Annotated in this window: 59 protein-coding genes (2 of these 59 cut by a window edge); 44 read left to right on the top strand and 15 right to left on the bottom strand. The window is 60.3% G+C overall.

Translation table 11 applies throughout. From position 1 onward, the window contains the following. The 5 genes from dpaL to hydA all read left to right on the top strand — a co-directional run. Positions 1 to 119, top strand: partial view of a diaminopropionate ammonia-lyase gene (dpaL, locus tag DWX63_RS05885; protein WP_055252227.1) — the final stretch only. 1,096 nt of this gene lie to the left of the window's left edge; only the last 119 of its 1,215 coding nucleotides appear in the window; its start codon lies beyond the left edge, outside the window; its stop codon occupies positions 117 to 119. Between the two features lie 72 nt (positions 120 to 191). Next, positions 192 to 1,577, top strand: a complete 1,386-nt coding sequence (locus tag DWX63_RS05880) for a YgeY family selenium metabolism-linked hydrolase (RefSeq protein WP_099432046.1) — start codon at positions 192 to 194, stop codon at positions 1,575 to 1,577. 201 nt (positions 1,578 to 1,778) lie between these two features. Next, the gene (gene ygeW, locus DWX63_RS05875; RefSeq protein WP_117843102.1) at positions 1,779 to 2,981 is read left to right on the top strand and encodes a knotted carbamoyltransferase YgeW; all 1,203 of its coding nucleotides are present in this window, start codon (positions 1,779 to 1,781) and stop codon (positions 2,979 to 2,981) included. 150 nt (positions 2,982 to 3,131) lie between these two features. Next, complete coding sequence (locus DWX63_RS05870) at positions 3,132 to 3,743, top strand: nucleotidyltransferase family protein (protein ID WP_118266256.1); 612 nt, start codon at positions 3,132 to 3,134, stop codon at positions 3,741 to 3,743. A gap of 12 nt (positions 3,744 to 3,755) precedes the next feature. Beyond that, positions 3,756 to 5,123 (top strand): dihydropyrimidinase, encoded by a 1,368-nt coding sequence (gene hydA / locus DWX63_RS05865; RefSeq protein WP_117843100.1) that lies wholly within the window; start codon positions 3,756 to 3,758, stop codon positions 5,121 to 5,123. 79 nt (positions 5,124 to 5,202) lie between these two features. Here the strand turns inward: hydA and yqeC are convergent, their stop codons facing one another. Continuing rightward, positions 5,203 to 5,940: a selenium cofactor biosynthesis protein YqeC gene (yqeC, locus tag DWX63_RS05860; protein ID WP_117843099.1), complete on the bottom strand. Its 738-nt coding sequence runs from the start codon at positions 5,938 to 5,940 to the stop codon at positions 5,203 to 5,205. A gap of 102 nt (positions 5,941 to 6,042) precedes the next feature. On the opposite strand from yqeC, the gene yqeB reads away from it, so the two are divergent. The 23 genes from yqeB to DWX63_RS05745 all read left to right on the top strand — a co-directional run bounded on the left by yqeB (position 6,043) and on the right by DWX63_RS05745 (position 20,670). Next, positions 6,043 to 6,837, top strand: a complete 795-nt coding sequence (gene yqeB / locus DWX63_RS05855) for a selenium-dependent molybdenum cofactor biosynthesis protein YqeB (protein ID WP_117843098.1) — start codon at positions 6,043 to 6,045, stop codon at positions 6,835 to 6,837. Positions 6,838 to 6,846: 9 nt separating this feature from the next. Beyond that, the gene (locus DWX63_RS05850) at positions 6,847 to 7,890 is read left to right on the top strand and encodes an XdhC family protein (RefSeq protein WP_117778528.1); all 1,044 of its coding nucleotides are present in this window, start codon (positions 6,847 to 6,849) and stop codon (positions 7,888 to 7,890) included. Between the two features lie 325 nt (positions 7,891 to 8,215). Continuing rightward, a complete protein-coding gene (gene rplE / locus DWX63_RS05845) occupies positions 8,216 to 8,773 on the top strand; it encodes a 50S ribosomal protein L5 (protein ID WP_006235260.1) in 558 nt (185 codons plus the stop codon). 79 nt (positions 8,774 to 8,852) lie between these two features. Further along, positions 8,853 to 9,038: a type Z 30S ribosomal protein S14 gene (locus tag DWX63_RS05840; protein ID WP_022094280.1), complete on the top strand. Its 186-nt coding sequence runs from the start codon at positions 8,853 to 8,855 to the stop codon at positions 9,036 to 9,038. Positions 9,039 to 9,157: 119 nt separating this feature from the next. Next, on the top strand, positions 9,158 to 9,556 hold the full coding sequence (gene rpsH / locus DWX63_RS05835; RefSeq protein ID WP_006235262.1) for a 30S ribosomal protein S8: 399 nt from the start codon (positions 9,158 to 9,160) through the stop codon (positions 9,554 to 9,556). Between the two features lie 33 nt (positions 9,557 to 9,589). Next, positions 9,590 to 10,126: a 50S ribosomal protein L6 gene (gene rplF, locus DWX63_RS05830; RefSeq protein WP_006235263.1), complete on the top strand. Its 537-nt coding sequence runs from the start codon at positions 9,590 to 9,592 to the stop codon at positions 10,124 to 10,126. 75 nt (positions 10,127 to 10,201) lie between these two features. Beyond that, on the top strand, positions 10,202 to 10,570 hold the full coding sequence (gene rplR, locus DWX63_RS05825; RefSeq protein ID WP_006235264.1) for a 50S ribosomal protein L18: 369 nt from the start codon (positions 10,202 to 10,204) through the stop codon (positions 10,568 to 10,570). A 14-nt stretch (positions 10,571 to 10,584) separates the two neighbouring features. Next, positions 10,585 to 11,109, top strand: coding sequence for a 30S ribosomal protein S5 (gene rpsE / locus DWX63_RS05820; protein ID WP_055252236.1), 525 nt, complete (start codon positions 10,585 to 10,587; stop codon positions 11,107 to 11,109). Between the two features lie 2 nt (positions 11,110 to 11,111). Further along, the gene (rpmD, locus tag DWX63_RS05815; protein WP_006235266.1) at positions 11,112 to 11,294 is read left to right on the top strand and encodes a 50S ribosomal protein L30; all 183 of its coding nucleotides are present in this window, start codon (positions 11,112 to 11,114) and stop codon (positions 11,292 to 11,294) included. Between the two features lie 3 nt (positions 11,295 to 11,297). Continuing rightward, a complete protein-coding gene (gene rplO / locus DWX63_RS05810; RefSeq protein ID WP_006235267.1) occupies positions 11,298 to 11,747 on the top strand; it encodes a 50S ribosomal protein L15 in 450 nt (149 codons plus the stop codon). Further along, the gene (gene secY, locus DWX63_RS05805) at positions 11,741 to 13,027 is read left to right on the top strand and encodes a preprotein translocase subunit SecY (RefSeq protein WP_089573561.1); all 1,287 of its coding nucleotides are present in this window, start codon (positions 11,741 to 11,743) and stop codon (positions 13,025 to 13,027) included. The genes rplO and secY overlap by 7 nt, the downstream gene beginning before the upstream one ends. Before the next feature lie 18 nt (positions 13,028 to 13,045). Further along, complete coding sequence (locus DWX63_RS05800; RefSeq protein WP_055252238.1) at positions 13,046 to 13,672, top strand: adenylate kinase; 627 nt, start codon at positions 13,046 to 13,048, stop codon at positions 13,670 to 13,672. Further along, entirely contained in the window at positions 13,669 to 14,457 is a 789-nt protein-coding gene (gene map / locus DWX63_RS05795; RefSeq protein ID WP_117843097.1) for a type I methionyl aminopeptidase, read from the top strand. The genes DWX63_RS05800 and map overlap by 4 nt, the downstream gene beginning before the upstream one ends. A 145-nt stretch (positions 14,458 to 14,602) precedes the next feature. Further along, positions 14,603 to 14,821, top strand: coding sequence for a translation initiation factor IF-1 (gene infA / locus DWX63_RS05790; RefSeq protein ID WP_035137443.1), 219 nt, complete (start codon positions 14,603 to 14,605; stop codon positions 14,819 to 14,821). Positions 14,822 to 14,971: 150 nt separating this feature from the next. Further along, the gene (rpmJ, locus tag DWX63_RS05785) at positions 14,972 to 15,085 is read left to right on the top strand and encodes a 50S ribosomal protein L36 (protein ID WP_006363204.1); all 114 of its coding nucleotides are present in this window, start codon (positions 14,972 to 14,974) and stop codon (positions 15,083 to 15,085) included. Positions 15,086 to 15,099: 14 nt separating this feature from the next. Next, positions 15,100 to 15,474 carry a 30S ribosomal protein S13 gene (rpsM, locus tag DWX63_RS05780; RefSeq protein ID WP_022094275.1) on the top strand — a complete coding sequence of 125 codons (375 nt, stop codon included), beginning with the start codon at positions 15,100 to 15,102 and terminating at the stop codon, positions 15,472 to 15,474. Between the two features lie 14 nt (positions 15,475 to 15,488). Beyond that, positions 15,489 to 15,893, top strand: a complete 405-nt coding sequence (gene rpsK / locus DWX63_RS05775; protein ID WP_006235274.1) for a 30S ribosomal protein S11 — start codon at positions 15,489 to 15,491, stop codon at positions 15,891 to 15,893. Positions 15,894 to 15,912: 19 nt separating this feature from the next. Continuing rightward, entirely contained in the window at positions 15,913 to 16,509 is a 597-nt protein-coding gene (gene rpsD / locus DWX63_RS05770) for a 30S ribosomal protein S4 (RefSeq protein ID WP_006235275.1), read from the top strand. Positions 16,510 to 16,541: 32 nt separating this feature from the next. Continuing rightward, positions 16,542 to 17,483, top strand: a complete 942-nt coding sequence (locus DWX63_RS05765; RefSeq protein ID WP_006235276.1) for a DNA-directed RNA polymerase subunit alpha — start codon at positions 16,542 to 16,544, stop codon at positions 17,481 to 17,483. 30 nt (positions 17,484 to 17,513) lie between these two features. Next, positions 17,514 to 17,981, top strand: a complete 468-nt coding sequence (gene rplQ, locus DWX63_RS05760) for a 50S ribosomal protein L17 (RefSeq protein ID WP_006235277.1) — start codon at positions 17,514 to 17,516, stop codon at positions 17,979 to 17,981. Positions 17,982 to 18,073: 92 nt separating this feature from the next. Beyond that, positions 18,074 to 18,898, top strand: a complete 825-nt coding sequence (gene truA / locus DWX63_RS05755) for a tRNA pseudouridine(38-40) synthase TruA (RefSeq protein WP_117843096.1) — start codon at positions 18,074 to 18,076, stop codon at positions 18,896 to 18,898. A gap of 203 nt (positions 18,899 to 19,101) precedes the next feature. Further along, positions 19,102 to 20,100 carry a glycosyltransferase gene (locus DWX63_RS05750; RefSeq protein WP_147336062.1) on the top strand — a complete coding sequence of 333 codons (999 nt, stop codon included), beginning with the start codon at positions 19,102 to 19,104 and terminating at the stop codon, positions 20,098 to 20,100. 132 nt (positions 20,101 to 20,232) lie between these two features. Next, positions 20,233 to 20,670, top strand: coding sequence for an arginine repressor (locus DWX63_RS05745; RefSeq protein ID WP_006235280.1), 438 nt, complete (start codon positions 20,233 to 20,235; stop codon positions 20,668 to 20,670). A gap of 184 nt (positions 20,671 to 20,854) precedes the next feature. Here the strand turns inward: DWX63_RS05745 and DWX63_RS05740 are convergent, their stop codons facing one another. Beyond that, the gene (locus tag DWX63_RS05740) at positions 20,855 to 23,053 is read right to left on the bottom strand and encodes a transglycosylase domain-containing protein (RefSeq protein WP_117843094.1); all 2,199 of its coding nucleotides are present in this window, start codon (positions 23,051 to 23,053) and stop codon (positions 20,855 to 20,857) included. A 161-nt stretch (positions 23,054 to 23,214) separates the two neighbouring features. On the opposite strand from DWX63_RS05740, the gene DWX63_RS05735 reads away from it, so the two are divergent. The 3 genes from DWX63_RS05735 (at position 23,215) to DWX63_RS05725 (ending at position 28,700) form a co-directional block, all read left to right on the top strand. Next, positions 23,215 to 25,176: a U32 family peptidase gene (locus DWX63_RS05735; RefSeq protein WP_117843093.1), complete on the top strand. Its 1,962-nt coding sequence runs from the start codon at positions 23,215 to 23,217 to the stop codon at positions 25,174 to 25,176. A 97-nt stretch (positions 25,177 to 25,273) separates the two neighbouring features. Beyond that, on the top strand, positions 25,274 to 26,485 hold the full coding sequence (gene tyrS / locus DWX63_RS05730; RefSeq protein WP_117843092.1) for a tyrosine--tRNA ligase: 1,212 nt from the start codon (positions 25,274 to 25,276) through the stop codon (positions 26,483 to 26,485). 394 nt (positions 26,486 to 26,879) lie between these two features. Then, positions 26,880 to 28,700, top strand: coding sequence for an adenine deaminase (locus DWX63_RS05725; RefSeq protein WP_117843091.1), 1,821 nt, complete (start codon positions 26,880 to 26,882; stop codon positions 28,698 to 28,700). 295 nt (positions 28,701 to 28,995) lie between these two features. Here DWX63_RS05725 and mcrC read toward each other — a convergent pair whose 3' ends face one another. Genes mcrC through DWX63_RS05690 form a run of 7 tightly spaced genes read right to left on the bottom strand, consistent with a single transcriptional unit; the run spans position 28,996 to position 36,163 of the window. After that, positions 28,996 to 30,045 carry a 5-methylcytosine-specific restriction endonuclease system specificity protein McrC gene (gene mcrC, locus DWX63_RS05720; RefSeq protein WP_117843090.1) on the bottom strand — a complete coding sequence of 350 codons (1,050 nt, stop codon included), beginning with the start codon at positions 30,043 to 30,045 and terminating at the stop codon, positions 28,996 to 28,998. After that, the gene (locus tag DWX63_RS05715; protein WP_199411112.1) at positions 30,042 to 32,225 is read right to left on the bottom strand and encodes an AAA family ATPase; all 2,184 of its coding nucleotides are present in this window, start codon (positions 32,223 to 32,225) and stop codon (positions 30,042 to 30,044) included. Before DWX63_RS05715 ends, mcrC begins: the two co-directional genes overlap by 4 nt. Before the next feature lie 31 nt (positions 32,226 to 32,256). After that, positions 32,257 to 32,664, bottom strand: coding sequence for a hypothetical protein (locus tag DWX63_RS05710; RefSeq protein ID WP_117843089.1), 408 nt, complete (start codon positions 32,662 to 32,664; stop codon positions 32,257 to 32,259). Further along, a complete protein-coding gene (locus DWX63_RS05705; protein WP_117843088.1) occupies positions 32,664 to 32,891 on the bottom strand; it encodes a helix-turn-helix transcriptional regulator in 228 nt (75 codons plus the stop codon). Before DWX63_RS05705 ends, DWX63_RS05710 begins: the two co-directional genes overlap by 1 nt. Then, the gene (locus DWX63_RS05700; protein ID WP_117843087.1) at positions 32,891 to 34,750 is read right to left on the bottom strand and encodes an ATP-binding protein; all 1,860 of its coding nucleotides are present in this window, start codon (positions 34,748 to 34,750) and stop codon (positions 32,891 to 32,893) included. Before DWX63_RS05700 ends, DWX63_RS05705 begins: the two co-directional genes overlap by 1 nt. Next, a complete protein-coding gene (locus DWX63_RS05695) occupies positions 34,747 to 35,199 on the bottom strand; it encodes an ABC-three component system middle component 2 (RefSeq protein ID WP_117843086.1) in 453 nt (150 codons plus the stop codon). The genes DWX63_RS05700 and DWX63_RS05695 overlap by 4 nt, the downstream gene beginning before the upstream one ends. Continuing rightward, on the bottom strand, positions 35,192 to 36,163 hold the full coding sequence (locus DWX63_RS05690) for an ABC-three component system protein (protein WP_117843085.1): 972 nt from the start codon (positions 36,161 to 36,163) through the stop codon (positions 35,192 to 35,194). The genes DWX63_RS05695 and DWX63_RS05690 overlap by 8 nt, the downstream gene beginning before the upstream one ends. A gap of 454 nt (positions 36,164 to 36,617) precedes the next feature. On the opposite strand from DWX63_RS05690, the gene DWX63_RS05685 reads away from it, so the two are divergent. The 6 genes from DWX63_RS05685 to DWX63_RS05660 all read left to right on the top strand — a co-directional run bounded on the left by DWX63_RS05685 (position 36,618) and on the right by DWX63_RS05660 (position 40,281). Continuing rightward, a complete protein-coding gene (locus DWX63_RS05685) occupies positions 36,618 to 37,133 on the top strand; it encodes a bacterio-opsin activator (RefSeq protein WP_117843084.1) in 516 nt (171 codons plus the stop codon). A gap of 262 nt (positions 37,134 to 37,395) precedes the next feature. Further along, the gene (locus DWX63_RS05680) at positions 37,396 to 37,713 is read left to right on the top strand and encodes a DUF2800 domain-containing protein (protein ID WP_117843083.1); all 318 of its coding nucleotides are present in this window, start codon (positions 37,396 to 37,398) and stop codon (positions 37,711 to 37,713) included. Continuing rightward, positions 37,706 to 38,275, top strand: coding sequence for a DUF2815 family protein (locus tag DWX63_RS05675; RefSeq protein ID WP_117843082.1), 570 nt, complete (start codon positions 37,706 to 37,708; stop codon positions 38,273 to 38,275). The genes DWX63_RS05680 and DWX63_RS05675 overlap by 8 nt, the downstream gene beginning before the upstream one ends. 16 nt (positions 38,276 to 38,291) lie before the next feature. Next, positions 38,292 to 38,477 carry a hypothetical protein gene (locus tag DWX63_RS05670; RefSeq protein WP_117843081.1) on the top strand — a complete coding sequence of 62 codons (186 nt, stop codon included), beginning with the start codon at positions 38,292 to 38,294 and terminating at the stop codon, positions 38,475 to 38,477. A gap of 451 nt (positions 38,478 to 38,928) precedes the next feature. Next, complete coding sequence (locus tag DWX63_RS05665) at positions 38,929 to 39,183, top strand: hypothetical protein (RefSeq protein WP_117843080.1); 255 nt, start codon at positions 38,929 to 38,931, stop codon at positions 39,181 to 39,183. A gap of 303 nt (positions 39,184 to 39,486) precedes the next feature. After that, positions 39,487 to 40,281 carry a Cof-type HAD-IIB family hydrolase gene (locus DWX63_RS05660; RefSeq protein ID WP_117843079.1) on the top strand — a complete coding sequence of 265 codons (795 nt, stop codon included), beginning with the start codon at positions 39,487 to 39,489 and terminating at the stop codon, positions 40,279 to 40,281. Positions 40,282 to 40,424: 143 nt separating this feature from the next. Here the strand turns inward: DWX63_RS05660 and DWX63_RS05655 are convergent, their stop codons facing one another. The 6 genes from DWX63_RS05655 to DWX63_RS11115 form a co-directional block, all read right to left on the bottom strand. Further along, a complete protein-coding gene (locus DWX63_RS05655; RefSeq protein ID WP_117843078.1) occupies positions 40,425 to 41,267 on the bottom strand; it encodes a Cof-type HAD-IIB family hydrolase in 843 nt (280 codons plus the stop codon). Positions 41,268 to 41,354: 87 nt separating this feature from the next. Further along, the gene (locus DWX63_RS05650) at positions 41,355 to 42,773 is read right to left on the bottom strand and encodes a citrate synthase (RefSeq protein ID WP_117843077.1); all 1,419 of its coding nucleotides are present in this window, start codon (positions 42,771 to 42,773) and stop codon (positions 41,355 to 41,357) included. Between the two features lie 77 nt (positions 42,774 to 42,850). Then, positions 42,851 to 43,138, bottom strand: coding sequence for an ACT domain-containing protein (locus DWX63_RS05645; protein WP_006235289.1), 288 nt, complete (start codon positions 43,136 to 43,138; stop codon positions 42,851 to 42,853). Positions 43,139 to 43,534: 396 nt separating this feature from the next. Further along, a complete protein-coding gene (locus tag DWX63_RS05640; RefSeq protein ID WP_255413238.1) occupies positions 43,535 to 44,242 on the bottom strand; it encodes a site-specific integrase in 708 nt (235 codons plus the stop codon). 18 nt (positions 44,243 to 44,260) lie between these two features. Further along, complete coding sequence (locus DWX63_RS05635) at positions 44,261 to 44,512, bottom strand: helix-turn-helix transcriptional regulator (protein ID WP_006235292.1); 252 nt, start codon at positions 44,510 to 44,512, stop codon at positions 44,261 to 44,263. Between the two features lie 9 nt (positions 44,513 to 44,521). Then, positions 44,522 to 45,034 (bottom strand): hypothetical protein, encoded by a 513-nt coding sequence (locus tag DWX63_RS11115; protein WP_147336061.1) that lies wholly within the window; start codon positions 45,032 to 45,034, stop codon positions 44,522 to 44,524. Between the two features lie 140 nt (positions 45,035 to 45,174). Here DWX63_RS11115 and DWX63_RS05620 point away from each other — a divergent pair, with 140 nt between their 5' ends. The 7 genes from DWX63_RS05620 to DWX63_RS05590 form a co-directional block, all read left to right on the top strand. Further along, positions 45,175 to 47,391 (top strand): hypothetical protein, encoded by a 2,217-nt coding sequence (locus tag DWX63_RS05620; protein ID WP_158559623.1) that lies wholly within the window; start codon positions 45,175 to 45,177, stop codon positions 47,389 to 47,391. A 5-nt stretch (positions 47,392 to 47,396) separates the two neighbouring features. After that, positions 47,397 to 48,137: an ATP-binding cassette domain-containing protein gene (locus DWX63_RS05615; RefSeq protein ID WP_117769450.1), complete on the top strand. Its 741-nt coding sequence runs from the start codon at positions 47,397 to 47,399 to the stop codon at positions 48,135 to 48,137. Between the two features lie 279 nt (positions 48,138 to 48,416). After that, positions 48,417 to 50,099, top strand: a complete 1,683-nt coding sequence (locus DWX63_RS05610; RefSeq protein ID WP_158559622.1) for an ABC transporter ATP-binding protein — start codon at positions 48,417 to 48,419, stop codon at positions 50,097 to 50,099. Positions 50,100 to 50,285: 186 nt separating this feature from the next. Next, complete coding sequence (gene rpmE, locus DWX63_RS05605) at positions 50,286 to 50,711, top strand: 50S ribosomal protein L31 (RefSeq protein WP_006235303.1); 426 nt, start codon at positions 50,286 to 50,288, stop codon at positions 50,709 to 50,711. Between the two features lie 307 nt (positions 50,712 to 51,018). Then, positions 51,019 to 53,826 (top strand): preprotein translocase subunit SecA, encoded by a 2,808-nt coding sequence (gene secA / locus DWX63_RS05600; protein WP_117797449.1) that lies wholly within the window; start codon positions 51,019 to 51,021, stop codon positions 53,824 to 53,826. Continuing rightward, positions 53,826 to 54,974, top strand: a complete 1,149-nt coding sequence (gene prfB / locus DWX63_RS05595) for a peptide chain release factor 2 (protein ID WP_117843073.1) — start codon at positions 53,826 to 53,828, stop codon at positions 54,972 to 54,974. Before secA ends, prfB begins: the two co-directional genes overlap by 1 nt. Positions 54,975 to 55,114: 140 nt before the next feature. After that, positions 55,115 to 55,583: the 5' portion of a YitT family protein gene (locus tag DWX63_RS05590; RefSeq protein WP_117843072.1), read on the top strand. It continues 422 nt past the right edge of the window; 469 of the gene's 891 nt are visible here — the first part of the coding sequence; the start codon lies at positions 55,115 to 55,117; its stop codon lies off the right edge, out of view.

Below are 55,583 nucleotides of genomic sequence, written 5' to 3'. Positions count from 1 at the left end.
TCAAGGAGCTCATCGGCCTGGACAAGACGAGCTCCGTGCTCTGCTTCTCCACGGAAGGTGACACGGACCCCGACCAGTATCGCCGCATTGTTTGGGAAGGCGAATATCCGACTTGCTAATACTGGGCGGAGTAAATAGGTATCGCTCTGCCACCTCACAGGTAGATTCCTTCGTTTGAAAGGTTATGAACAATGACTAAAGAACTCGATTTCGACGCTATCAAGGCTGCTGCTGAGTCCCACCGTGCTGATATGACGCGTTTTCTTCGCGCAATGATTAGCCATCCCTCTGAGTCCTGCGAGGAGGGTGAGGTTGTTGCCTGCATCAAGGCCGAGATGGAGAGCCTTGGCTATGACGAGGTCAAGGTCGACGGCCTGGGCAACGTTATGGGCTTTATGGGCGAGGGCGACAAGATCATCGCCATCGACTCCCACATCGACACCGTCGGCATCGGCAACATCGAGAACTGGGATGCCGATCCCTATGAGGGCTACGAAACCGACGAGATCATCTACGGCCGCGGCGGCTCCGACCAGGAGGGCGGCATGGCTTCTGCTACCTATGCTGCCAAGATGATGAAGGACATGGGCCTCATCCCCGAGGGCTACAAGATCATGGTCGTCGGCACCGTCCAGGAAGAGGACTGCGACGGCATGTGCTGGCAGTACATCTACAACAAGGACGGCATTAAGCCCGAGTTCGTCATTTCCACCGAGCCCACCGACGGCGGCATCTATCGCGGTCACCGCGGCCGCATGGAGATCCGCGTCGACGTTCACGGCACCTCCTGCCACGGCTCCGCTCCCGACCGCGGCGACAACGCCATCTACAAGATGGCCGACATCATCGCCGACGTCCGCGCCCTCAACAACAACGGCTGCGACGAGTCGACCGACATCAAGGGCCTCGTCAAGATGCTCGACCCCAAGTACAACCCCGAGCACTTCGAGGACGCCCGCTTCCTGGGCCGCGGCACCTGCACCGTCAGCCAGATCTTCTACACCAGCCCCAGCCGCTGCGCTGTCGCTGACTCCTGCGCCATCTCCATCGACCGTCGCATGACCGCCGGCGAGACCTGGGAGTCCTGCCTGGACGAGATCCGCAACCTGCCGGCAGCCAAGAAGTACGGCGACGACGTGAAGGTCTCCATGTACATGTACGACCGTCCGTCCTGGACCGGCGAGGTCTACGAGACCGAGGCTTACTTCCCCACGTGGATCAACAAGGAGACCGCTCCGCACGTCAAGGCCCTCGTCGACGCCCACAAGGCCATGTTTGGTGACGAGCGCATCGGCTGCGAGCCCAGCATGGACAAGCGCACCGGTCGCCCGCTGTGCGACAAGTGGACCTTCTCCACGAACTGCGTCTCCATCCAGGGCCGCTACGGCATCCCCTGCGTGGGCTTTGGCCCGGGTGCCGAGTCTCAGGCTCACGCTCCCAACGAGGTCACCTACAAGGACGACCTGGTCACCGCTGCCGCCATGTACGTGGCTGCCCTGAACCTCTACGATCCGAGCCAGGCCGATGGCGACGCCACCGTGTTCCGTGCCGGTCTGACCAACAACAAGATCGATTAGTCCCATTCCTCGATCTTGTTGAGCCGGGGGCCGCTCGTGTCCCCGGCACCCCCTGTTGACTCGGGACCCGCGGTCGTTATCTCCCATGCTTCCTCAACGGTGGCGGGTCCTTGTCATAGTGCTCTGCATGTTCTAGCCACACGCGCATGCCGGAGCACGTCTACTCATTGCGATCGTTTCATCTATGGAAAGGATATTTACATGGACGCTAAGTTTACCGAGCTCGTCGAGCAGCTGAACGGCCTCGATTTTAAGGGTATGTACGGCAGCGACTTCCTGCACACCTGGGACAAGACCACCGATGAGCTCAAGGCTCTCTACATCGTCGCCGACGCCCTGCGCGAGCTGCGCGAGAACAACGTCTCGTCCAAGATCTTCGATTCGGGCCTGGCCGTCTCGCTGTTCCGCGACAACTCCACCCGTACGCGCTTCTCCTTCTCTAAGGCCGCCAACCTGCTCGGCCTTGAGCTGCAGGACCTGGACGAGAAGAAGTCCCAGATCGCCCACGGCGAGACTGTCCGCGAGACCGCTACCATGATCTCCTTCATGGCCGACGTCATCGGCATCCGTGACGACATGTACATCGGCAAGGGCGACGCCTACATGGCCGAGGTCTCCGAGTCTGTCCAGCAGGCCTACGAGGACGGCGTTCTGGATCACCGTCCCACGCTCATCTCCCTGCAGTCCGACTCCGATCACCCCACGCAGTCCTCTGCCGACATGCTCTACCTCATCAACGAGTTTGGCGGTCTTGAGAACCTCAAGGGCAAGAAGGTTGCCGTCACCTGGGCCTATTCGCCCTCTTACGGCAAGCCGCTGTCCTGCCCGCAGTCGCTGATCAGCCTGCTGCCCCGCTTTGGCATGGACGTCACCCTGGCCCACCCCGAGGGCTACGACCTCATGCCCGAGGTCGTCGAGCGTGCCAAGGGCTATGCCGCCGAGTCCGGCACCACCTTTAAGCAGGTCAACACCATGGCTGAGGCCTTCGAGGGCGCCGACATCGTGATCCCCAAGAGCTGGGCTCCGTTTGCCGCCATGGAGAAGCGTACCAACCTGTACGCCGAGGGCGACGACGCCGGCATCGCTGCGCTCGAGAAGGAGCTGCTCGCTCAGAACGCTACGCATCAGGATTGGTGCTCCACGACCGAGCTCATGGAGAAGACCGCCAACGGCCAGGACACCATCTTTATGCATCCGCTGCCCGCCGACATCTCCGGTGTCTCCTGCGAGCACGGCGAGGTCAACGCCGACGTCTTTGACATGCATCGTGTGGGCATGTACAAGGAGGCCAGCTACAAGCCGTACGCCATCGCAGCCATGATGTTCCTGCAGAAGGTTGCCGATCCCGCCGCTACCCTTAAGGCCCTCGACGAGCGCAACACCGACCGTTGGTTCCAGGCCTAAAGCTGGGCTGAGGTAAGCCATGTAAAGGGGGCGCTCTGCCAACCGGCGGGGTGCCCCTTTTTGCATCGTGGGCGTGCGGGATAAGCGCTTTCGATGTAGATGCCCCGCGACGCGAGTTATGGGTACGATGGTTTCAGGGGAGGTATCGCCATGAAACTTGGTTGCGTCATTATGGCTTCGGGCGAGGGCAAGCGGTTTGGCTCTAACAAGATGCTCGCCGATATCTATGGCAAGCCGCTGATTGCCCGGACCATCGATTCGGTTCCCCGGGGCTTTGACGTCGTGGTTTCGACGCGTTGGCCCGAGGTCGCCCAGATTTGCGAGGACAAGCATTGCCCGTGTGTGCTGCACGATGGCAAGCTCAGAAGCGAAAGCGTCCGTGCGGGCCTTTCGTGGGGGGCGAGCCGCGGCTGGAAGGGTTGCCTCTTTTTGCCGGGCGACCAGCCGCTCGTGAGTTCGGATTCTTTTGAGGCCATGGTTCGCGCGTTTGATGAGCGTGGCCGCAAGTATCCGGTGCGTCTTGCGTGCAACGGTGAGCCTTCGAGCCCGGTGCTCTTTCCGGCGGAACTGTTCGATGCACTTATGTGTCTTGAGGGTAAGGACGGCGGCGGTTCGATCCTCAAGGACCGTACCGACGTGGTGCTGGTCGAGGCGCGTGCCTACGAGCTGTGGGACGTCGATACCGTCAAGGGACAGCGACGCATAACGGAGCATATCGCCGCCTGCTCGTATTTTGATCGCGTGGCCAACTGCATCAATTAATAAGGAGCAATTATGATCATCATCAAAAACGGCGCGCTCGTGACGCCCCAGGGGCTTCGCCGCGCCGATCTTGCCATGGATGGCGATAAGATCGTGCGGATTGCCGCGGCGATTGAGCCGGCCGAGGGCGATACCGTCGAGGATGCCGCGGGCTGCTGGGTGTTCCCGGGCTTTATCGACGGCCACACGCACATGCAGTGCTGGACCGGCATGGATTGGACGGCCGATAGCTTTGAGACCGGTACGCGTGCGGCTGCCTGCGGCGGTACGACGACCATCGTGGACTACGCGACGGCCGATCGCGGCGTGACCATGCCCGATGCCTTGGCCGAGTGGCATCGCCGCGCCGACGGAACCTGCACGGCCAACTACGCCTTTCATATGGCACTCGCCGAGTGGAACGAGCGCAACCGCGCCGACCTCTCGGCCATGCGCGAGGCGGGCGTATCGTCGTTCAAGACCTACTTTGCCTACGATCATCTGCGCCTGGACGATGCCGAGACGCTCGAGGTGCTGGAGGAACTCAAGCGTATTGGCGGCATACTGTGCGTGCATTGCGAGAACGGTACGCTGGTGAATGAGCTGCAGAAGCGCGTGTTTGAGCAGGGTATCCACGGGCCCGAGGGCCATGCGCTCAGCCGTCCGGATGTGTGCGAGGCCGAGGCCGTGAGCCGTCTGCTGTATCTGGCACACCTGGCCGGCGACGCACCGGTCAACGTGGTACACCTTTCGACCAAGTTGGGGCTCGAGGCCATTCGCGCTGCCAAAGCGCGCGGGCAGAAGAACATCTATGTCGAGACCTGTCCTCAATATCTGATGCTCGACGATACGCGCTACTTGGAGCAGGGCGAGGACGGCTTTGCGGGCGCCAAGTATGTGATGAGCCCGCCGCTGCGCCATGCCGGCGACCATGCGGCACTGCGCGAGGCGCTTGTGGCCGGCGAGATCGATACGATTGCGACCGACCACTGCAGCTTTAACCTGCACGGGCAAAAGGACCGCGGGCGCGATGACTTCCGCGCGATTCCCAACGGCGGGCCCGGTGTGGAGCATCGCCCCGTCGCGATCGCTACGAGTTTTGAGGGACAGCTGGGCCCCGAGGATCTGTGCCGCTTGATGAGCGAGAACCCGGCGCGCGTCTTTGGCATGTATCCGCGCAAGGGCTGTCTTGCCGAGGGCTCCGATGCCGACGTGTGCGTGTGGGATCCCAAGGCGCGCTGGACGATTAGCGCCGCGACGCAGCATCAGGCCGTGGACTACACGCCGCTCGAGGGCTTTGAGGCACATGGCCGCGCCAAGGCCGTGTTTGTGAACGGCGTGCTGGCGGCACGCGACGGCGAGCCCACCGGAGCCCAACCCGGCCGCTACGTGCCCCGCTAACAGGAAGACCGCCGGGGTAGCTAATTTGGGAGATGATTTTTCGGGACGGGGTAGCAAAAAGAGCCCCGTCCCAAATTTGCTACCCCTGGAGGCTGGTGGCGATGAGGGGGCGGTTGAGGGCTGCCTCGAAGCGATCTGCCATTGTTGGGTCGGCAAGCGTGTCGGCTTGGTTGAGCATGACGCGTGCGGTGCTGAGTCCCAGCGCCTGCATCTCGGCATTGAGCACCTGGGCGACGCGCTCGGGCGTGGCGATGTCGGTAGGCTCGCAGCCGCAGCGCTCGCAGAAGAGCTCGGGGCGGTGGACAACCTCGGCGACGGGCCTGCCCAGCCCCGAGGCGCCGACGACCCAGACAACGTTTGCCGTGGCGGCGGGAATTACCGGCTCCCAGGCGGCATGCGCCTTGAGCGGGAGTCGCTTGCTGCCATCTGCCTCGGCCAACACATAGTCAAAGCGCTGCGCCAGCTGGTCGAGCGGCTCAGCGGGGGCGGAGAGCTTGCCTGTCTCCGGGTCCAAAACACCCGCCTGGCAGATGCTTCCGCGGACAAGTCCCGCGCATGCCTCGCAGGTGCAGCCGGGAACATGCGGGATCCCCGGCTTCCAAGGCGCGGCGTCCAGGCGACGGCTCGACCCGTCCCATGGCACGCCGGCGACGGGAAACATGTGCGTGGTGGTGCAGAGGAGCACGCGGCCGCCAGCGCGCATGAGCTCGAGACCCAGCGTCTTTAGCAAGGTCGACTTACCGCCACTGCCGATAATTGCGGTAATGCCCGGCTCGATCTTGAGCGCGGAGGCAAGGTTTCCGCTCGTCGTTTCCATCTGTTCACCGCCGTATAATACTGTGATAATAAATAATCATCAGAGTAGCGGTCGAACCGCTTTTGCTCTGCTCAAACCGTAGCACAGGGAGGTGCCCCGGGAATGCTCGTTTATGTTCGCGGCGCCGGCGATATCGCCACGGGCGTCGCCGCTCGCTTGGTGCGCTCCGGCGTGTCGGTCGTTATGGCCGATATCGCGGTTCCCACGTGCATCCGTCGCACAATCTGTTTTTGCGAGGTCATTCGCCTGGGCGAGGTCGAGGTCGAAGGCATTCGCGCTCGCTTGGCACAGACGCCGGCTGAGGCGCTTGCGATTACCAAGGCTGGAGACGTCGCCGTTGTAGTGGACCCCCAGGCCAAGATGCTCGGCGAGTTGAAACCCGCGGCTGTGGTCGACGCGATTTTGGCTAAGCGCAACTTGGGCACCACGCGCGACATGGCGCCTGCCGTCATCGCCGTGGGGCCGGGCTTTACCGCGCCGGTTGACTGCGACGCCGTGGTCGAGACCATGCGCGGGCATTTTCTCGGCCGTGTCATTACCCAAGGTTCGCCCCAGCCCAACACGGGCGTGCCGGGCATGATCGCCGGCTATGGCAAGGAGCGCGTTATCCACAGCCCCGCCGCCGGCATGTTTCGGTCCGACCGCACCATCGGCGACATCGTGAGCGCCGGAGACGTGATCGGGTATGCGGGTGATACTCCCATGGTCACGCAGATCGATGGCTGTCTGCGCGGGCTTTTGGCGAACGGCGTGCAGGTGACTGAGGGCTTTAAATGCGCCGACGTCGATCCGCGCGGCGATGCCAGCTATATCAACTATATTTCGGACAAGGCGACGTCGGTCGGCGGCGGCGTGCTCGAGGCACTCGCTATGCTCACCGATGTCTTTAGAGGATAGAAGGCGGCAATGGAAAAGCTCGATGTGGTGAATGCGGCGCTTGCCGCCCTGCGTGCTGGCGAGACGTGCGAGCTCGTGGTCGTGGCCGGCACGGCGGGGTCATCGCCGCGCGGCGTGGGCGCCTGGATGGCCGTCTTTGCCGATGGCAGCCAAGCGGGCACCATCGGCGGCGGCAAGATTGAGCTCTTTGCGCTGGACGAGGCGCGCGAGCTGCTGGGCGCAGGGCAATCGCGTCTGGTCCGCTACACCATGGGCGGCGAGAACTCCGATACCGGCATGATCTGCGGCGGAGCCATCTGCCTGTGCTATCTGCACCTGGATGTATCGCAGGCGCCGTTGTTCCAGTCGATTGCCGACGTCTTGGCGTATCGACGCATCGGCGACTTCGTCATCGACTTTGAGCCGTTTATCGCGAGCGCGCTCGAGGGCGATGTGGCCAAGTACCATGGCGAGGAGTCGCGCCGCACCATAATGGGCTGCCCCGAGCTTTCGCTGGTGGAGGAGGGGAGTAGGGTCACCTACACCAACGCCGCCTCTGAGATTCCTCCCGCGCACATCGAGACGCTCTGCCCCGAGGGCCTGACCTATATCTTTGGCTGCGGACACGTGGGTGCTGCGACGGCGCGGGTGCTCACGGCGGCGGGCTTTGCCGTCGTGGCCTGCGACGATCGCCCGGGCACGTTGACGCCCGAATGGGTGCCCGGTGTCTACGACCGTCGTCTGGTCGACTACAAGAACCTGAGCAAGCAGTGCCCCATCGGCCCGCGTGACCTAGTGGTCGTCGCCACAGCAGGTCACAAGTCCGATATCGACGTGGTGATTCAGGCCATGCGTGCCAAGCCTACCTATCTGGGTTGCCTGGGTTCGCGCCGCAAGACGGCCTTTGTGCGCGCCCGCCTGGAGCAGGAGGGCTTTACGCAGGAGCAGATTGACGGACTGCACCTGCCGATCGGTGTCGCCATCGAGGCCGAGGACCCCGAGGAGATCGCCATCTCCATCGCTGCCGAGATGATTCACCTGCGCCGCACCAAGCTCGTCCCCCGCAAGCGCTAATCGCATCCCCATATATGAGTTGCGGTGAAATGCGGACTGTTTAAGCCTGTTAAGCCGTCAAACGGTCCCTATTTCACCGCAACTGCCATTTTCCTCCGTCCCCTAGGGATCGATATGTGCGGGGGAGTTGTGGAGTTGTGCAGGCAGACGAGGTTTTTCTGGAAATACGCTCCCGATGCGCGTATAGTACCGATTGTTTTGTCGGCTCCTGCTGCGTCGAGTCCAAACCGCAAAATGCCATGAGCGGCACGGATGCAGTCAGGAGGCACGAGGACAACCCACCGTGGCCACGCCCCGTGCTTAAAACCCCAAGAAGGAGTGAACAATGGCAGAAGAGAAGTATGTGCCGCGTCTGAAGACCAAGTACAACAACGAGGTCAAGCAGCAGCTTCAGGACAAGTTCCAGTACGAGAACGTCATGATGATCCCCAAGTTTGAGAAGATCGTCGTGAACATGGGTGTCGGCGAGGCCGCTACCGATTCCAAGGCCATCGACGGTGCCGTGCGCGACCTGCGCGCCATCACCGGCCAGCAGCCGATGATCACCCGTGCCCGCAAGTCCATCGCTACCTTCCGCCTGCGCGCTGGTATGCCGATCGGCTGCAAGGTTACCCTGCGTGGCGACCGTATGTGGGAGTTCTTCGATCGTCTGACCTCCGTCGCGATCCCCCGTATCCGCGACTTCCGCGGCATCTCCGCCAAGAGCTTCGACGGCCGTGGTAACTTCTCCATGGGCGTCACCGAGCAGCTCATCTTCCCCGAGATCGACTTCGATTCCGTCGATCACCAGCGTGGTATGGACATCACTTTCGTGACCACCGCCAACACCGATGAGGAGGCCAAGGCCCTTCTGGACGCCTTCGGTTTCCCGTTCAAGAAATAGGTTCACCTGCCCTATAAGCGCCGTTCCCACAAGGGGGCGGCGTTTGGGGCGAACAATACTCTATGTGAGGAGGATATAAGTGGCTAAGACATCGATGATCGTCAAGTGCAATCGCAAGCAGAAGTTCTCTACTCGTGAGTACACGCGCTGCCAGCGCTGCGGCCGTCCGCACTCTGTGTACCGCAAGTTCGGCCTGTGCCGTGTCTGCTTCCGCGAGCTTGCACTCAAGGGCGAGCTTCCCGGCGTTAAGAAGGCCAGCTGGTAAGTCACTACCAGCGTTTCAAGCATCCGTTTGGAACAGGGAAAACGCGCTAGTTAGGCTTTGCCGTTAAGGGCGGCGAAGAACCAAGAGCACGTGTTCATCAAGAACGAAGGAGAATCTGTATGAACCTTACAGACCCGATCGCAGATATGCTTACGCGCATCCGTAACGCTAACTCTGTGAACAAGGCCACGGTCTCCATGCCGAGCAGCAAGAAGCTCGTCGAGATCGCTCGTGTTCTGCACGAGGAGGGCTACATCGAGGGCTACGATGTCGAGGACACCGTTCCCCAGAAGACTCTGCACATCACGCTTAAGTATGGTCCCAAGAAGGCTAAGGTCATCAACGGCATCCGCCGCATTTCCAAGCCGGGCCTGCGTAAGTACACCGGCGTTGCCGACATGCCCCGCGTCCGCGGTGGCCTTGGTACCGCCATTATTTCCACCAGCCATGGCGTCATGACCGACCGCGATGCTCGCAAGCACAACGTCGGCGGCGAGATCATCGCTTACGTCTGGTAATTCGCTCGGTAGGTAGAAGGAAAGGAGATCACCGTGTCTCGTATCGGTAATAAGCCTGTCCAGATTCCCGCCGGAGTCGAAGTGGCAGTCAACGGCAACAACGTTGTCGTCAAGGGCCCCAAGGGCCAGCTCGAGCTCGATGTCTTTGAGAAGCTCGCTATCAACGTCGAGGACAACGTCCTCACCGTTTCCCGTCCCGACGACGAGCGTGAGACCCGTGCCCGTCACGGCCTCACCCGCGCCCTCATCCACAACATGGTTGTTGGCGTTTCCGAGGGCTTCGAGAAGAAGCTCGAGCTCGCCGGCGTCGGTTACCGCGTGCAGCAGAAGGGCAAGAACCTCGAGTTCTCCCTGGGCTTCTCGCACCCCGTGATCGTCGAGGCTCCCGAGGGCATCACCTTCGAGGTTCCCGACAACACCCACGTGAACGTCAAGGGTATCAACAAGCAGCAGGTCGGTCAGATCGCCGCTGAGATCCGCGGCCATCGTCCTCCCGAGCCTTACAAGGGCAAGGGTATCCACTACGTTGGCGAGCACATCCGCCGCAAGCTGGGTAAGGCCGCCAAGTAGTCGTAACCGACTCACTCGCATAAGACCAGCACCCCGTCAGGTGCTGGCAAGATCAACCTTTTTAGGAGTTTACGTATGAACAAGCATAAGGCGAAGCTGGAAGGCCTCAAGCGTCGTCAGCGTCGTGTTCGCGGCAAGGTCTCGGGTACCTCCGAGCGTCCGCGTCTTCGCGTGACCCGTACTAACGCCAACATCTATGCCCAGATCATCGACGACAGCAAGGGCTCCAGCCTGACGCTTGTCTCTGCCTCGACCCTCGAGGCCGAGTTCAAGGGCACCCACACCTCGAACAAGGAGGCTGCGGAGAAGGTCGGTCAGCTCGTTGGCAAGCGTGCCATCGAGGCCGGCATCACCAAGGTCGCCTTCGATCGCGGTGGCCGTATCTACCATGGCCGCGTCAAGGCCCTCGCCGACGGTGCTCGTGCCGCCGGTCTCGAGTTCTAGGAGGTATGTAGCACATGGCTCGTAATCAGAAGCAGCAGCGCGAGGCCTCCGAGTTCGAGGAGCGCGTCGTTTACATCAACCGCGTGTCGAAGACCGTCAAGGGTGGTCGTCGCATGAGCCTCGTCGCTCTCGTCGTCGTTGGCGACGGCAAGGGCAACGTCGGCGTTGGCATGGGCAAGTCCGCTGAGGTGCCCCTGGCCATCTCCAAGGCGTCTCTCGATGCCAAGAAGAACATGTTCCACGTGCCGGTGACCGAGCAGGGCACCATCCCGCACGAGGTTCTCGGCCACTTTGGTGCCGGCCGCATCATCATCAAGCCCGCTGTCGAGGGTACCGGCGTTATCGCCGGCGGCGCTGTGCGTCCCCTCTTCGAGCTTGCTGGCATCAAGAACGTCCTGTCCAAGTCCCTCGGTACCGACAACGGCCTCAACATCATCAAGGCTGCCGTCGAGGGCCTCAAGGAGCTCTCCAGCCCTGAGGACGTCGCGGCTCGCCGTGGCCTGACGGTCTCCGAGATGTTCGTCGGTAAGGAGAACTAAGCATGGCTGACACCATCAAGATCAAGCAGGTCCGCAGCACCAACGGTTGCAAGCAGGACCAGGTCCGTACTGTCCGTGCCCTCGGTCTCCACAGGATCCGCGAGGTTCGCGAGATTGCTGACAACGAGTCCGTCCGCGGCATGATCTTCAAGGTCAAGCACCTTGTCGAGATTGTAGAGGAGTAGCAAATGCAGCTTCACGATCTTACTCCCGCGCCCGGTTCCACCAAGAACCGCAAGCGCGTCGGCCGTGGCAATTCTTCGGGTCACGGCACCACTTCTGGCCGCGGTCAGAAGGGCCAGGGCTCTCGCTCTGGCGGCACCAAGGGTGCCGGCTTCGAGGGTGGCCAGACTCCGCTGGCTATGCGCCTGCCCAAGCTTCCGGGCTTCCGCAACCCCCGTCGTATCGAGTACACCGCTGTTAACGTTGAGCGTCTCGAGCGTAAGTTCGAGGACGGCGCTGTGATCGACGGTGCCGCTCTTAAGGCCGCTCGCATCACCAAGAGCGAGTTCGAGCCCGTCAAGGTGCTCGGCAATGGTGAGCTCACCAAGAAGTTCACGGTCAAGGTCGACAAGGTCAGCGCTTCTGCGCAGGCCAAGATCGAGGCCGCTGGCGGAAAGGTCGAGCTGCCGTGCTAAATGGTCTTAAGAATGCTTTCCGCATCAAAGAATTGCGCGAAAAGATTCTTTTTACCATAGCTATGCTCGTCGTGTACCGCATTGGTGCGCACGTTCCTGTGCCCGGCATTCCCTTCCAGGGGATGCTGGGCCTTTTCTCGACCGATAACAATTCGGTCGCCGCAGGTGCTATGGCCCTCCTGAATCTTTTCTCTGGCGGCGCGTTGAGCTATGTGTCGGTGTTTTCGCTGGGCATCATGCCTTACATCACCAGCTCGATCATCCTCCAGATGCTCCAGGCCGTCGTGCCTTCCCTGCACGAGCTTGCCCGCGAGGGCGAGGTCGGTCAGACCAAGATTACGCAGTATTCGCGTTACCTCACCTTGGCTCTGGCCATCCTCAACTCCGTGGGTTACCTCTTCCTCTTTAAGAGCTTCGGCATTAGCTTCAACGGCGCCGGCGCTCCCGAGATCATCTTCGACCTCATGGTCGTCGGCACGCTCACCGCGGGTGCCATGCTGATCATGTGGATTGGTGAGCTCATCACCCAGCGTGGTATCGGCAATGGCATGTCGCTGATCATCTTTGCGAACATCATGGCCGGTCTGCCGCAGGCTATCTTCTCCAGCACCGAGGGCAATGCCGGTGGCATCATCACCATGGTGATCATCTGCGCCATCATCCTGCTGGTTATTCCGCTGATCGTTTTCCTTGAGCGCGGCCAGCGCCGCATCCCGGTCTCCTATGCCAAGCGCGTTGTTGGCCGTCGCATGATGGGTGGCCAGACCACCTACCTGCCCATCAAGGTCAACACCGCGGGCGTCGTGCCGATCATCTTCGCTTCGGCGCTGCTGTACTTCCCGGCTCAGATTGCCGTGTTCTTCCCCGGCATCGGCTGGATCCAGGCAGTTGCCTCTGCGCTTTCAACTGGTTGGCTCAACTGGGTGCTTAATGTTGTCCTCATCGTGTTCTTCGCGTACTTCTACACCTCCATGGTGTTCAACCCCGATGACACGGCCGACAACCTTAAGAAGCAGGGCGGCTTTATTCCGGGCGTGCGTCCGGGTAGGGCTACCGCGGCCTACATCAAGAACGCGCTCAACAAGATCACGCTTCCCAGCGCTGTCTTTTTGGCGCTCATCGCCATCGTGCCTTCGATCATCTTCTCCTTCACGGGTAACCATCTGATCCAGGCATTTGGCGGCACGTCCATCCTCATCATGGTCGGCGTCGTGCTCGACACGGTCGACAAGCTCGAAGGCCAGATCAAGATGTATGATTACGATGGATTCTTTAAATAGGCTAGAGGAGGATTGCTCATGAACCTCGTATTGCTCGGAGCTCCGGGTGCCGGCAAGGGCACCGTTGCACAGGAGCTCGTCGCCGAGTTTGGCGTCGCTCACATTTCCACGGGCGACCTGCTGCGTGCTGCCGTCAAGGGTGGCACCGAGCTTGGTATTCAGGCTAAGAAGTACATGGACGCCGGCGAGCTCGTTCCCGACCAGCTCGTGATCGACCTTGTCAAGGAGCGCCTTGCCGCCGATGACGCCCAGCAGGGCTTCATCCTCGACGGTTTCCCGCGCAACACTGCCCAGGCTGTGACGCTCGATTCCGAGCTCTCCGCCATGGGTCGCGAGATCGACTGCGCCCTTCTGGTCGACGTGGCCCCCGAGGTCATCATCGACCGTCTGTCTTCGCGTCGCACCTGCCGCGCCTGCGGTTACACCGGCACCGCTGCCGATGCTACCTGCCCCAAGTGCGCCGGCGAGATGTATCAGCGCGACGACGACAAGCCCGAGACCATCAAGAACCGTCTCGACGTCTACGAGAAGTCCACGAGCCCGCTCGTCGATTACTATCGTGGCCAGGGTCTGCTCAAGTCGGTCAACGGTGACCAGGCTCGCGAGACCGTATACGGGGACGTCAAAGAGGCTCTCGGTCTATGATCAAGATTAAGTCTGCAACGCAAATTGAGCAGATGAAGAAGGCAGGAGCGCTATCTAAGATGGCGCTCCGCCACGTTGGAGCCATGGTCCGCCCTGGTGTTTCGACCTTTGAGCTTGATCAGCTTGCGGAGCAGATTATCCGCATGCATGGAGGCATCCCGGCCTTTAAGGGCTACGGCGGGTTCCCCGGTACCATTTGTGCATCGATCAACGATGCCGTGGTGCACGGTATTCCCAATCCCGACATGATCCTGCGCGATGGCGATATCATCTCCATCGATACGGGTGCCGTTGTCGACGGTTGGGTCGGCGATAACGCTTGGACGTTTTTCGTCGGTACCCCCACGCCCGAGGCCAAGGCCCTGTGCGAGGTTACGCGCGATTGCCTTAAGGCTGCCATCGAGCAGGCTGTTCCCGGTAACCATATTGGGGACATTGGTTATGCCGTCCAGTCCCTCGCCGAGTCTCACGGCTATGGCGTGCTTCGCGATTATGTGGGGCACGGTATTGGCCATGTGATGCACGAGGACCCCAACGTTCCGAACTACGGAAAGAAGGGGAGGGGCGTTCGTCTCCAGGCCGGTATGGTCATTGCCATCGAGCCGATGGTCACGATGGGATCCAATCATGTGAGCACGGGCTCCGATGGTTGGATCGTCACGACCAACGACCACCTGCCCGCCGCGCACTACGAGAACACCGTCGCCATTACCGATGACGGCCCGGTGATTCTTACTACCGACGCGCAAGGCGCTTGGTGCTCCTTGCAAGGAGGCGAGATGTAGAGGCCGCGTTCAAATTCGTCGGCATTTACATTTCAAAGTAACAAGTTTCACTTAGTTGTGGAGCCATTACGAAGATATTACGATACGTGCACGCGTATTGTAGAATACTCAATCGCTGTCGTTTTCTAGAGAAAGATGATTGCTTGTGAAGAAGGAAGACGCAATTGAGCTCGAGGGTACGGTAAAGGAACCGCTGCCCAACGCCATGTTTAAGGTTGAGCTCGAGAACGGTCATTCGGTTCTGTGCAACATTTCTGGCAAGATCCGAATGAATTACATCCGTATTCTCCCCGGTGACAGGGTTGTCGTGGAGCTTTCCCCGTACGACCTGACCCGCGGCCGCATCACCTATCGCTATAAATAGCGGCACGCATACACGCACTCCTTTTCCGACTGCAGGCTTAGCTCAACCTACGGTCGGATTGTGTGTGAAGACCAGCCATAGTTTTAAACGCCTGCGGCTGGGCGAGTAGATAGTAGGGAAGTAGTTTGAGCGCTACCGAAAGGAAGAACGATGAAGGTACGTCCTTCGGTCAAGAAGATGTGCGATAAGTGCAAAATCATTAGGCGCCATGGCAAGGTCCTCGTCATTTGCGAGAACCCCCGTCATAAGCAGCGTCAGGGTTAAGAGAGGAGACTACGTTGGCCCGTATTAATGGTGTCGACCTCCCGCGTGAGAAGCGCGTTGAGATCGGTCTGACCTACATTTACGGCATCGGCCGCACCACTGCGACGAAGATTTGCGTCGAGTGCAACGTTAACGTGGATACGCGCGTTAAGGACCTCACCGAGGATGAGGTTAACGCCATCCGCGATTATATCGACAAGAACCAGATCATGGTTGAGGGCGACCTCCGCCGTGAGCGCAACCAGAACGTCAAGCGCCTTATGGACATCGGCTGCAACCGCGGCCTTCGTCACCGCAAGGGCCTCCCGGTCCGCGGCCAGCGCACCCACACTAACGCTCGTACCCGCAAGGGCCCGAAGCGTCAGATCGGTGCTAAGAAGAAGAAATAAGGAGCGCTAGATAGATGGCTACTGCTAAGAAGAACGTTCGCGCTGCCCGTCTGAAGCGCGCGGACCGTAAGAACATTTCCGTGGGCCAGGCTCACATTCGTTCTACGTTCAACAACACGATCGTTTCGATCACCGATCCCCAGGGCAACGTCATTTCCTGGAAGTCGGCTGGCCAGGTGGGCTTCAAGGGCTCCCGTAAGTCCACGCCGTTCGCTGCCCAGATGGCTGCCGAGGCTGCTGCCAAGCAGGCCATGGAGCACGGTATGAAGAAGGTTTCCGTCTTCGTCAAGGGCCCCGGCTCCGGTCGTGAGACCGCCATCCGCTCCCTCCAGGCTGCTGGCCTCGAGGTCTCGAGCATCCAGGACAAGACCCCCATCCCGCACAACGGCTGCCGCCCCAAGAAGCGTCGCCGCGTGTAACTGAAAGGATCGTATCAATATGGCAATCGACAGGACTCCTGTTCTTAAGCGCTGCCGTCAGCTCGGGATCGATCCCGCTGAGCTCGGTTACAGCAGCAAGAAGGAATCTATCCGTCAGCCCAAGCGCCGTCGCAAGGAATCTGAGTACGGCATGCAGCTGCGCGAGAAGCAGAAGGTCAAGTTCATCTATGGCGTTCTGGAGAAGCAGTTCCACGGCTACTTCAACAAGGCCCGTAAGATGAACGGCGTCACCGGTGAGAACCTCATGATCATCCTTGAGTCTCGCCTCGACAACGTCGTCTTCCGTCTTGGCTTCGCCCGCACCCGCAAAGAGGCTCGTCAGTCCGTCCGTCACGGTCACTTCACCGTGAACGGCAAGCGCGTGGACATCCCGTCCTACCGCGTCAAGGCCGGTGACGTCGTCGCTGTCGGCGAGAAGTTCCGTGACCTCCTCCCCATCAAGGAGGCCCTGATTTCCTCCGAGCGTTTCGAGGTCCCTGGCTGGCTCGAGGTCGATATCGAGAAGCTGTCTGGTAACGTGCTCGCTCTGCCGACGCGTGAGCAGATCAGCGGTGATATCAACGAGCAGCTCATCGTCGAGCTCTACTCTAAGTAGTCCATCCGGGCTGCTGAGGCTGGAGGTAATACATGTCAGAATTCATTAGGCCTCAGGTTCAGGTCGAAGAGATTAACGAGACGTCTGCTCGTGTCTCCGTTGAGCCGCTCGAGCGTGGCTACGGCGATACGCTGGGTAACTCCCTTCGTCGCGTTCTTCTGTCCTCGCTCGAGGGTGCCGCCGTCGAGGCTATTCAGATCGATGGCGCGCAGCACGAGTTCATGACCATCCCTAACATGGTCGAGGATGTCACCGACATCGTCCTGAATGTCAAGGGTCTTGTCTTCAGGGCTCTCGGCACGACCGACGAGGCGACCGCCACCATTTCGGTTGACGGCCCCTGCGAGGTCACCGGTGCGGACTTCTTTATTCCGTCCGAGTTTGAGCTGGTCAACCCCGAGCAGCACATCGCTACGCTCACCGAGGGCGGCCATCTCACCATGAGCATGCGCATCGGCTATGGCCGCGGCTATGTCTCTGGCGAGGCTAACAAGCGCGACAACGATCCCATCGGTGTGATCCACGTCGACTCGCTGTACTCGCCGGTGTCCCGTTGCGCCAAGCTCGTTGAGGCTTGCCGTGTCGGTCAGCACACCGACTACGACCGCCTTGTCCTCGAGATCGAGACCAACGGCTCCATCGCTCCGCGCGACGCCGTGGTCCAGGCTGCCAATATCATCAACCAGCATATGGCTGCCTTTATGAACCTTGCCGAGACCCCCGAGGTCGAGGAGGAGGCTTCGATCTTCGCTCCCGAGGTCACCAACGACAACGCCGAGCTGGACAAGCAGATCGAGGATCTGGACCTTTCCGTCCGTTCCTACAACTGCCTTAAGCGCGCCAGCATTCACTCGGTCCGACAGCTCGTTGAGTTCTCGGAGAACGATCTGCTCAACATCCGTAACTTCGGTGTTAAGTCGATCGAGGAAGTGAAGGACAAGCTAGAGTCCATGGGCCTGAGCCTGAAGGCTTAATGCTTCGCATATTTGAGGAGAAACTAGACCATGCGTCACAACGTTAAGAAGGGCCTGAAGCTCGGCACCGATGCGAGCCACACCAAGGCCATGAAGAAGAGCCTTGCTAAGGCCCTCTTCGAGAACGACCGCATCAAGACCACCGAGACCCGCGCTAAGGCGCTGCGTTCGGTCGTCGATCCGATCATCACCTGGGCCAAGAAGGGCGACCTGCACTCTCGTCGTCTGGCCATCGCCAAGCTCGGCGATAAGCAGCTCGTTGCCGAGATCTTCGACAAGGCTGCTCAGGGCATGTGGCAGGACCGCAACGGCGGTTACACCCGCATCATGAAGCTCGGTAACCGCAAGGGCGACAACGCTCCCATCGTTATCATGGAGCTCGTCACCGAGCCTTGCACGCCTAAGGCCAAGAAGGCTGCTCCGGCCCCCAAGAAGGCCGCTGCTCCCAAGAAGGTCGAGGCCGTCGAGGAGGCTCCTGCTGAGGAGACCGCTGAGTAGACAATCCGTCTGCATAGGCTATATTCGAGGGGTACGTTCGCGTACCCCTCTTTTTTTGTCGCAATACCGTTGATTGTTTGTTGGGAGCGTCCATGACCGCGCCGTCTGATTTCAATTCGATTCCAGAGCTCGATGCCACGCTCGTATTCCGTGTTGCCTATGATGGCTCGTCCTATAGCGGATTTGCAGAGCAGCCGGGTCAGACGACCGTTGCGGGCGAGTTGCGCCGCGCTATCGAGACGCTGCTGCGCCGCCCGATCGATCTGACGTGTGCGGGGCGTACCGATGCCGGCGTGCATGCGGTGGCTCAGTACATTAGCGTGCCCGTAACGGACGCTGAACTTGCTCTGACGCGCCGTAGATGGCTGAGGGCTATGGATGCCCTGTTGCCCAAAGATATCGCCATAAACGAGGTCTACAGGGCCCGTAAAGGCTTTTCTGCTCGCTTTGACGCGCGGTCCCGTACGTATACGTACCGTATTGCCGATCGCGATGCGCGCCCCGTGCTCTCGCGCGGCGCTGTGTGGTGGCATCGCTATCCCCTCGACGTCGATGCGATGGCGGCCGCCTGCCCTGCGCTTTTGGGCGAGCAGGACTTTAAGAGCTTTTGCAAGGTGGCATCTGCCGTGGGCAAGCCCACGCATCGCTGCGTGATGCGTGCCGAGTTTGGCCACGAGGTCGCTTTTGGCGAGGATATCCTGACCTTCACCATCGAGGGCAATGCGTTTTTGCACTCGATGGTGCGTACCATTGTAGGAACGCTCGTGGAGATTGGCATGCATCGTCGCGATCCCGAGTGGATGCGCGAGGTCATTGATGCCTGCGACCGTACCGCCGCGGGTCCCACGGCGCCTGCCTGCGGCCTTACGTTTATGGGTGTGGATTACGGCCCCGACGAGCTTGTCGTACTCGACTAGGGGAGTGCTCGACGTGTCGTGCGTCGACACCTGTCATCTGTGGGCTGCGCGTGTGCAACATCTGTTCTTGGCGTGCAATGCAACCGGTGTCTCATTGCTTTTATTGCCGGGGTGTACCATGAACCACGGTTTGATTCATTGCTGTCGAGAGGACGGATAATTTGGTTCGACGTGGCTCGCATCCGCGACTTTCGGTGATCCTTGTGGTAGAAGGTTCGCCCAGCTATGCGATGCGTGCGCTCGAGAGTATCCAGAACCAAGACCTCTACGATTTGCAGATTGTCGTTGTCTGTCGCGATACTGCGCCCGGTGTGCGCCATTCGCTTCAAGTTGCTGCCGACAGGGACATCCATATTGATTTGATTGACGTCGAGGACGCGACGCGCGGCGCGTGTCTTCGTGCCGGTTTTGCTGCCTCGCGCGGCTCTCAAATCATCGCCATGAACGCCGATGAGTGGTTTGCTCCGCAATCCCTTTCCAAGATGGTCGATATCGCGTGCGATACTGCGGCAGACATAGCGTTCCCCACGGTGTCGCTCGACCGCTATGATGCACATCGAGAGCGCCATTCGCGCGTCTTGGATGCTGCCTCTATTGCCATAGAAGACGAGTCTTCTATGGTGACTGGGCTGCTCCAGTTGATTTTGGGCGGCCTAGTCGCTCAGACCTCTGGCGTGATGTATAGCCGTCCGCTGTTTGAGGCATGCCTGTCGCGCGGCAAGGCGTACCGTACGGTTGAGTTTATGGCTTATGCGCTTTCGCAGACACGATGCGTGTCCGGATGCGGCGACGCTTGTTTCCACGCGGCGGCGCCTAAGCTTACAGATGCCTTTGATCCCACCATGTATGCCAAGGTATCCGATGACACCCGGGCGCTCGACGAGCTTACGGACTCACTCTCGGAAGCAGATAGCGGTGGTCGGCTCAAGCTGGCAAGCCAAAAGTTCTACTTTGCCGGACTGGTCGCCTGCATCGAGAATTTGTGTCTGAGCCCGCATGGAGTGTCGTCAATCGAGCGTTCCGCCCGCATGCGTGATATGCTCGAGGCGCCTCGAACCCGTCAGATGGTCGCCGCGCTCAAGGACAACCATCGGGGACTGGGCCTGTTGTTTGGGCCGATCGCCAGCGCTAAGCCCGCGCGCTGCGTGATGTGTACGCATCTGGCAGCTTTTCTTAACCGGACGGGCGCAAAAACCGCCTAAACGGCTCATTACGAAACAAACTTGCATAGAATTGTTTCGAAATGCGTTCTTATACACAAAAGCCTTCAAATAGCGTTAAACTATTCAATCACTGATTGATTGTCTCCGCCATCTTTTGGAGAGAGGGTTTGTATGGCTAAAAAACGCAATGGGCGCCAGGATGCCATTAGAGATATTGTGCGCAATAAGGATGTCCGCACGCAGCGCGTGCTGGTTGATGAGCTCCGTGCTATGGGCTTTGATTGCACGCAGGCGACTGTCTCTCGCGATATTGCCGACATGGGGCTGCGTAAGCTCCCTGAGGGCATCTATGTTCTGGCAGAGGATTTGCACCTGCAGCGTATGGTTTCCGAGCTCGTAACGGGCGTTCTGCGTACCGATAATCTGGTTATGATCAAGGCTCAGCCTGGCACGGCTTCCGGCATCGCCGCCGCCGTTGATGCGGCAGAGTTGCCCGATGTGCTTGGCTCGCTTGCCGGCAACGATACGATTTTGGTTATTGCCCAGACGGCCGAGGACGGCGAGCGTCTCGAGGCGCTGATCAATAAGTTGAGCAATTCTCGCAAGTAGGTGTGCGGCTCGTGCGCTCGGCATTGTGTGCGCTGACATAGTGGCTTGTAAGGGGTATCGACGTTGGTCGGTACCTCTTTTTGTTTGCCGGTATAAAGACCGCCCACCAGGTCGCTTCAAACTAAAAGGCCCCGAGCAGTTCAATAAGCTGCTCGGGGCCTTGTTGGCTTTAGTCGCGTACTTCTTAGCCGACCGTATCGTCAGGCGTGGGCGAGGGGTCGGGAGTGGGCGTAGGCGTAGGCGTGCCGCCATCGCCGCCGGTCGAACCACCAGTGGAGCCGCCCGTCGAGCCACCGGTCGTACCGGTGCCGCCGGTGGTGTCGCCGCCCGTGGTCTCGGTGGTCGTGGTCGTCGTGGTAGTCGTTGTGGTGGTTTCCTCTTCCTCTTCCTCTTCGTCCTTGTCCTTGTCGTCGTTCTCCGACTTCTTGGTGTTGTTGGTGCCGTAGAACTTCCAGACGCTGTTGTTCTTGTAGGTGGGCGCCGTTCCGGTCGCAAACTCCTCGCGCTCGGTACCGGTCAGAACGGTGTTCATAAACCGCTTAAAGACAGGCAGGTTGGTGCTGTCGCCCAGCAGGTCCGTGCCGTACTTTTGGATGGGGATCTCGCCCGCGGAATAGCCGGTCCACAGGGCGCATGCCAGCTGCGGGGTATAGCCGCAGAACCACAGGTTGGTGGTGTTGTCGGTGGTGCCCGTCTTGCCGGCATAGGGCTGGTTGACACTCAGGGCGCCGGCAGCACCGGTGCCGCCACCCTGCATAACACCGGTCAGAACATCGGTCACCGCTGCCGCCTCGCCGGTGGAGAGGACCTGCGTTGGGTTGTCAGTGTGCTGATACAGAACGGAGCCGGTACGCGAGTCGATCTCGGTGATGGCAATGGGCTGGCGATAATAGCCGCCGTTGGCAAACGTGGCGTATGCAGACGCCATTTCGAGCGGTGAAATGGAACCGGTACCGAGCGTCATGACGGGGACGTCCTCGATATTGTCCTTGTCAGGATCGATGCCGAGCTTTTTGACGAGCGAGATAATCTTGTTGTTACCGATGGCTTCGGCTACCTGAATGTAACCGGTGTTGGAGGAATACGCCGTTGCCTGCTTGAGCGTGATGTTGCCGTAGCTCTGGTTGGCGTAGTTCTGCACCTTGGTCGTGGTGCCCTTTGCCGTAAGCGGCGAGTTGCAATTGAGGGTGACGTTGGGGTTCATGCCATTTTGGATGGCAGTTGCAAGCGTAAAGGCCTTAAACGTAGAGCCTACGGGACGCTTGGCCGTGGCGTGGTTCACGTGATTCTCATCGGCGTTGTAGTCGTACCCGCCAACCATGCACTTGATGTAGCCGGTCTTGGGGTCAACGACGACCATGCCCATATCCAGGCCATCGAGTCCGATCGTGTCGAGCTGGGATCGCACCGCCTCCTCGGCCACCTGCTGCATCGTGGGGTCGATGGTGGTTTTGACGGTCAGGCCGCCCTTAAAGAGCACGTCGGTGGAGAACTCCTGCTCGAGCAGCTGCTTGACGTAGGAGACAAAGTAGGGCTGAGAATACACGTCGACGCCGCTGCCCGAAATCTCGGTCACATTAAGGGTGATGGGCTCAGCCTGCGCGGCATCGTGCTCCTCCTGCGTGATATGGCCCAGGCGCAGCATATTGTCCAGAACCTTGTTGCGGCGGGAGAGCGCCAGGTCGGGGTTGACCGTGGGGTCGTACTGCGATGGGGAGTTGGGAAGACCGATCAGCAGGGCGGCCTCGCTCAGGGTGAGGTCGGCGGCACTCTTGGACAGATAGGTCTCGGCAGCGGCCTCGATGCCGTAGGCGCCATGGCCGTAGTAGATGGTGTTGAGGTACATCATGAGGATTTCGTCTTTGGAGTACATTTCCTCCATCTTGATGGCGATATAAGCCTCGCGCACCTTACGCTCGATGGTCGAGTCGAACTGCTCCTCCTGCAGGATGGTGTTGCGGACCAGCTGCTGGGTGATGGTCGACGCGCCCTCGTGGCCGCCGCCGAGCGTGGCCACCGCGGCGCGCGCGATACCCCAAAGGTCGATGCCGCCATGCTCGTAGAAACGCTCGTCCTCGACATCGACCGTGCCCTGTAAAACGTATGGGGAAACCTGGTCCTTGGTGATGGACTTGCGATTTTGGGTGTAGAAGCTGGCGATTTTGTTGCCGTTGCAGTCAACAATCTCGGTAGGCTCGCTGACCAGATAGGCGTTGGCGTCGGTGTAGTCGGGCAGATCGGACAGCCAACGGTTGACGTTGCCGATCATGCCGATGCCAAACGCTACGCCCGCGATAAGCATGAAGCCCAAAAACGAGAGCAGGATCATGGGAAGGGCATGCGTCTTGGAGCGACCGCGTCCCTGTCGTTGGCGAGGACCCATATATTGACCTCCAGGTATGTCGTGCCGGGCGTCAGGTGTGCTGCCGGGCAGGTTGGACATAAGTTATTACACGATAAACCAATCGGAGCGCGCGAGGTCTCGTGTATGCTGGTTGGCAGCAATTTTCAGAGTGAAAGCACACCTTGGTAAGGAGTTTGCCGATGGCGATTCGGCCGATGGAGGCGAGTGGACAATGCTCAAGCGGGCTGGCGGCGAAGGGAATAGCGCTACCCGAGTTGCTGGCGCCTGCCGGCGGGCTCGACCAGATGCTCGCGGCGATTGCGGCGGGTGCCGATGCCGTCTATGCGGGGCTGGACGGATTTAACGCTCGGGTGAGTGCGCATGGCTTTAGCGATGAAGAGTTCGCGCGCGGGTGTGCTGTGGCGCACGCCCATGGCGTGCGTGTCTACGTGACGCTCAACGTGTTTGTGTTCGATGATGAGCTTGCCGACGCCGTGGCGCTGGGGGCGCATGCGCATGCGTTGGGTGCCGACGCGCTGATTGTGGCCGATGCCGGGCTGGCTTGCGCGCTGCGTGCGGCGATTCCGGGAGTCGAGATTCACCTGTCCACCCAAGCGGGCGTTCATAGTGAGGGTGCCGTGCGGATGGCTGCCAAAGAGCTGGGAGTTGAGCGCGTGACGACGGCGCGCGAGCTGAGCGTGGCGGAGATTGAGGCACTTTGCGCCACTGGCGTGCCCATCGAGGTGTTCTGCCACGGCGCTATTTGCATTGGATACTCGGGCGCGTGCGGGTTCTCTGCCCTGCGACGCGAGCGCTCTGCGATGCGCGGTGATTGTACGCAGCCGTGCCGCCTGTCCTATGACTTGGTGGATGAAGCGGGAAAGAGCGTCGTTGCCGTCGAAGGCGACCGCCTGCTTTGTCCGCGTGACTATCTGGGCATTGCGCATCTGCCCGAGCTTGTTGTCGCTGGCGTGGCTTCGCTCAAGATCGAGGGCCGCATGAAGAATCCCGACTACGTCTTTAACGTGGTGAGGGTATGGCGTCGGGCGCTCGATATGCTGTGCGACGGCACGTGGGACGCCGATGCGGTGTCGGCGCTTGAGCGCGAGCTGGGAAGATCGTTCAACCGCGGCTTTACCGATGCGTATCTGCGGGGTCGCTCGGGCGCCGAGCTCATGAGCTTTGAGCGCGCGATCAACCAGGGCGTGCGCGTGGGCCACTTGGTGGCTGTGGGCCACGAAGAGGTGACGGTTGAGCTTGATGCCGCCGTGGCGGCGGGCGATACGCTCGAGATCCGGTTTTACCCGGGTGCCGACGCGCGTCCCGACGTGCCCAAGCGCTGGCCGCAGGTGCCCTGCCCCGTGGGTGCCGCGGCGGGGGAGCGCATCGTTGTCCATTGCAAGCGCAAGGTGGATGTGGGCTGCGAGGTCTATCTGATTCGCAGTGCCGGTGTGCTGGAGCAGACGGCGACGGTGCTGGAGCGTATGCGTGCCGAGGCGGACGCGGCTACACCGGCCGAGCGCGCCGTCAAGGTGTTGCCGCTCGGGGACATCGCTGCGGTGGGCGGCACGCCGGCACAGGGGCTGGCGAAGCCGGCTCCTGCCCGCTTGGTCTTTGCTTGGGAGCTGATGGATGCGGACCCGCGCGGTGAGCGCGACCTGTCCGATGCGACGGTGGTGCTCGACGAGGTCTGCCGCGCAGGCGATGCCGTGCGGACCCGATCGCTCATGCGCCGTGCGGGGCGTGTCGTCTGCCGCAATCTGGGGCAGGTGGCGATTGCCCGGGAGCTGGGCGTGTGCTTTGACGTGGCGGCGCCGGTGTTCTGCGCGAATCGGGCCACGCTTGCTTGGCTGCGGGGCCTTGGGGCGCGGCGCGTGTTTTTGCCTGCCGAGCTTGTCGCCAACAACGCGCAGCGCATTGCCGAGCTTGCTGCTTGCCCCGGAGTTTTGGGGCCCGTCGATGCCGACAGTCCCGAGCTTATGGTGTGCGAGCACTGCCTCCTGACCGCCGAGGGGACTTGCGCCACCGATGCGGCAGAGGGGCAGAGCCATTGTCGTGACTGCTCATGCCGTCAGCAAGCGCGCTATTTGGTCGAGCGCGACGGCACACGCTTGCCCATTGCCGTCGATGCGTGCGGTAGGACGAGGATTTTCCTGTCGTAGGTGCTGCATCGCGCCGATTTGGTTATCATAAGTGAGTTTATGAACTTCCAGCACCGCCATATCCGGTGAGGGTGCTATAGCAAAAGGAGGATACCCAATGCTGTCCGTTGACGAGCAAATGCGTATCATCACCTCGGGCGCTGCGAAGATCGTCCCCGAGGCCGACCTTCGTAAGAAGCTTGAGAAGGGCGAGCCCCTTAACATCAAGCTCGGCGTCGACCCCACCAGCCCCGACCTGCACCTGGGCCATGCCGTGCCCCTGCGCAAGATGCGCCAGTTCCAGGACCTGGGCCACAACGTCACCCTCATTATCGGCAACGGCACCGCGCTGATCGGCGACCCCTCGGGCAAGAACTCCACCCGCCCGCAGCTTTCGCAGGAGCAGATCGAGGCCAACGCCGAGACCTACGTGAGCCAGGCCATGAAGATCCTGGATCCCGAGAAGACCACCATCGTGCACAACGGTGACTGGATCTTGTCGATGGATCTGGCCGGTCTGCTGCAGGTGTGCTCCAAGTTCACCGTCGCCCGCATCCTCGAGCGCGATGACTTTACCAAGCGCTACCAGTCCCAGACGCCCATCGCGCTGCACGAGTTCCTCTATCCCGTGATGCAGGCGTACGACTCGGTCATGATCAAGGCCGACGTGGAGATGGGCGGCACCGACCAGCTCTTCAACCTGCTTGCCGGACGTGAGCTCATGGAGAAGATGGGCATGGAGCCCCAGATCGCGCTCACCATGCCGCTGCTCGAGGGCACCGATGGCGTGCGTAAGATGTCCAAGTCCTACGGCAACTACATTGGCCTGACCGACGCGCCCAAGGATATGTTCGGTAAGACCATGTCTATCCCCGACGAGATGATCGGCAAGTATTACCGTCTGGCAAGCTCGCTCACCCCGGCAGAGGTCGACAAGATCGACGCCGCCCTGGCCGATGGCTCTGCCGACCCCTATGAGCTCAAGCGTGCCCTGGGCCGTGACCTGTGCGACACCTACCACGGCGCCGGTGCCGGTGACGAGGCTCAGGCCGAGTTCGATCGCGTGTTCAAGGAGGGTCAGCTCGCCGACTTCCCCGAGAAGCATGTTGAGCTGACCGTCAACGACGAGGGCCAGATCTACCTCGCCGGCCTGCTCAAGGATCTGGGCCTTTCGGCCAGCGCCGGTCAGGCCCGTCGCGACATCGACGGCGGCGGTGTGAAGATCAACGGCGAGGCAGTGGCTCCCAAGAGCTACAACATCGACCCCAGCGCCCTCAAGCTGGGCGACACCCTCTCCGTAGGCAAGCGCAAGGGCTTCAAGCTGATCTAACGAGCGGGTTAACCTCGCAAGTGCAACAAGGCCGCAGCCGGGATTCCCGACTGCGGCCTTGTTTAATGAGAGTACTCATTGGGGACGTACTTAAATGAGTGCCCGCAGAATGAGAGTGGATAATCTCCCGTTTTTGGCCTGTGTGCGGGCTCAAAGTGGGAGATTATCCACTCTCGGCATTTGCGGCGCTTGGGGACGTTCCTTTTGTGCCGGCATTTTGGGACACTCCCCGCCGTTGGCGCAGTGGGGTCAGGTTATTTTGCACCAAGTGGCGTGTACCGTTAGGCGGAGGGGAGTATTGTTGACCCTCCTTTTGGGCATACAATGGCTATTGGCTTGCTGCGGTGAAGGTCTGTCCGCCCCGCAGCTTTTTTCTACGGTAGAAGGAGTATGTATGTCCGTTGAGGTCATGAGGTCTGTGATCGAGGCCGCCGAGGGCCGCGTGCCCGTCGACACGCTGTTTGCCAATGCGCAGATTGTCGATGTGTACGGCCAGCGTGTGGCGCCCGGTAGCGTTGCCGTCAAGGATGGCGTGATTGTCGGCGTGCTGTACGACGGCCGCGATGACGCCGCCGGCACCTACGAGGCGGCTGAAGTCATCGACTGCCAGGGTCGCTATCTTGCCCCCGGTTTTATCGACGGACACTTGCATATCGAGTCTTCGAACATCCGCCCTGCCGAGTATGCGCGCATGGCGGCGACGCGCGGTACCACCACCGCAATTGCCGACAGCCACGAGATCGCAAATGTTTCCGGTTTGGACGGTCTGCGCTTTATGATCGAGGACGGTCGTCGCGCGCCTATTTCCATCAAGTACATGATGCCCTCGTGCGTGCCGGCCCTGCCCGATGAGCAGGCCGGTGCCGTCATCACTGCTGCCGATATGCAGGCATTTTTTGCCGAGCATCCGGGTGATGTCTTTGGTCTGGGCGAGATGATGAACCTGCCGGGCGTCTTTATGGCCGATCCCGAGACGTGTGCTCGCATTGACGCTGCCAACCAGACATCGTCCAAGCAGGTCGACGGTCATGCTCCGCTCGTTGCCGGCAAGGACCTGAACGCCTATGCCGCAGCGGGCATTATTGCCGATCACGAGTCGACGATTCCCGAGGAGGCGCTCGACAAGCTGTCCCGCGGCATGTATGTCATGCTGCGCGAGGGTACGTGCAGCCATGACCTGGCTAACCTGTCTCCGATGCTGCTGGAAAACTCCGCCCGTGCCCGCCGCTGCTGCTTTGCGACAGACGACCGCGCTCCCTCCGATGCGCTTTCGACCGGCATGATCGACAACGCCTGCCGTGTGGCTATCGAGGCCGGCATCGACCCGGTGGTCGCCATCTCTATGGCGTCGCTGTCTACGGCTGAGGCATTTGGCCTGGACCACGGTTGTCGCGACCCGCACGAGCTTCGCGGCGCGATCGCCCCGGGCAAGCGCGCCGACCTACTGTTGCTCGATGACCTGACGTTTGCCAAGGCTCCGCATCGCGTGTATGCCGCCGGTGCCCTGGTGGCGCAGGATGGCTCCTTTGTGGGCGAGGTCGCACCCGAGATGGCCGAGGTTGCAGCCCTTGCCGACGAGCTGCGCGCTTCCGTTAAGCTGCCGAAGCTTTCGCTCGACGTGTTCGACTATGCCTTTAAGGCGGGCGAGGCCGTTATCGATGTAATCCCGGGCATGGCTATCACGGGCATGATTCGTCCCGAGACTGACGAGGACTTGCGCCGCATTATGCTGGTTGAGCGCCACGGCCGTGGCGTGTCGCTGCAGGCCGAGGGCGTCGACGGCGACGGTCCCGCTGGTCTGGGCTTGGTCGGCAAGCATATCGGTCGCGGCTGGGTGCGCGGTTTCACCATCACCGGTGGTGCCATCGCTTCCACGATCGGCCACGACTCGCACAACGTGTGCGTGGTGGGCGACAACGCCGCCGATATGATGGCTGCCGTCGAGGCTGTGGGCCAGGGCGGTCACGTGCTGGTGCGCAACGGCGAGGTCGTGGCGCGCATTCCACTGGCGCTTGGTGGCCTGATGAGCGAAGGTACGGCCGAGGACGTGGCAGCGCAGCATGACGACTTTATGGTCAAGGCCCGCGCCATGGGTATTGAGCCGCCGCTCGACCCCATCATGGGCATCATCTTCCTGCCGCTGCCGGTCATCCCGACGCTGCGCATCCGCCCCGAGGGCATGTTCGACGTCACAACCTTCACCTACGCCGACTAGTCATTGGGGACGTTCTTAAACGACTAGTCGTTGGGGGCACTCTTTGGCTTGCCGGCACAAGCCGTCTGGTGCATGTGGGACGTCTGCCAAGTCCTTGTAACGTTTATGCCTGCGGGGCCTTATTTGAGCTCCCTTTGGGTGCGGTGGTTTCGGATAGACATCCGATCCCATCAAGCTCAAAGGGGGCTTTTCTATGTTTAAGCTGATTGCATCGGATGTGGATGGCACGCTGCTTGACCGGCAATCGGGGGGCGTTTCTTTTGGGCCGGCAGTTGGGGACGGTCCTCGCGGCTTTTCATACTGCAACCACCTTCTTGGCGAAGTGCTGCTCGGCTATCGCGTCGAGCTGGGTCGCGATCTGTTCGAAGGGCAGGTTCAGGTCGAGCGTGCGCACGCTGATCTGGTTGCCGCTCATCTGGTAGGTGCCGTCGGGCTGGGTGTCCTCGTCGGTCTTGGCATAGAGCAGCATGCCGCTCACCTCGTGCGGCCCGCCCGCAAGCTCGGCCTCCTTGTTCTTCACGTAGGTGAAGATCTGGTACAGGTTGTTCGAGTGGATGGTGCGAGTATCCCAGTTCTCCTGCAACGTATGCGTGTAGTACTTCGCGTCGATGATGAGCACGTCGCCGCCCCGCGAGAGCGTGATGTCGCTCTTCATGGCGGGCAGCATGTTGGAGAATCCATCGTCCAGCGCCCAGTTGATGTAGGATGCCTCGGCACGCAGCCTGGGGTGCTCCCTGCGGTAGTACTCGAGGATGAACTTCTCGTACAGGCGGCTCATGCGCTGCTCGTCGAAGAAGTCCATAAGGCGCGAACTGCCGTCGGCCTGCGTCTGCAGCAGGCCCTTGACTACCAGCCAGCACACGCTCATGAGCATGCGGTAGGTCTGGTTGTTGCGGTCGTATCGCATGTTCCAGTCCACCAGGTGCAGGTCGATCGGCTCCACGTCGGCGAAGTAGACCATGAGTTTCTTGAGGGCCTTCTTGCGCGTCTTGGAGATGTCGCCGCGCAGCAGCAGCTCGACCGTCGCCTTGATGACGCGGTTCATCGTCGAGTCCACGGAGAACTCGTCGTAGGAGCACACCATCTGGCTTTTCAGGAACGCCTGGGTCTTCACCGACTCGGTGACCTCAATCTTGCCCCGCAGCGAGCTGAGCGCTTCGGTGCGCCCCACGTACTCGCGCCCCAGGCCGCGCTTCACCTGGCTGGCGATGCCGCGCTCGAGGATAGCGGCGCAGAGCTCCGCCGCGTTGTCGAAGCCCTCGGTCGCCACGTCGCGGTAGCCGCGCTCGTTGAGCACCTGGAAGGCATAGGCGAGCATGTGGTAGATGTTCTGGATGTGTATCAACGAAGCGCCTGCCTCAAGCGGTCAGACCAGTCGCGAACCTTGAGCGGCTCGTCGAACCAGTACTCCTTCAGCATCGGGATGAGCTCGTACTCAACGATGGCCGAGAGCTTGGCGTCGTCGCACTCGTCCGGCTCCATGTTGCAGAAGTAGCTGTGCCCGATGAGGAAGCCCTCGCCAAGTGACTCGTCGTCGGCAATCGCCCCGTTCAGCTGCTCCACCCGCTGCACGAGTGCGTCGAACTTGGGGTTGGAAAGCGAGTCGCGGTACTCGCGGAAGCCTTCGGTGGCGAGCCCTGGCTTCAGGTCGAAGAAGGCGAAGCGGCGGCGCAGTGCGTAGTCGAGCATGGCCAGCGAGCGGTCGGCGGTGTTCATCATGCCAATGATATGGACGTTCGCGGGCACGTGGAACAGCTCGCGCGAATACAGCAGCTGCAGCTTGTTTTTCACGCCGCGCTTATCGTTCTCGATGAGCATGAACAGCTCGCCGAATATCTTGGAGAGGTTGCCACGGTTTATCTCGTCGATGATGAAGAAGTAGTCGTTGCCGTCGTCCTCGGCGGCTCGTTTGCAGAAGGTGTAGAATGCGCCCTTCACCAGCTCGAAGCCACTGGCGGAAGGGCGGTAGCCCTCGATGAAGTCCTCGTAGGAGTAGCTCTGGTGGAACTGCACCATCTGGACGCGCTGGACGTCCTTCATGCCCATGATGGAGTACGCGAGGCGCTTGGCCACATAGGTCTTGCCCACGCCCGGAGCGCCCTGCAGGATGATGTTCTTCTTGGAACCGAGCACGCCCACGAGCGTGTCGTACTGTCCCTCGTCCATGTAGACCTCGGAAAGGAAGTCTTCGCGGCTGTAGGGCGGGTACTCCACCGCGCGCTCTTCCGGTTCGTCCTCTGGCTCCTCAGCGTCCTCGAAGAACGCCTCGATCTTCGCGACGAAGTCCGGATAGTCGGTGACGTCGGTGAGCGTCTTCATGGCGAACATCTCGTCCATGTGCCAGCAGCCCTTGGCATCCCACTCGACCGCACGCACATGCGGGTAGTGCCCACCGTCAGCATCGTACTCGTAGTCGCCAGTCACGACGCCGCGCCCCAGTATCTCGGTGCGCCCCCGCTTGGCGAAGACTACATCGCCAGGTTTGATGTCGTGCGCGAACTGCCAGACGGCATGCGCCGAGTTCTTCTGGGAGGTGCCGCCGCCTCGAACCTCGAGCAGTTTCTGGCGCATGTCCTCCTTGGAGGCGTAGTCCGTCAGATCGCCGAGCTCGTACCAGCCCAAGCCCATGATGCCGTGCTCGTAGAACTCGTCCCACATTCCCGCGCCCTCTCCTGGCGCATAGAGCCAGCAGTGGGTCGTCTCGACGTCGGCATCGCCCAGGGCATTGGCCTGTGCCTCCTGCTCCGTCTTCTTCGAAGCGGCCTTTTTCTCCTTGTTGACGCGCTCCGACTCGTCGAAGGCGGCACTAGAAAGCTCCGGGAAGCTGGTATAGGGGCAGGCCTCGGTGCCGAGTTGCGACCGTATGGTGTCGCATATGGCGAGGTAGGCCTCGCCGTCGTGGATGGGAGTGTCTTTTTCTTTCGGGGCTACCTGTGCCACGGTGGGGCCAGCTGCCGATATGTCGCCCATGAACCACCGGTTACGTGAATCCAGGTTGATGAACGTGAGGGGGCGTGCCCAGTAGAGGCCCATGCTGAGCTTCCAGCCCAAGCTGAACTGGGTGACGGCGTCGTTATAAGCAGAAACGAACTCTGCCCTGGTCTGCTCATTGTCGTTGTCGGCGAGTGCGAGCTGCGCCTCGAAGACCCGCCAGAGGTTGTCGATGTCATGCTCACCGCGTCGCTTGTCGCCGGTGAATGCATAAAACGTCGCGTTGAGGGCCATCACCACAGGGATTCCGTCGAAATCGGCAGGCTGGTCTGCCTTGATTCCGAAGGAATGCGCAAAGCCAGCGGCGATCTTCATTCGGTTTGCATTCGAAAGGCCCTTGTTGAAGAGACCGAACACCGTGAACGGGTCGATGTCCGCAGGCACGTCCGTGCTGTCAAGTTTCGGGAACTTCATGTCGATTTGGACGTAGGTCTCCCGCAGCTTGGAAATAAGCGCTTGCCGATCATTACGGTAAGGAAGCAGCTTATCCGCCAGCTCTGTGTAATAGCCTATCCATGTGAATTGCATGTCCATGGCTTTGTCACCTTCCTCCTGCCTTGGCCGCCTACAACGTGTTGCTAACCGGCTGAGCAAGTGTTTTGAGGTCATCCCACGAATCCGACTTGGCTATATCGTCCTCGTAGGCTATTAAGTAGCCCCAGGCCTGATTTGCAAAGGCGTCTTCGGCGGCCAGTTCGGGCACACGAGCCAGCGCTTCAAGTACGTCGCCCGACTCGCCCAGTACGAGCAGGTTGTCATCCTGCGGAGGCAGGTCTGCCCGCTCAGAATAGGTAAACTCATTTGTCTTCGGAGCCTGCTTGCCCTGTACGAACTCATCAACGACGAGCATATGGGTCTCGCAATAGCGGGGATCGTTCGGCTCAACCCACGTATAGCCATATTGGCCGGTCTCCGTTGGGATGAGTGCCTTGTCCTTGTTGTACCAAGTGAGCTGCAATCGTGTTTTGGACATTACTCTTCCTCCACGGTCTCGCACGGAACAAGCTCCATGATGTCCTCGAGCTCGCATTCGAGCGCATCGCAAATCTTGATGAGCACACCGGTTGTGATGTTGTCACCGCGTCCAAGCTTCGCGATGGAAGAAGTGCTGACACCGCTGACCGTGCGGAGGTCTTTACGCGTCATGCTCTTATCAATCAACAGCTTCCAGAGCCTGTTGTAGCTAATCTTTCTCGCCATCAGGACTCTTCCCCTTCCGGTTCTGGGTCTTCAATCATGTCTCCATTGCGAACGTGCCTCAAAAAGCCATACCGACCTTCGTCGCTCATGGTGAAGTGGATGAGGCGCGCTCCGTCATAGTCGACGCCGGTTGGAATCTCGTTTTCGGCGATGATTACCTGGCAGCCACCGCAGTCTCTCAGCATGTGACGGTAGAGGGCAGACTTCATGCTGCTGTCTATCAGCACCTCGGAGCTCTCCGTTAGCGAGAGGCTCGGCGAGTCCAAGATGAGCATTCTGGGCCGATGAACGCCGTTCGCCTCGATGAATTTCATGAGGGTGAACGCGTAGATGGTGTTGAGGTAGGCCCGGTACCCCTTGCCCTCGCTCTTCTTGGGCTTGTTGTTCACCAGGATGTCGAATGACTGCTTCGAGATCTTTGCGGTCTTGAATCCAGGATATGCGCAGTCCTTGATGGCTTCGCTCACCGCCTCGCTAAGGTGTGTGAACAGTATCTCGTCGAAGTGTTTCTTGGCGTCGTACTTCTCCTGCGATTCGTCTTCGTTCTCGGTCTCGTCTATGTCTTGGCTGAGCACCTCGAGTTGGCTGACCATCAGATCGAGCTCTCGGCGCAGTTCGATGACGCGCCGATAGGCACCGAGTGCGTCGTGCAATTCCAGGGACTTCGGCCTGTACTCGCGATTGATGCGAGCGGCGAGGCTCTCGCGTTGCGCCTTGAGCTCTGCTATCGATGATTCCAGCTCAGAGACGAGTTCTGCAGCCTCGGCCTCAGCGCTCTCGAGGTCTTCCAATCGCCTGCGAGTCTTCTCCAACTCCGCCCTGGACGACTCAGCGTACGACGCTCTGTCTTCCTCACGCTCTATCTCGTGGTCGCAGAACGGACACTTCTCGACATATGTCGCGGCGTCATGCGCGTCGCCTTCGGCTATGAACATGAGGCGTTCGACGTCTGCCTCGTATTGGCTACGGAGCATCCGATATCTGTCAAGGAGGACTGACGTTTCTTCCAAATCTTCGGCATCTGAGGTGATCGTGATTTGCAAGTCCCGCATCTGTCTGTTGACCTCAGCCATGAGAGCATCGACCTCGCCGATTTCGGCGAGGATTTCGCTCATGCGCTCCTCGATGTCCTCGCCGCCTATCTTCTCCAGTTCTTCCTGAAGCTCGGCCTGGCGATGCTCGAAGTTCTCCATGACGTGGCGTATGTATTTGACGACAGCACCCTTTTTAGCGCGTTTCATCTCCACCGTCTCTATTTGCTCCCCGTCGTCGGCATGCCCGGTAAGGAGAAACGACAGTGCGTTGATGCTCGCCGTGATGCTCGGGTGCTTGGGGTTGTCGATTATCGTCTTGGTTGTAAAGATGTGCTCCTCGTCGAGGAACATCTGGTGGACGAACGTGCGGAAGGTGAATTGCTGCTTTCTCAGTTGCTGGGTGCTAATAATTTGAACCGGTTCCTCCACACCTAACAGGCGAGGCAGAACAGTGCTGTTGTAGCTTTCCTGTCCGGGGCTTCCCTTAACGCGCCATACACCGTTTTCGATGCAATCGAGCGAGGTGCGTATGGTGATGGTCGTGTCTGCCTTCGAACCTTCTTCGGCTTCCAATACCTTCCGCTCCGCATAGAAGGTATCGCCGTCTGGGTTCTCGAGCGTCATTGAAATGGTGTCTATGCCGGACGACGCCTTATCCATAGGAGGGTTGTCCGCGCCGAGCATATAGTCGATGCACATGACGACGTAAGTCTTGCCAGTGTTAGATGGGCCGTGGATTATGTTGACGCCCGGTTGGAATTCTACGAACGAGTCCTCCACGCCATCGCCCGTTGCCCTGATCTCTTTGACATAAAAGTCGTTCATTTCCGCACCTCCGTCGCCGACCTCCGCGAGAGCCGGTTTATCTCGTCAATCAGTGGCTGCAGGCCGCGCTCGGCCACGTAAGCGAAAGCCTTGTGCGCACATGCGGCATACGACGTCGCATACGCCGTCTGGAGGGACTCGAAGTACGCCGAGCCTGCCTTCGTTGGGACGTACCCGATACCGTCACCAGCCACTATGGGCTGCGCATAACCTTTGAGCACGAGCTCCTTCAACGCGGCTCGCACTATCTCACGACGCACCGCGAACTCGCTGAACTTGAATTGGTTGTCCCCGTTGAGGTTGATGTCGGAGATGGAGAAAGTCCTCCCATACGTGGCGACGAAGTCCACTACGTATGTTGTCTCCAAATCGAGGGCAATTTTGGAAACATTGAGGAGGGTGAGGACTCGAAGGGAGAGTTCGAACCGCGTGTTGAAGATTCTACTCATCCTTATCGACCCATCCTTCAAGCCTCCCGTCGTTGACGAGGAAGTGGCAGACCCCCTTCTTCTGGGCTGCACCAATCCAGTCGGTATCGCGGCTCAACCAGCTCCTCTGGACGGACACTTGCGACGCCTGTTTGAGCACCTCTCTAAGACGCGCCATTCCGTTGTGGTAGTCGTCTTCATAGGTGTCGACGACCCCCTCGTAGATTTCCTCCTCGAAGACGCGGAACTCGTCGTCCTCCCATTCGGCGAAGGCGTCCCTCATTCCACGGTTCACAGACTCTGCGGCGTAATAATCCTGTCGCATACGGTCGTAGTGCTTCTTGTGCTTCCCATGAGTGGCGAGGGACTCGACTGTGAAGCCCTCCACACCCTCGTCCTCTCCATACGCATCCATCAGAGCATCGATGTAGCGATGCTCGTCTGCGGATGGAGTATCGGGTGGCTGCACCGACTCGAGCCTCGGGAATCGTATAGATTCACTTTCTGCCGCCTTGCCAGCCGTTTCAGGTTCTTCGACGTTATTCCGTTGGAGAACCTCGATGTAGGCTTCGGAGAGAAACTGGGCGAGCGTGCCGTTTGAGCTGAGTGCGTGAAGCGCCTGTTTGCGCTCTGGAAAGATGTCGGAGTTGGCGATCATGTCCGCAATCACTGCCCGAAGCTCTTGGATCTTCGTCGGGAACAGCTCGCTGATTATTTCGCGCTCGAAAAACGGCACTATCTCCTGTCGCACGAGCGGCTCCTGCGAATAACGCCGTATCTCTTCGTGTGGATTTGCATGGCGATTCATGATCTCTGAGGCCCGAGATTTCGAGCACTCGATGTAATAGTCGCCCTTGCCATCTAGCTCCATTGTCTGGGAGATGACGCTGTACAACACGGTGATGATGTGGGGGTCGGATTTCGGCTTGCCTTTCCAGACAGCTTTGATGGCCCGAACGTACTCCGAGAATACGAAATCGGTCATCTAGCACCTCCCACCTGCGCTCCGAACCTTTGCCGAACCTCTGCCGAACCTTTCGGTAACGCTTTGAGGGCCGTGCGTCCCTAGACTCCAGAACATACGAGCTGTGCGGTTGCGAACCGCTCGCCACAGCACAACGGCGGTCACAGGAGTTTTAGAGACCTTTCTATTCTACCACCGCTTGTTGCGGACGCGGTTTTGATGTTTGCGAACGCAAAATATCACTTCGCAATTTGCACTGCATCGTACAGCTCGGATAGCGGCTCATCGCTATGGCCATATCGATGCATTCGCAGGCGTTATCCGAGCAGACAAATCAATAATGCACCAGCGGCGAATGGCTGGTCACCAAGCCGGGGCGGAGAAATCCGCACGAGGTGACCCATGCCGCGCATCTGTCTGACAGATTCATTCGGGCGATCTCCGCTTCGGCTTCCGAGCCAAGAGGAGACAAACAATGAAAGCCCGAGACAACCGTTCCAAGACCCATCGCATCTACCTCAAGTCCACTTGCCAGTGGGTGGAAGTCGACGAGGAAACCTACCGCCCCTACATCCGCGAGTGTGACGCCACCCGCAAACGCATGCAGTACCACGGGCGCTGCGTCTGCCCCAAGAACCGCTTCTGGCTGTGTGATGCAGACTGTCTGAGCTGCGAGTTCCGCCGCGCGGGCGACGTTCTTTCGCTCGACCAGGAGATTGCCGAGACCAGCAGCGAGCTCTCGCTGTTCGACACGCTCGAAGACACCGCCCCCAACATCGAGGACATCGTCGCCGATTTCGACGAGCTGTCAGGTCTTCTGCACGATCTCGCCCAGATCATGCCGGAGGCCATCAAGGTCGGCATCCTGCGCGAGCAGGGCCTTGCCGAGTCCGCCATTGCAGCTGAGCTTGGCATCTCGCGCACCACGCTGCGTTCACGTCTCGCCAAGGCCCGCGAGCGACTGGCCCAGGAATATCCCGACGTCCTCTAGCCCCTCGCCCCGGCTGCACACGGGTAGCTGGGCCCTTTTTCTACACGAATTTTCGTCCTTCTTCGTCAACCGGCGTGGCCCGCCTCCAGGGGATGACGAAGGGCACGACCCGAGGAGGTGAACCACATGCCCACGACGAACAAGAGCCCTGCCCAGGAGGCAGCGGACGTGCCGGCCTCGATAAGCCGAGTGTCGACGCGTCTGACAGGGCAGCTCGAAGCCCTGGCAAAGCAAAGCCAATCCGAGGAGAAAGGACAAGAAGGTGACGAACGAGGAGATCATCGCAGCCATCCGCGAAATCAAGGGCGCTACCAGCTGCATTGACGCGGTCGTAGACCAGGTGGCCGAGGCGCTGGGCGGCCAGGGCATACATGATTCGGATTCAGAGAGGAGGCTGCTCGGCATCGCCGCCATGCAGAAGATGCTGGGCAAGCGCCGCTTCGACGAGGTGCTCGGCGGCCTGGTAAAGAAGCCGCAGGGCAAGCTCGTCCTCGTGCCCCTCTCCGACAAGAGGCCGCCCATAAACAACGCAAAGAACGATTTCAACGACAACGATACGGAAGGAGCCAACAATGGCTAACAACGCAACCAAGAACCCCATGAAGGTCATCACCGGCCCGGACACCCGCTGGAGCTACGCCAACATCTGGGAGCCCAAGTCCATCAACGGGGGCACCCCCAAGTACTCCGTGAGCCTGATCATCCCCAAGGCCGACACGCGCACCGTCGAGAAGGTCAAGACCGCCATCGTGGCTGCATACGCCGAGGGGCAGGCAAAGCTCAAGGGCAGCAGCCGCAGCGTGCCGCCGCTGTCCTCCATCAAGACGCCGCTGCGCGACGGCGACGTGGAGCGCCCGGACGACCCGGCCTACGCCAACTCCTACTTCATCAACGCAAACTCCGCCACCGCACCCGGCATCGTCGACGCCGACCTCAACCCGGTGCTCAGCCGATCCGAGGTCTACTCGGGCGTCTACGGTCGCGCGAGCATCAACCTCTACGCTTTCAACACCAACGGCAACCGTGGCATCGCCTGCGGCCTGAACAACCTGCAGCTGATCCGCCCCGGTGAGCCGCTGGGCGGCAAGGCCAGCCCGGAGGCCGACTTCGCCGCCGCAGATAACGACGACTTCCTGAACTAGAGGGGAGGTGAAGGACATGGAGGCGATCACGACCATTATCCTCGACGTGCTGTTCGGCTGCTACTGCCTGTCCGTGCTGACCTGGACGGTCATCGGCGTGCAGACCATCGTGCGCGACCACAGGGAAGAGAAGCGTCGCGAGGCTGCGGCTAACCGCGACGAGGAGTACCACGCCGAGCGCATGAGGGCGCTCGGCAAGTAGGGAGCCCACGGGGCGGCGGCGACCAAGGAGCCGCCGCTCCTCTTCGTTTGGAGCGCGCATGAAGACGCTGATGATGGACATAGAGGCCTACTCCGGCGCAGACCTCGCCAAATGCGGTGCCTACCGCTACGCCGAAGACCCCGACTTCGAGGTGCTGCTGCTCGCCTGCAGCGCTGAAGCGAGCTGGGGCGCTCGCCAACAAGTCGCTCAACACCTGCTGCTTCATCGGCAAGGTCAAGTGTCCGCACTGCGATGTGAGTTACTGCACAACCGCCGTCGTAGGGAGCGCAGCCAACAGGAGTTCTGGAGCCGCGGCTCGAAGAAGCAGCGCGGGAGCGCCTGCTCCGTCAGGGGAACTGTGCCCCCATGCCGTGCTCGACTGAATTGTTCAAGGAATTCTCAAGGTACAATTAGCCTGTTGAGGGTCGCCGTTGATGGAGGAGCGAACACTATGAGGCATGTTTTCAAGGCTAAGAAGCTCGGTTGGGGCAACGATAAGACCGAGGGCATTTGGTTCGATGCCGACGATTACACCAAGGAAGAGGCGGAGGCCGAGTTCAAACCCTACCAAGGCGTCACCCAAAGGGGCTACGACTATACGGGCTATGAGTACGACGGGGAGCGCTACCACCACTACACCTATCTGGGCGAGTTCGAGGATGGCGACATGCCCACTAGTGATGCCGATCTCTGGAAACGCAAGTAGGCAGCCCTTTTGAATTCAAACCCGGGGCGCTTCCTTAGAGGGGGCGTCCTTTTCCTGCCTTTGTGACGCGACGCGAGAATTCACCGCGAGACTAGTCATCGGGGACGTTCTTAAACGACTAGTTGCCCGGGACACTCTTTGGCTGATTGCTCGTGATGCAGGCACGCTTGCCTGGGCCACGCATGTGAGCCCCGTGCCAGCTTCCGGTAATCCTTTTGCTGTCCCAGGCTTGGACGAGCTCCTTTTGGGTACGGTGGGTTTGGATATATGTCTGATTCCATCAAGCCCGAAAGGAGCTTTTTCATGATTAAACTGATTGCTTCGGATATGGACGGTACGCTGCTCGACGAGAACAGCCAGGTCCCGCCCGAGACCTATGAGCTGATTGTCGCCCTGCGCGAGCGCGGTGTGCATTTTGCCGCGTCGTCGGGCCGCCGCTACGACCGCCTATGCGAGTTCTTTGCGCCCGTGGTCGACAAGATGGATTTTGTCGCGGCCAACGGCGCCCAGGTCTATGCGGACGGCGTCGAGGTCGACCGTGAAGTCTACTCGCATCTTGCGATTCGCAAACTCGCGCGCACGGTCAAGATGTTCCCCAACATGCATCTGGCGCTCTTCGATCGCACCAAGTCCTTCTTGCTCGACGACGAGGATAAATTCGTCCGTGAGATCGACAAGGACCTGCCCAATGCCGAGCGCATTTGGGGCTTGCCCGACCCACATGTGAACATCATCAAGGCCTCGATTATCTGCGATGACGGCAACGTGATGGACAATGCCTACGTGCTGCAGCGCGAGCTTGGTGGCCTGTTCTCCTTCGCGCCTTCGGGCAACGCGTGGATCGACGCCATGCAGCCGGGTGTGTCCAAGGCTTCGGGTATCGAACAGCTCATGGAGCATTATGGCGTTGAGCGCGAAGAGGTCATGGCGTTTGGCGACTCGATGAACGACTACGAGATCATTCGCTTTGTGGGCACGGGCTGCGCCATGCAAAACGCGCGTCCAGCGCTCAAGGCGGTCGCCGACCGCGTCATCGGCTGTAACCGCGATCACGCCGTTCAACAGGAATTGCGCCGCGTGCTGGACAGCCTTTCCTAGTCTGGCACCTGGGGACAGTCCTTGCGGCTATTCGTAAAGACTGCTCCCAGCGACTAGTCGTTTAAGAACGTCCCCGATGACCATCGCCAAGGAGTGTCCCAGGGTGCCGGCAGAATAGGAACGTCCCTAACTGCCGGATGTGGCTAGGCGAGGGCGGCCATGATGGTGCGGGCGACGCCGTCGTGGTCATTGTCGTACTCGGTCACGGCGTCGGCGGCCTCGCGGTCCTCGGGTTCGGCGTTGAGCATGGCCATGCCGTGACCCGCTGCCTGCAGCATGGGGATATCGTTGATGTTGTCGCCGAAGGCCCAAGCGTCGGCAAGGGGCTCGCCCAGATGCTCGCACAGCCACGTCAAGGCTGTTCCCTTGGTGGCGCCCTCGCCCATAACCTCGATATTCATGGAGTACGAGCGCGTGATCTCGATGCCTGGGAGCGTGCTGAGCGCTGCGGCGATGGCGTCGCGGTCGGCGGGGTCGTGCCAGTACATCGCGATGCGCTCCAGGGTTTCTACCTTATCGATCTGGGCGTCGGCGTCGATGTCGATCGGCGTACGCGTGCGCCTGAGCGAAGCCGCGATGTGAGGATCCCCACCGCAGAACTCGTCTAGGCGCTCATAGAGGGCGCGGGGGAGAAAGCACTGCCCGTCGGCAAAGATATCGAAGGTGACGTCGTGGTCGGCAGAAATGCGGTGAATGCGGTGGGCGAGGTCGCGGTCAAGCGGGTGGCTCAAAATGCAGGTGGCGCGCGAGGCGCACGCGGGCGCGTCGCCGTCGAGCTGCCAGACGCTGGCGCCATTGGCGCAGACCGCATAGTGTACGGCGGGGTGGGCGAGGATCGGCTCAAAGACGCCCGAAAGCGGACGCCCGGTGCAGGGCACAAACTCAATGCCGCGGCGTGCGAGCTCGTCGAGCATCGCCCAGGTGGCATCGCTCATCTGCTTATCGCTTGTCAGCAGTGTCCCGTCCATATCGGAAAACACAATCATCTGTTGCAGTCCTTTCCACTGGCATAAAAAGCGTGGCCGAGGGCTGCGGTGCCCTGGCCACGCTCAAGAGTTATAGAGGCCCGCGCGTTAGCGGTCGGCGAGCGGTTTGTATTCCAGTTGCTCGATAACCGGGCGGTAGGCCGGACGGATGATGCGATGCGCGCAGAAGAGCTCTTCCATGCGGTGTGCCGACCAGCCTGCCATGCGTGCGACGGCGAACAGTGGCGTAAAGAGCGTCTCGGGCACGCCGAGCATTTTGTAAATAAAGCCCGTGTACAGGTCGATGTTGGCGCAGATGGGCTTGGTCATGCCGTGGTCGCGCATCACCTGCGGGGCCAGGCGCTCGATGCGCTCGATGAGCGCGAACTCCTCGCCCAAGTCCTTCTTGGCGGCAAGCGAGCGCGCGTAACGGCGGCAGACCTCGGCGCGCGGGTCGCTCAGCGTATAGACGGCGTGGCCCATGCCGTAGATGAGGCCGGTGCCGTCGAAGGCCTGCTTGTCGAGGATCTTGCCCAGGTAGGCCGCGACCTCGTCCTCGTCCTCCCAATTGGAGACATGCGCACGGATGTCCTCGTGCATGGACACGACCTTGGCGTTGGCGCCGCCGTGGCGCGGGCCCTTGAGCGAGCCGATGGCCGCGGCGTAGGCGGAATACGGGTCGGTGGCCGAGGAGGACAGCACGCGGCAGGCAAACGTGGAGTTGTTGCCGCCGCCGTGCTCTGCATGCAGCATGAGCATCACGTCGAGCAGCATGGCTTCGTCGCGGTTGAATGCCATGCCGCCGCGCAACACCTGCAGGATGGTCTCGGCGGTGGAGAGGCCGGGCGTGGGGTGCGGCACGTGAACCTCGGAGCCGCGAAGCTTGGCGATCGAGGCCATGTGTGCGAAGGCGGCGATGCGCGGGAGACGTGCGAGCATGGAAATAGCCACGTCGATCTCATGCTCGGGCGTGATCACGTCTGGTTCGGCATCGAAGGCGTAGAGCAGCAGCACGGCGCGCTGGAGCACGTTCATGATGCTCGACGACACCGTGGTCATAGGGAACTCTTTGACGTACTCGTCGCTCAGATGTCTAAAGGCGCCCAGGCGCTCGCAAAAGCCGTCGAGCTCTTCCTTGTTGGGCAGCGAACCCGTGATAAGCAGATAGGCGACTTCCTCGTAGCCGTAGCGATTCTCGGCCTGGGCATTGTTGACCAGATCCTCGATGCTGTAGCCGCGAAGCGTGAGCTTGCCCTGATCGGGCACGACCTTTCCGTCGACCTTGTTGTAGCCGTGCACATCCGAGATGCGAGTGAGGCCCGCGACCACGCCCGAGCCGTCGGCATTGCGCAGGCCGCGCTTGACATTGTGCTCAACAAACAGGCCCTCGTCATAAGGGTCGGTCGGCAGGCCGTGGTAGAGGCTTTCGCTCTCAGGCGAAATCTGGCGGCTTGCTTCGTAATCCAGAACCAGGCGGCTCAAGTGGTCATCGAAGCGGTAATAGATTTTCTTGGCGTCGTAGGCCATGCGCGCTCCTCTCCGGGCCGCATCGGGGTGACTTGCATGGGCATGCGCGCGTCAGGCTATCCCCAGCGGCTTGCTCGCTACAGGCGGTACATAAAGTTGAAGACGTCCTCGCGCTGGATGGACACGTTGACGCCCGAAAGCTCGCCGGCCTCGGCCAGCGCCTTCTGCAGCTCGGCGAAGTCGAGCTTGGACTCGGCGGTATCGGCCAGCATGGTCATGGTGAAGATGTCCTCGATAATGGACTGCGTGATGTCGCGGATGTCGACGTTGGCCTCGCCTAGGACACGGGTGACGCCGGCGACGATGCCGGGGCGGTTCTTGCCAAGGACGGTGATGACGATACGGGAGGACGAGATCTCGGCCATGGGAAACCCTTTCGCGTGATTGCGGCGCGCGCGGGGCGCTCCGCTACGGTACAGTGTTCATCATTGTACCTGTCTGGCGCAAAAAAGGCGCGCTCGCTGCGGTGTTACATGCCTGCAACATGAGCGTAAGGGGGAAGGCCGTACGGGGAAGAGCCGTCTGGCGCGTGTCCGGCTCGTGTTGGGTTGATTTCCGATCTCAGCCGAACACATTGAGCGGACAGGCCGTTCCCGCAGTCAGCCGAACGCCTCCGACGGCTGATTCCGAACTGGAAGCGGAGGGCATCCCCGCCCTTCGGTAGGGGATACCGCTCCGCGGCGCATGCCGCGGGCGGCGCCCCTATCGGACCACCGTGACCTCAGTTGGGATGGGCCCAGCACTGCCGCGTACTCGGTGAGCTAGAGCCAACTGTTCGTCTTCACGTCGCGTATGGCGATATTTCGGTCGTCCGGCTCGGTGATGCCGTAGCCGAACGCCTGGAGCGTCTCGATGGACTCCTGGATCCTCTGTTGGAACATGGGACCCGGATCGACCCTCGGCCCGAGGTGCCCGCGCCAAAGGCACGGCGTGGCGCGCAGCATGTTATGGATTTTGGAGATGGGCTCGATGTCGGCGTAGACGTTGAGCGTCGCCATGGCGTCCTTGTGGCCGAGGATCGATTGGAGCGCCTTGATATCGCCGCCTTGGCGGATCCACTGCGTTGCGAACGTGTGGCGAAGGCCGTGGAGCGTGATCAGCTCGTCGTTGGTGCCCATGAGGCCGTTGGTCTCCGAGAACGTCTTGAACGCCCTGCGGATATAGCTTGTCGTCGCGAAGGTCGCGCCCGGCTCCGACAGGATGTAGCAGTCCCCGATCTCGACCGCCCCGGTAAGGCCGCGCAAGCGCAGCTTTCCGCAGTCGATCTCGTGGGTCTCCTTCAGGAAGGGGAGTAGGCCGACCGGGTCGATGGGGATACCCCTGGCGTCATGGGTCTTGGTGTCCTTGATGAACGAACCCATTCCCTTCGCGTACGCCACCGAGTGTCTGATCGAGATCAGGCCCGTCTCGAAATCCACATCGCACCACCGAAGGCCGCAGACCTCGCCGATTCGCATCCCCGTGTGCAGGGCGAGTACAACCGCCCTCTAATCCTCGGCGGACCAATCGAGTCCGAACTCCTTTCGGGCATCCTCTTCGCTCATGACTTCGAGAAGGTCTCCGGGTTGGCAACGAAGGGCGAGGCATAGCTGCTCGAGTGTGTTGAAGCGAATGCCGCGAATATGCCCTTTTTTAATACGGGACAGGTTCACGGGCGTGGTTCCAATCCTTTCGGCAAGTTCGTTCGAGGAAATCTTTCGCTCGGCCATGATCTTGTCGAGGCGAACAATTACGGGCATGGCGTTTCCTTACGCAATCTCGTCGGAGTCGAGGTACAGCTCTCGGGCGTATAAGAAGAGCTGGGAAAGCATGAACAGGACGATGCCGAGAACCAGAGAGGTCCAATCGAATGATGAAGCGATCTCTTGGGCGCCGACGGCCCCCTCGCCGCCAAACATCGAAACGGAGGTTTTGAGTGAGCCGGCGTAGAGGCTGGTGGCAGCTTGAACAACGAAGAGAATGCCGAGCACCTTCAAGCATGTCGCAGACCCTTTCTTGAAGGGGTCTGCGCTCTTGATCGTCCACACGAGAACGGCGCTGAGGATGGTCGTAGCGATACCGATGACGGCAGGGACCAATGTCGAGATCGCAAGGGCTGGATACGCGGGGGAGTCTGCAATTACAGGGTTGTCGAGCACTTCGATTGCTGGCTTTAAGGAGAACGCCACTTGTGCGATGGCGGTGGCGCAAAGGGTCGCAGAGGCTATCGCACATGCGATGCGGAAGGAATGAAGCCGGGGAGTGCGATTGTCGGAACTCATAATAACCTCCGAGGAATTTAAAAACTCAGGTTACTTTTTAACAGTTTATGTTAAATTGACTTTGCCGGCAAGTAATAAGGGCCGAGCATTTTGTTCGGCCCTTCTGTTCCGACTGGATGAGGTTAAGGTTGGCGATGAATATGCTCAAAATCTCGAAGGCGATCTTTAGGTCGCTTCTCTCCTCCAGGTCGCTCTGTGTTGTCGTTGTTGCGTTGATGGTTCTTTGTGCTCTGCCCGTCTTCAGGAGCGCGGCTGGCATCGACGGACGGGTCGAATACCTCGAGTCGGGAATAACCCGTGTTGAGCAGGAATTGTCAGCATCCTATGCGGATGCGCTTGTGAATGCGGGGGAGGACGGTGTCTATACCTCTTCATCAAGCATGCCCGCGCTTCTGTACCCTCTTGCCGCGGGACGTCTTATCTTGGCACCGCTCTCTCCCCTACTTCCGTTTCTGCAGATATCGGATGGAGAGTACACCTATTATGACGGATCGAAGGAGTACTTGCTATGGGTCGCAACGGCCGTTGCCGTCTCGTTCCTTGCCGCGCGTCTTAACAAACGTGAAAAGCTCATCATCCAGGCACCGATGGGCGAGCTGGGTAGACTTGTTGCATCGAGCGTATGGGCGAGTGTTTTTGCAATGCTTGCCATCCTCGCCATCAATCTTCCAGGGATAATCGCCGCGCTTGTGAAGAATGGCCCGGGCTCGCCGTTCTATCCGATAGGCTACATTCAATATGCGACTCCGGTTATCAAACCGGCTTGGCTGGTGTTCGCGCAGACGGCCATCTTGCAATTCTTGGTGGCAGCGTTCATCTCGCTTGTCGTTCACCTTGCCGTGAAGATTGCCAATAACCCTACGCTTGGAATCGTGTTCGTATGTGCCCTGATGGGGGTGACGATGGTTCCCGGGTATTACGGAAGATCCATCGCTTTACGTGAGTTCGCCCTGTTGAATCCCCTTACGTATGCGAACACTGAGTTGACCGTCGGCGCCTATAGCCCGTACCCGACAACGCAGATAGTGAATCTGCCTGGACTTTGCTTCGAGCGTGGCGCGATTGCCCTCGTATGCGCAATCGGGATCGAGGTGCTGGCAATTAGCCTGCTTTGCGTTGCTGGAAAGAGCGGCTGCGCGTGCCCGATATCCCCGATTTTTCTTGAGAGAGGTTCCTTCACTGCATCGAGAACGGCAACTCGTTCGAGCGCTTGTGCCTTCGCCGTTGCATACGTAAGAACGATGGGGAAACTGCTCCTGCGTTCTCCTACCCTCGCCGTATGCGCGATTGCAATGTCGACGACGATGCTGGCCCCGGCTCTGGTCGAGATGTTTCCTGACGCTGATAACGTTTCCGCTGTTCGGTATAGGGATGGGGAGCTCCGTTCAATAGATCGGTATCTAGAGCAGAACGCTGCGAATATGGACGTCGAGGGCAAAGCGGCCCTGGAAGACATGCGGGATGCTCTTTCGGGTTTCGTGTACGCGCCTATGCCTGCGGAGGGGTTTCGAAGCCTTGCGACGTACGAGCGCGCTCGAGGTGAGCTGGGCGCGGCAGATGCGACTCTCCTGCAATCGATCGGAATCGAGCCGGAGACTCCTTCTCGTGCGGAGGCGCGCGCCCTTCTGCTTGAGTCGATCGCGAGCTTGCCGGACCCCAAGGTTTACGAGTTAAGTACGAAGATGCCCCCATTAATCCTCCTTTCGTATCTCCAGGCAGCGCTTCCCTCCTTATTTTTGCTGTTGCCCGTGGTTGTCACATCGCTCGCGTGCACCCACCTGCAGTGTCGTTCCCTTCTGGTTCTCCAGATCCCCGCAACAGCGCATGTGCGTTTTCTGACGGCTGTTGCGCTGGCTCTCCTGCTTGGCTTGGTGCTGCTTTTGGTGTCGATGGTTCCCGCTGTCGTTGTGTCCGTGATTAAGAACGGTGCGGGTGGATCGGAGTATCCCGTCGCTCTCATTCGGGCGGGAGCTTCGACAACGTCCACGGTGGGGGAGGCGGTGTTGTGCAGTATTCCGTTGCTGGTCATGGCATACGGCGTGATTTCCGTCGTCGCTGCGTTGACAGCAGCGATTAGCCGCAACTCCGTTGTCACCGGAATGGTTTGCGCGGTTCTCTTGGTGTTGGGTTCGTTGAGCGCTCATGTTGAAAGCGTGGGCATGGGCGTCGCGCTGCTGGCTCCATTCGCCTCGTTTGATCCCGCTTCCCAGGTGGGGACGATTGGGTTTCTTGGGCGAGGGACGAACGCGATGCCTTTTGGAGAGGTCGTCGGCGCATCGGGCGCTCTGCTGGTGGTCTTGGGCGCCGTATCTCCGTTGATGGTGCGCCTGAGTGTTCCAAAGATCGAAAGGGGATGATCTCGATGATTGACCTTCAAACGCTGACGATCTCTTATGGAAAGAAGGTGCTCGTAGATTCGGTGAACGCTGAGTTTGCCCCGGGTACGGTCTACGGTCTCGTCGCTCCGAACGGGCATGGAAAGACGACGTTGCTGCGTGCGATGGCAGGTTTGCCGGGTCCTCGCGTGGACGGGAGCATCGTTCTGGATGAGGTGCAGGGTACGGGTGCGAGAGAGGTCCGTTCTATGATCTTCTATGCACCTGGTGAGGGGACGCTGCTGTATCCCGGATTGCGTGCGGAAGATCACCTCAAGATGGTTTGCGATATGTGGCCGCATGCTCGCGATATCGAAGAGATAGTGGAACAAACGCAGATAGGCGAGTTCGCGAAGATGAGGATCCGCACTCTGAGCCAGGGCATGAAGCAGCAGCTTACCCTGGCGATTGCGTATGCGACGGGCGCGCGGTACCTTCTATTAGATGAGCCCATGAACGCGCTCGACCCCAGCAGGGTGGACTTGCATTCCGAGATTCTCAGGAAGCTGGCCGATTCTGGTACGTGCATCATCATGTCATCCCACATCTTGGATTCGGTCGATAGGCTGTGCGATGAGATTCTGTTTTTGAAGGATGGGAGGCTCATTAGAAGCATTCCGCAAGATGATGCTGCGCCGAAGTCTCCTGGATCCCATTTCGCAAAGCCTGCCGGACGCGCCGAGGGTGCGCTAAGCACGTATCGGCGACTCTACGAAAAGGGCGGGTAGAAATGCAAGTTAAAAATCTATGTGGTCAATATAATACCGTTGAACCAGCGTATCGATACCGCTCAGCCATTCGCCTCGCCCCCGTCGCACGTATCTTCATCCGGTCTGTTACTTTTAATCTAACGATTCTTTGAGGAACGTAGGTGCTTCTGAATGTACTGTCGACTTCTTCTCAAACTGATCCTAAGAGACAAGGCCGCATGGATTTGTACGCTCGTTCTCGCTGCAGCCTTTTCCGTCCCCATTGCGTTCAATTCACCCATCTACGGGCCCTTCTTTATGAAGCAGGGCATGCAGGGCTTTGTCGACGCATTCAATACGCGCGCGCCCCAGGCCAGCGGCACAGACCTATCGCCAGAGCAGCAAGCTGACGCGGAGCTTGCAAGATACGCGAACGCCGCCCTTGCCGCTCAAACCGACGCCGCCTTTCTCGATTCTGCCGAGAGCTACTACGCGCTCATGGGCGAAGGCTTCCAATCCGGGTCCATCGTGGGAGACCGAGAGACCAATGACGCGGCGCTCGCATATTGCCGTGCCCTGAGCAGCTCCGGCATCACGGATATCCCGGCCTCCGCAAACGACCTGCCATTCCTTTCCTTCCTGCCTTACGCCATTGCCACGGCGCCGTCTTTCCTTCCCTTCATCCCCTTCCTTCTCTCGTCGATACTCGTGCTCGGCGCCACAAGGCCCGGGACCCTGGCGGCGAAGGCGCCCGCGCCCAAATTCCGGCGCCTTATCCAGATCGTGTTTTCGATAATCGCCGCGGGGACCGCGATGCTCCTCGCCGGCCTCGCGCCCGGGGGCATTTACGCCTTGGCCCTAAACGGCTTCGGGCAAATTGGGTACCCGATCGCCTTCTTCCATGACGGCGCGCTTACCACCACGACCGCGGGAAACGTCTTCACAGCCCTGCTTCTCGCGCTGCTTGCGGGCGGAACCTTGATATCCGTTTGCTCCGCCGTCATATCGACCGCAACGAGGCGCGTCCTCGCGGGCCCCCTTACCTCAGCGCTGCTTGTCGCGGCCCCGGCATTCCCGTTGCTGTCCGATTCGGCGCTGGAGCATAATGCCGTGCTCGGGCTCCTGCCGCTGGCCGTGTTCTCGCCTATCGAGGCAACGGGTTACGTAGGATGCTTCCCGACAGAATTCATTGGCTCCGGTTCAGGCAGCGCATCGATGCTTGCCGTGGCCCTGATATACGTCGCGGTCTTTTTTGCGGTCGGCGCCGTTGCGGCACGTTCGCCCAAACAGTCTGGACCCGCGAAAAAGCGCCATGGGCTCGAGCTTCTGGACGTGAGCGTGGGATACGGGAGCACGACGATACTTTCAATCGGGTCGCTTTTCTTGAGCCCGGGAACGGCGACGGGCCTCGTTGCTCCCAACGGCTCGGGGAAAACCACCTTTCTTGAAGCGCTGTCGGGCCAATTTCCCACCCGTATCCGCTCGGGAAGCCTGGTGGCAGACGGAATCAGCCAACGTCGATCAGCCGAATTTGCAGAACTCGTCTACCTGAGCTCTTCGGGCGGCGCGGATCTCTACCCCACGCTATCGGCCATCGAGCACCTTGCTTTCGTTAGGGAGGCGTGGAAATCGGCCGCCGACATCGACTCGCTCTGCAGCTCCCTCGGAATCTCCCCATATCTCGACAAGCCGACCCGTAAACTCTCGACAGGAATGAAGCAGCAGGTAAAGCTTGCCATGGCGATATCGACCGATTGCCCGTACCTTATCCTCGATGAACCGCTGAACGGCCTCGATCCGGGAAAGCGGAAAACCTCTTGCGACGCGATGCGCGGCGAGGTGGCGCGGGGACGAAGCGTGCTCATTTCAAGCCATCTGCTCGACGACCTGGCAGACCTCACCAACTCGTTCTACTTTATCGAAGCCGGCACGCTCGTGGAAAAGATCGAGTCGTCCTCGCAGACGCTCAAGCAGGAATACCTCGATACATACGAGAGATGAATGTGGGGGAGTGTTCGGATGAAGTTGATATTTAAGGTCCAGCTCGTGTAGTGCCGAAAAGACCGTGAACCTTTTGTGGGACACGCGGCGCCGTGGTACCATAGCCGAGTTTGTTGTCTTGGTCGGAAACCAAGACGCCTTATGCGCTGATCGGTAACCAGCGCCTGACTAATAAGGAGTCCTACCATGAAGCAGGGTATCCATCCCCAGTATGTCGAGTGCACGGTGACGTGCTCCTGCGGCAACACCTTCAAGACGCACGCTACCGTGTCCGAGATGAAGGTCGAGCTTTGCAACGAGTGCCACCCGTTCTACACCGGCCAGCAGAAGTTCGTCGACACCGGTGGACGCGTCCAGCGCTTCGCCGACAAGTTCGGTGGCGCCGCTGCCGCCCAGCTCAAGAAGGCCGAGGAGGCCAAGGCTGCCAAGGCCGCCAAGGCTGCTGAGGCCGAGGCCGCTCGCAAGGCCGCCGCTGAGGCTAAGGCTGCCGAGAAGGCTAAGCGTGCCGCTAAGTTCGCCGAGGAGGCTGCCAAGCAGGCCGCCGAGGCTCCTGCAGAGGCTCCCGTCGAGGAGGCCGCTGCCGAGGCCGAGACCACCGAGGCTGCTGAGTAAATAGCTCGCCGCGGAATCGCTCGCATTCATGGCATGAGGGCCGTGCATCCATTTGGGTGCGCGGCCCTTTTCTTTTTATTGGTGCAAGCTAACCTGTCCCCGTGGCACCAAATGGCAGAGAGACGGCGTTTGCTCAGATAAAACTTGCCAAAATAAACCTGTCCCATTGTGGCAGGTTGGTCATAGTTATTACGTGGCGGTCGAGGTCGACCGTATAGGCCGCGCCTTGTTTGGCTAAAGTACAATCATCTGTGTTTAACTCGCCCGCAGCTGCACGGCGTGGGCGATGGCCAAAAAGGAAAACCACATGGGATTCATGTCAAAGCTGCTGTCCTTTGGATCCGATAAGGACCTTAAGCGCTACTACAAGATCGTCGACCAAATCAACGGTCTTGAGCCCCAGTTTGAGAAGATGACCGAGGAGGAACTCCGCGCCCAGACCGATAAGTTCCGCGAGCGTTACGCCAACGGCGAGTCGCTTGACGACATGCTTCCCGAGGCTTTTGCCACCGTGCGCGAGGCTTCCAAGCGCATCACGGGCATGCGTCACTTTGACGTACAGCTCATCGGCGCCATGGCGCTTCATGAGGGTCATATTGCCGAGATGAAGACCGGCGAAGGCAAGACCCTGGTCTCCACCTTGGCCGGCTACCTCAACGCTATCGCTGGCAAGGGCGTGCATGTCGTTACTGTCAACGATTACCTGGCCAAGCGCGACTCCGAGTGGATGGGCCGCATCTACAAGTACCTGGGAATGACCGTCGGTCTGCTCCAGAACAACATGCCGCTCGAGCTCAAGCGTCCGGCCTACCAGGCAGACGTCACCTACGGCACCAACTCCGAGTTCGGTTTCGACTACCTGCGCGACAACATGGTCACCCGGCCCGAGCAGCGCGTACAGCGCGGCCACAACTACGCCATCGTCGACGAGGTCGACTCCATCCTGATCGATGAGGCTCGCACCCCGCTGATTATCTCGGGCGCCGGCACCAAGTCCGCCAGCACCTATAAGGACTTCGCGCGCGCCGTGCGCGGCCTGGAGCGCGGTGAGGACGTGTCGCACGACATGCTCACCGCCACCGAGGACGTCGAGCCCACGGGCGACTACGTCATGGACGAGGCCAAGCACACCATCGCCGCCACCGAGCGCGGCCTTAAGAAGATCGAGCGCCGCCTGGGCATCGATGACATCTATGCCGACCTCTCGGGCCAGCTGGTCAACCACCTGCAGCAGGCGCTGAAGGCCCAGTACATGTTCCACCGCGACAAGCAATACGTGGTCACCAACGGCGAGGTCAAAATCGTCGACGAGTTCACCGGCCGCATCATGGAAGGCCGCCGCTACTCCGAGGGCCTGCATCAGGCCATCGAGGCCAAAGAGGGCGTGCTCGTGCGCGAGGAGAACCAGACGCTGGCTACCATCACCCTGCAGAACTACTTCCGTCTGTATGACAAGCTCTCCGGCATGACCGGTACGGCACTCACCGAGGACGCCGAGTTCCGCGAGATCTACAAGCTGCCCGTCGAGGTCATCCCCTCCAACAAGCCCGTTCAGCGTGTCGACCACGAGGACCTGGTGTACCGCACCATCCAGGCCAAGTACAACGCCGTTGCCGACGACGTCGAGCGACGTCACGCCAAGGGCCAGCCGGTCCTGGTGGGCACCGTCTCCATCGAAAGCTCCGAGAAGCTGTCGGCCGCCCTTACCAAGCGCGGTATCGCGCACGAGGTCCTCAACGCTAAGCATCACGAGCGCGAGGCTCATATCGTTGCCCAGGCCGGACGCTACGGCGCCGTGACCATCGCTACTAACATGGCCGGTCGTGGTACCGACATCCTGCTGGGTGGCAATCCCGACGAGCTGGTGCGCGAGCGCCTTGAGTACGAGGGCCTGACCATGGAGGACGTGACGCCCGAGCAGCTCGAGCAGTTTAACGCTGAGGCCAAGGAGACCTGCAAGGCCGAACGCGAGCGCGTGCTTGCCGCCGGCGGCCTGACCGTCATCGGCACCGAGCGCCATGAGTCCCGTCGTATCGACAACCAGCTGCGTGGCCGCTCCGGTCGTCAGGGCGATCCGGGCGAGACTCAGTTCTACCTGTCGCTCGAGGACGACCTCATGCGCCTGTTCGGCGGCGACAAGATGGACCGCGTTTCCAAGATGATGGTTACCGCCGACATGGGCGACGACATGCCCATCCAGCACAAGATCATCTCCAAGGCCGTCGAGAACGCCCAGCACAAGGTCGAGAGCATCAACTTCTCCATGCGCAAGAGCGTTCTTGAGTACGACGACGTCATGAACAAGCAGCGCCAGGTCATCTACGCCGAGCGCAACAAGATTCTGGACGGCAAGGACCTGACCGATCACATCACCGAGGTCATGCACGATACCGTGTACCGCTGTGTTCAGGAGTTCTGCACCAAGGACAGCCACGATGGCGAGCGCGATCTCGAGGGCCTGCGCAAGTGGGTCGTGGAGCTCACCGGGCATATCGACACGCCCAAGTTCCCCGACGAGGACTTCGAGGCCCTGGCTGCCGATGTCCTGGCCTACGTTGAGAAGTGCTACAACATGAAGGCCGAGCGCCTGGGTGAGGACCTCATGCGCGAGCTCAACACCCAGGTCATGCTGCGCGTCATCGATACCCGCTGGATGAACTACCTGCAGGAGATGGACTACCTCAAGACCGGTATCGGACTGCGCGGCTTTGGCCAGCGCGACCCGCTGGTCGAGTACAAGACTGAGGCTTATGGTGCCTTCCAGATGCTCGTTGACACCATGTACGAGGATTACCTGCGCACCGTTCTGCGCATCGAGATCAAGGCCGCCCCGCAGGCCGTGGAGCACAAGGAGGACCCCGCGCTCGAGGGTGCGCGCTTCTCCGGCCCCGCCGACGTCGATGGCGACAACGGCAGCTCGGTGCTGCGCAAGCAGGCACAGGTTCAGGCTCGTACGGCCGTCCAGGGAGGCCCGGCTGCTGTCAACAACGGCGGCAAGGTGACCACCTACCGCAAGTCCGAGAGCGACGATCCGTACGTCAACGTTGGCCGCAATGACCTTTGCCCCTGCGGCAGCGGCAAGAAGTTCAAGTACTGCCACGGCAGGAATCGTTAATGGCCGAGGCTTTAGAGGTAACGCCCGCCGAGCTGGACGCGTTTGCGGACCGGCTCGGCGAGGTCGAGTCGTATCTTCATTTGGACGAGAAGCGCACGCGCGTGACCGAGCTCGAGGCCAAAAGCGTGGCCCCCGGCTTTTGGGATGACGCCGACGCCGCTCGCGCCACCATGGAGGAGATCGCTCGCGCCAAGGAAGATATCGCTGCCGTGGATACCGCGCGCGGCGAGCTATCTGACGCCCGCGCGGCGCTGGAGCTTGCCGAGGAGATGGGCGACGACCCCGATGCCGCCGCATTGCGCGAGGAGGCTGCCGCTACGGCAGAACGCCTGGCCCGCGCTATCGACGAGCTCGAGCTTTCGAGCTGGTTTACCGGTGAGTTCGATCACGGCGACGCGATTGTGACCATCAAGCCCGGACAGGGCGGCCTGGAGGCGCAGGACTGGACCTTCATGCTCTTCAAGATGTACATGAAGTACTGCCAGCGTCGCGGCTGGAAGGTCACCATTAACGACTGCCCCGCAGCCGAGGTCATCGGCATCGACCGTGCGACCTTTACCGTCGAGGGTAAGGACGCGTTTGGCATGCTGCGCGCCGAGGCCGGCGTCCACCGTCTGGTGCGCATTAGCCCCACCGACGACAAGAAGCGCCGCCAGACCACGTTTGCCGGCGTTGAGGTCATCCCCGTGCTGCCTGACGATATCGACATCGAGATCAGTCCCGACGATATCCGCGTGGACGTGTATCACGCGAGCGGCCCGGGCGGACAGGGCGTCAACACCACCGACTCCGCCGTACGCGTGACGCATTTTCCCAGCGGCATCGTTGTCACTTGCCAAAACGAGCGCAGCCAGATTCAAAACAAGGCCGCGTGCATGCAGATTCTCAAGGCCCGTCTGTACGAGATCGAGCTCGAGAAGCGCGCCGAGGCGCTCGACGAGATTCGTGGACCCAAGACCACGATCGGTTTTGGTAACCAGATTCGCAGCTACGTGCTCTACCCGTATCAGATGGTCAAGGACCTGCGCTCGGGTGTGGAGACCAGCAATGTCGAGGCCGTTCTCGACGATGGCGATTTGGATCCGTTTGTGATCGGCTACCATCGCTGGGCGACTGGCAACGCCGATGCGGAAAGCCAGAGTGCCTAAACCCATAGGGTTGGCCTTGGGCGGATGTGGCCAATACGGACCCTGTGCGGGGTGGTATTTGCTCGGTGAATCGGTAGAATCGAATACAGTAAGAAGTTCAAAGCGCACTCGTTTGGGTGCGCTTTTTTGAGGGAGGCAGCATGGCATATCGTCTGGACATCAAGCGCATTCTTTCGCTGAACTTCTTTCATGACTTGCCCAAGATCATGTTTGGCTGCGCCCTGGCAGCTATCGCGACGGATCTGTTTTTGATTCCCAACGGTCTTGCTGCCGGCGGTGTTACGGGTCTCGCCACGATTATCCAGGCGGTCGGCGCCTCGCATGGCATCTCGCTGCCTGTCGGTATTCAAACCATCGTGATGAATGCCTTGCTGCTGCTGGTCGTTATGCGCGAGGGGGGCATGTTCTACGTGGTCCAGACGGCGACGGGCTTTGTGCTGCTGGGCTTCTTCACCGACCTGTTCGCTCCGTTTGTGGCGCCGCTGGCACATGCCGACCTGATGCTGCCCGCTATGTGGGGCGGCATTATCACGGGCATTGGCTACGGCATGGTGCTACGCGCCGGTGCCAACACTGGCGGCTCTGACACCATCGGTCAGATTATCTCGC

Origin of the sequence: Collinsella sp. AF20-14LB (assembly GCF_003459505.1) — a bacterium.
Lineage (GTDB): Bacteria > Actinomycetota > Coriobacteriia > Coriobacteriales > Coriobacteriaceae > Collinsella.
The sequence above is the reverse complement of the archived record's forward strand: the minus strand, read 5'-3'. Positions and strand labels throughout refer to the sequence as shown.

What these genes read in the sequence shown, in the direction of transcription:
- DWX63_RS05700 (WP_117843087.1), bottom strand. Translation starts at nt 34,750, where the DNA reads ATGAACGACTTTTATGTCAAAGAGATCAGGGCAACGGGCGATGGCGTG.
- yqeC (WP_117843099.1), bottom strand. Translation starts at nt 5,940, where the DNA reads ATGGAAACGACGAGCGGAAACCTTGCCTCCGCGCTCAAGATCGAGCCG.
- rplQ (WP_006235277.1), top strand. Translation starts at nt 17,514, where the DNA reads ATGCGTCACAACGTTAAGAAGGGCCTGAAGCTCGGCACCGATGCGAGC.
- DWX63_RS05870 (WP_118266256.1), top strand. Translation starts at nt 3,132, where the DNA reads ATGAAACTTGGTTGCGTCATTATGGCTTCGGGCGAGGGCAAGCGGTTT.
- DWX63_RS05765 (WP_006235276.1), top strand. Translation starts at nt 16,542, where the DNA reads ATGTCAGAATTCATTAGGCCTCAGGTTCAGGTCGAAGAGATTAACGAG.
- DWX63_RS05740 (WP_117843094.1), bottom strand. Translation starts at nt 23,053, where the DNA reads ATGGGTCCTCGCCAACGACAGGGACGCGGTCGCTCCAAGACGCATGCC.
- rpsD (WP_006235275.1), top strand. Translation starts at nt 15,913, where the DNA reads ATGGCAATCGACAGGACTCCTGTTCTTAAGCGCTGCCGTCAGCTCGGG.
- yqeB (WP_117843098.1), top strand. Translation starts at nt 6,043, where the DNA reads ATGCTCGTTTATGTTCGCGGCGCCGGCGATATCGCCACGGGCGTCGCC.
- rpmE (WP_006235303.1), top strand. Translation starts at nt 50,286, where the DNA reads ATGAAGCAGGGTATCCATCCCCAGTATGTCGAGTGCACGGTGACGTGC.
- rpmJ (WP_006363204.1), top strand. Translation starts at nt 14,972, where the DNA reads ATGAAGGTACGTCCTTCGGTCAAGAAGATGTGCGATAAGTGCAAAATC.
- DWX63_RS05620 (WP_158559623.1), top strand. Translation starts at nt 45,175, where the DNA reads ATGCTCAAAATCTCGAAGGCGATCTTTAGGTCGCTTCTCTCCTCCAGG.
- tyrS (WP_117843092.1), top strand. Translation starts at nt 25,274, where the DNA reads ATGCTGTCCGTTGACGAGCAAATGCGTATCATCACCTCGGGCGCTGCG.
- ygeW (WP_117843102.1), top strand. Translation starts at nt 1,779, where the DNA reads ATGGACGCTAAGTTTACCGAGCTCGTCGAGCAGCTGAACGGCCTCGAT.
- DWX63_RS05695 (WP_117843086.1), bottom strand. Translation starts at nt 35,199, where the DNA reads ATGAGTAGAATCTTCAACACGCGGTTCGAACTCTCCCTTCGAGTCCTC.
- rplO (WP_006235267.1), top strand. Translation starts at nt 11,298, where the DNA reads ATGCAGCTTCACGATCTTACTCCCGCGCCCGGTTCCACCAAGAACCGC.
- DWX63_RS05850 (WP_117778528.1), top strand. Translation starts at nt 6,847, where the DNA reads ATGGAAAAGCTCGATGTGGTGAATGCGGCGCTTGCCGCCCTGCGTGCT.
- rpsE (WP_055252236.1), top strand. Translation starts at nt 10,585, where the DNA reads ATGGCTCGTAATCAGAAGCAGCAGCGCGAGGCCTCCGAGTTCGAGGAG.
- DWX63_RS05710 (WP_117843089.1), bottom strand. Translation starts at nt 32,664, where the DNA reads ATGTCCAAAACACGATTGCAGCTCACTTGGTACAACAAGGACAAGGCA.
- DWX63_RS05705 (WP_117843088.1), bottom strand. Translation starts at nt 32,891, where the DNA reads ATGGCGAGAAAGATTAGCTACAACAGGCTCTGGAAGCTGTTGATTGAT.
- DWX63_RS11115 (WP_147336061.1), bottom strand. Translation starts at nt 45,034, where the DNA reads ATGAGTTCCGACAATCGCACTCCCCGGCTTCATTCCTTCCGCATCGCA.
- prfB (WP_117843073.1), top strand. Translation starts at nt 53,826, where the DNA reads ATGGCCGAGGCTTTAGAGGTAACGCCCGCCGAGCTGGACGCGTTTGCG.
- DWX63_RS05610 (WP_158559622.1), top strand. Translation starts at nt 48,417, where the DNA reads ATGAAGCAGGGCATGCAGGGCTTTGTCGACGCATTCAATACGCGCGCG.
- rpmD (WP_006235266.1), top strand. Translation starts at nt 11,112, where the DNA reads ATGGCTGACACCATCAAGATCAAGCAGGTCCGCAGCACCAACGGTTGC.
- DWX63_RS05715 (WP_199411112.1), bottom strand. Translation starts at nt 32,225, where the DNA reads ATGGACATGCAATTCACATGGATAGGCTATTACACAGAGCTGGCGGAT.
- DWX63_RS05635 (WP_006235292.1), bottom strand. Translation starts at nt 44,512, where the DNA reads ATGCCCGTAATTGTTCGCCTCGACAAGATCATGGCCGAGCGAAAGATT.
- DWX63_RS05745 (WP_006235280.1), top strand. Translation starts at nt 20,233, where the DNA reads ATGGCTAAAAAACGCAATGGGCGCCAGGATGCCATTAGAGATATTGTG.
- rpsH (WP_006235262.1), top strand. Translation starts at nt 9,158, where the DNA reads ATGAACCTTACAGACCCGATCGCAGATATGCTTACGCGCATCCGTAAC.
- DWX63_RS05800 (WP_055252238.1), top strand. Translation starts at nt 13,046, where the DNA reads ATGAACCTCGTATTGCTCGGAGCTCCGGGTGCCGGCAAGGGCACCGTT.
- DWX63_RS05735 (WP_117843093.1), top strand. Translation starts at nt 23,215, where the DNA reads ATGGCGATTCGGCCGATGGAGGCGAGTGGACAATGCTCAAGCGGGCTG.
- rpsK (WP_006235274.1), top strand. Translation starts at nt 15,489, where the DNA reads ATGGCTACTGCTAAGAAGAACGTTCGCGCTGCCCGTCTGAAGCGCGCG.
- map (WP_117843097.1), top strand. Translation starts at nt 13,669, where the DNA reads ATGATCAAGATTAAGTCTGCAACGCAAATTGAGCAGATGAAGAAGGCA.
- DWX63_RS05675 (WP_117843082.1), top strand. Translation starts at nt 37,706, where the DNA reads ATGGCTAACAACGCAACCAAGAACCCCATGAAGGTCATCACCGGCCCG.
- DWX63_RS05660 (WP_117843079.1), top strand. Translation starts at nt 39,487, where the DNA reads ATGATTAAACTGATTGCTTCGGATATGGACGGTACGCTGCTCGACGAG.
- DWX63_RS05665 (WP_117843080.1), top strand. Translation starts at nt 38,929, where the DNA reads ATGAGGCATGTTTTCAAGGCTAAGAAGCTCGGTTGGGGCAACGATAAG.
- DWX63_RS05725 (WP_117843091.1), top strand. Translation starts at nt 26,880, where the DNA reads ATGTCCGTTGAGGTCATGAGGTCTGTGATCGAGGCCGCCGAGGGCCGC.
- hydA (WP_117843100.1), top strand. Translation starts at nt 3,756, where the DNA reads ATGATCATCATCAAAAACGGCGCGCTCGTGACGCCCCAGGGGCTTCGC.
- DWX63_RS05645 (WP_006235289.1), bottom strand. Translation starts at nt 43,138, where the DNA reads ATGGCCGAGATCTCGTCCTCCCGTATCGTCATCACCGTCCTTGGCAAG.
- truA (WP_117843096.1), top strand. Translation starts at nt 18,074, where the DNA reads ATGACCGCGCCGTCTGATTTCAATTCGATTCCAGAGCTCGATGCCACG.
- rplE (WP_006235260.1), top strand. Translation starts at nt 8,216, where the DNA reads ATGGCAGAAGAGAAGTATGTGCCGCGTCTGAAGACCAAGTACAACAAC.
- DWX63_RS05690 (WP_117843085.1), bottom strand. Translation starts at nt 36,163, where the DNA reads ATGACCGATTTCGTATTCTCGGAGTACGTTCGGGCCATCAAAGCTGTC.
- DWX63_RS05615 (WP_117769450.1), top strand. Translation starts at nt 47,397, where the DNA reads ATGATTGACCTTCAAACGCTGACGATCTCTTATGGAAAGAAGGTGCTC.
- DWX63_RS05670 (WP_117843081.1), top strand. Translation starts at nt 38,292, where the DNA reads ATGGAGGCGATCACGACCATTATCCTCGACGTGCTGTTCGGCTGCTAC.
- secA (WP_117797449.1), top strand. Translation starts at nt 51,019, where the DNA reads ATGGGATTCATGTCAAAGCTGCTGTCCTTTGGATCCGATAAGGACCTT.
- DWX63_RS05685 (WP_117843084.1), top strand. Translation starts at nt 36,618, where the DNA reads ATGAAAGCCCGAGACAACCGTTCCAAGACCCATCGCATCTACCTCAAG.
- DWX63_RS05655 (WP_117843078.1), bottom strand. Translation starts at nt 41,267, where the DNA reads ATGATTGTGTTTTCCGATATGGACGGGACACTGCTGACAAGCGATAAG.
- DWX63_RS05880 (WP_099432046.1), top strand. Translation starts at nt 192, where the DNA reads ATGACTAAAGAACTCGATTTCGACGCTATCAAGGCTGCTGCTGAGTCC.
- DWX63_RS05650 (WP_117843077.1), bottom strand. Translation starts at nt 42,773, where the DNA reads ATGGCCTACGACGCCAAGAAAATCTATTACCGCTTCGATGACCACTTG.
- rplR (WP_006235264.1), top strand. Translation starts at nt 10,202, where the DNA reads ATGAACAAGCATAAGGCGAAGCTGGAAGGCCTCAAGCGTCGTCAGCGT.